The organism is Streptomyces sp. TLI_185, from assembly GCF_003814765.1.
Lineage (GTDB): Bacteria > Actinomycetota > Actinomycetes > Streptomycetales > Streptomycetaceae > Streptomyces.
The window spans coordinates 4,963,473-5,021,143 of the sequence record NZ_RKRB01000001.1 but is presented as its reverse complement, the minus strand read 5'-3'; the positions used below and the strand labels follow the sequence as shown (position 1 = coordinate 5,021,143).

Sequence of the window (57,671 nt, the reverse complement as noted above, 5' to 3'; positions counted from 1 at the left end):
CGGGGCTGCATCGCGCGGCCGTGCATCAGGCCACGGGGATGGTCAGTGTCCAACTGGGCGTGTCCATGGAGGTCGCCCTCCTGCGTCTGCGGGCCCACGCGTATGCCAGCGGTCGCCCTCTCGGAGAGGTGGCGCAGGACGTGGTGGCCCGCAGGCTCCGATTCGACGACGATGTGAGCGGGCCGTATTCGCCCGATGGTGGAAAGGGATGATCGGCATGGCCCGCGAACGACGTCTGGCGGAGATCTTCGTGGAGGTAGCCGACTCCCTCGTCGAGGACTTCGACGTCATCGACCTGCTGCAGCGGCTGTCCGCGCGCTGCGTCGAACTGCTCGACGTGTCGGCGGCCGGGATCCTCCTCGCGGACGCGCACGGGGAACTGCAGATCATCGCCGCCTCGGACGAACACACCCGGCTGCTGGAGCTGTTCGCGCTCCAGCACGACCAGGGCCCGTGCGTGGAGTGCTACCGCACCGGTACCGCGCGGACCAACATCGACCTGACGCGCCCGGAGGCGACGGCGGGCTGGCCGCGCTTCGCCGTACGGGCCCATGAGACGGGGTACGTGAGCACGCACGCCATCCCGCTGCGCCTGCGCAATCGCGTGGTCGGCGCGCTCAACCTCTTCCAGACCACATCCCTCCGCCTTGGCGACGACGACATCGCGCTCGCCCAGGCGCTCGCCGACGTGGCAACCATCGCGATCCTCCAGCAGCGCACGCTGGAGCAGTCGCATGTCGAGAACAGCCAGCTGGAGACCGCGCTGACCAGCCGTGTCCTGATCGAGCAGGTCAAGGGCGTGCTGGCGGAGCGCTGGAACACCTCCGTCGACGACGCCTTCGCCGCGTTCCGGTCGTACGCCCGCTCCCATCACCTGCGCCTGGCGGACCTCGCCACACGGATCATCTCGGGCGGCTTCGACACCACGGAGATCCCCGCCCCGGCGCCGGGCCGACCCGAGGACCGCCGCGGCTGACCCCCTCTCACGGTCCGCTGCCGGTGTCGACGAGGATCTGCGCGGCCTGCGTGACGTTGTCGGAGCGGACCGCTTCGGCCATGGCGGCGCGCGCGGCGTCGGGCCTCGTGTGCGGCGGGACCACGAGGAGGGAGAAGAGATCCTGCTCGCCCCGGGTGACCAGGACGGTGTCGTCGCCGACCGGAGAGGAATCGATGCGGACGACACGCCCGTCGACGGTCATTCGCGCCGGCAGCGCCTCCCAGGCGTCGGCGTCCAGGCCGACGCGAGTGATGGGCCCGAGGTACTCGGTGAGCGCGGTGATCAGGGCGGGAAGTTCGGCGGTGATGTCACGGGAGCGCGGCCACCACGCCCCGTCGAGCACTCCCTGGCGGTCGTGTGTCGTCTCCAGCCGTACGACGGCCGTGCCGGGCTTCACAGCCTGGTGGACGGCGTCCGGCAGGAGCCTGGTCACGCGCGGGGAGTGGGAGTCGGACATCACTCTCGCCTGCCTGCCCGGGATGAGGGAACGGCGTGGCTTCCTGGCTTCACGGTACTCCCCGGCCGGCGGCGGCCGGGGAGCCCGCGAGTCATCCGCGAGGGCCGTGGGACGCAGCGGCGTAGAGTGAAGAACCGGCCCGTCTTCCAACGGGCATCGAACTCCGAGGTCGCCATGCAATCCACGGAAGCACCCACGGACGGGTACGCCGAGGTCCGTGTCGTCGCGGCCTCGCCCGAGGCCGCCCGTCGGGTCGCGGAGGTGCTCCGACGCTGCTTCGCCGCCACCGAGCAGCGCAGCTACCCCGCGGGTGCCGAGGGGGGAACGCGCCTCGACCTCACCGTGGACACCGCCCGCCCGGCAGAACCGGCACAGTCGTGGCTGGAGACCAGCCGCTCCGTGGAGAACGCCCGTCGGGAGAAGTGAGCCGGGCCCGGAGACGGGGGCTTGCGTGATGTCCGCGACCACTCTCATCCTCCGCCACGGGCCGTCCCCTTCAGGGCGAGCGGGGGTGCCCTCTCGTCACACGTCCCGAACCAGCGGCGCGCCGTGGGGATGTGATCGCCGTGGCCACCACCCGGCTGATCCTGATCGCGTCACACGTGACCGCCGGCCGCGGTCGCCATGAGCGGTTCCGCAGCCTCCTCGGTCGTGTCCGGGGGCAGGACCACGAGATCCCAGCGCCCCTGGCCGGGGGTGAGCAGGACGATGGTCTGCGGGGCGGATGCCGTGAGGTTCCTGCGCAGGCGTACGACCTGGTTGGCGACGAGCATCCGGCCGGGGCCGGCGGACCACGTCGCCCCGTTGACCGTGACGCTGGTGATGTGGCCCCACGCGCGCGGCAACCCGGCGAGCAGCCGGGGAAGTTCGGCGAGCAGGTCGTACGAATGGGGCCACCACGCTCCGTCGATGGTCCTCTGCAGGTCACCGCGGGGTGCCAGGCGCAGGCGCAGGAGGGGATGAGAGGGGGGCGGGGATTGCAGTGCGGTGGTCATGAGAGCTCCTGCCGGCGGAAGTACAAGGATGAGTGGGTGATGTCAGGCGCGCCGGGCGGCGACGCGCTCCGGGGTGGGCCGGCGGGCGGGCAGGACGTCGGCGGGGTGGATGAGGCGCCCCCACAGCAGCCGGCCGGCCAGGCCCAGCGCCATGAACGGCAGCACGACGATCACCGCCGCCACGGTCACGTACAGCCGCTCACCCCCGTCGCGTGCGGGCGCCTGGCCATCCGGCGGGAAGGGAGACGAGCCGTCGTAGCCCTGGGGCTGCGGGTTGGGGCCGGACGGTGTGACCGTCTTCGAGGGGTTCGGACTGAGCGGCACACGTGGTTCCTCGGCCTGGATGCGGATGGCGCGGCCGGGGTCACGGGCTGCCCCTGACGACGGGTGGCGTGCGGTGGAAGGAATGTGGTCTGGTGGACTCACCGGAGCACGAGGACCGGAACACGAGAGGGCGCTCCTGAGCCGGCCCGAGTTCCGGCATACGAAAAGTCCTCGTCTTCTCCACCGTACTCCCGCCTGTGCAGCAAACCGCGGCCCGTCGCAGGCGGCATCGCGCCGGCACAGGCCGGCGCCGGGTGGTGACGGTTGCACGGCTCAGGGCTGTGCCGCCGCGGACATCCGGCACGACGCACAGGAAAGCGGTACTCGATGATGTACGACCAGACACGCGCTCAACAGCCCGCGGACCAGCCCCGCGACGTCACGGGACGTCATGCCCCCGGCTCGGCACCGCTGATCCCGTCGGAGGCACGAGACAAGATCGCCAGGCGCCTCGGGCGGGCTGTCAACACGTTCCCCGATGCTCCGCGTGAGTCGCTGGAGGAAGCCGAAGGAGCCTTCGACGACGTCACCGCCCAGCTCATGGACGTCCTCGCCGAACAGCGGCGTACCCTCCACGCGGGCTGGCAGGACCAGGACCCCGAAACGCGGGCCGCCGAACTCCACCTGGCGCTGAGGCAGTACCGGGAGATCACCCAACGCCTGCTCCGCCTCTGAACGACGACGTCGACAGGGCTGTTCAGTACTTTTTAATCCATGGGCTGTGGGTTCGAGTCCCACAGGGCCTACGGGTGGTGGTCGGGGCATAGGGCCTCTGACCTGCCATACAGCGCTCGGGTCGGCTTCGGCCGGCTCGGGCGCTGACTCGCTTTCGGGGCCATGCGTGAGCGGATGACGCGGCGGAGTGCCGGTGCTGACTTTCGGCGGTGTGCGGACCGGCCTCCGGCTACCAAAGTCATGGGGCGGCGGACGAAGGGCCGACGCGTGGGCGCCGCGGCCGGTGGCACGTTGGCTTCATGAGTGAAGACGAGACACTCCAGGTCCGGGGCGACTACGTGGGCGCCACCGCCGACGAGCTGCGCCGCAAGACCTCCGCGGACAAGACGGCCGGCATGGTCAGCCAGAAGGCGCTGTTCCTGCGCCGCGGCAAGGTCTCCCTGCACGAGGACCGGCTGGTGCTCGGCGACTGGGGCGAGGACGGGGGCGATCTGGTGCTGCGCCGAGCGGACATCACCTCGGTGGAGGTCAGGTTCACCGACCTGTACGGCCGCTTCATCGGAGGTCTGCTGAATGCGGGCAAGCCGTTGATTCTGGGCACCGTACCGGCCGGGGAGGTCTACCTCCTGATCGACCGCAAGGAATTCATGGAGACGACCGACGACCGCGCCTGGGCCGCACGCATCGAGGCGTGGCTGAGCAGGTGAGTCCCAGGGCCCTCGCCGCGACCGTACGTCCGCCACGGTCCGTACGGCGTGGCGGGCACCGCGGCGGAGGCGATTCCTCACGATCGTAAGGAAATTCCCCTCAGTCTTCGGTCGGCGCAAGCAGCGACCAAAGTCGCGGTGGTTCAGCATTTCGGCCGCTGACCGGTCCGGTTCGACGTTGCGAGGCTGCCGTCATGGACAAAGCGAAGATCTCCCGTCGGGCCTTCGCCGGCCTGGCGCTGGCCGCCTGTACGGGTCTCGTGACGCCGATGGCGAAAGCCCCCCGGGGACGGCGAGTCGATGCGCTGCTGGCCAGGATGTCCGTCGCCGACAAGATCGCGCAGCTGAACATCCCGGTCTGTCTGCCCCAGGAACTCCTCGGCGACTCCACGGATCCGACCGGCACGCGCGAGCACCGGGAGGCGTACGTGCGCGGTGAGACCGTGGTCGGGGAGAAGGCGGACCGGATCACGCTGGGCCCGGGCGGGGGATTATTCGGCCTGGTCAACCAGTCCCTCTCCGGCTCCGTCCCGGTCCCTCACCCACTGAGCCCGCGTCAACAGGCGCTGCAGCACAACCACTTGCAGCGCCTCGCCCGCGCCAACCCGCTCGGCATCCCCCTCCTGCAGATCAGCGAGGGCACCCACGGCTCGGTCGGACCCGGCTCGACCATCTTTCCCGAGGGGCTCGCGCTGGGCGCCACCTTCGATCCCCGACTGATCGGCCGCGTGTACGGCGCGGTGGCCCGCGAGGCACGGGCGGTCGGTATCCACGCGCTGAGCACCATCATGGCCGAGCTGAACCGCGACCCCCGGTACGGCCGTGGCGCCTGGTCGTTCAGCGAGGACCCGTACCTCACCGCGCGCATGATCGAGGCGCTGGTCCCGGCGATGCAGGGCGACGACCTCGCCTCCCCCGAGTCGGTGGTCACCTCCCTGTGCACCTTCCCGATGGAGGCGCCCAACACCGGTGGTCTGGAGACCAGTTCCATCGAGATCGGTGAACGTGTCTTCCGGCAGACCCACTTGGAGCCGTGGCGGGCGGGGTTCGGTCCGGCGGGCGCGCTGATGACCGAGGCGAGCGAGCAGACCGTGGACGGGATCGTGGTGCACGGCTCGCGCAGACACCTCACCGAACTGCTCCGCGACGAGCTGGACTTCCGCGGGGTCGTCATCGGCAACGACGTACGCAGTCTCGTGCGCGAGCACGTGGCGGGCACCGCGCGCGAGGCGGCCGGGCTCGCCCTGCGGGCCGGGGTCGACATCAGCCTGTCGTGGGATGAGATCTACCTCGACCAACTGGCCGCCGCCGTACGGGAGGGCGGCGTCGAGGAAGCGCTGCTCGACCGTGCGGTACGCCGGGTGCTCACCCTGAAGGAGCGGCTCGGCCTCTTCGAGAACCCCTACGTCGATCCGGACCGGGCCGAGCGGGTCGTCAACTGCGCGGCGCACCGCGAACTGGCGCTCCAGTGCGCCCGGCAGTCGCTCGTCCTGCTCAAGAACGACCCCGGGAAGGGAGGCGGGGGACGAGAACTGCTGCCGCTGTCGCGCGACCGGGTGCGCACGCTCGCTCTGATCGGCCCGAACGCCGACGACCGGCTGAACCTCCTGGGCGAGTACAACGCCTACCCCGCCCTGCATCCCACCCCCTCGATCCGCGAGGCGCTCCGGGAACTGGTGGGCGACGACGTACGGATCGTGCACGCACGCGGCTGCGAGGTGACGGGAACCGACACCTCCGGTCTCGCGGCCGCACGGGCGGCGGCGCTCCAGGCGGACGTGGCGGTCGTCGTGGTCGGCGAACAGACCAAGGGCGGCTACTTCTCCCCCGACCGTACCGACGGCGAACTGAAGGACACCGCCTCGCTGGACCTGACCGGTGTACAGGAGCGGCTCCTGAAAGAGGTGCACGCGACCGGCACGCCGACCATCGCCGTGGTCGTCACCGGCAGGGCACTGTCGCTGCGCTGGGCGGCCGCGCACCTGCCCGCCCTCCTGATCGCCTGGCTGCCCGGCGAGGCCGGGGGCCGCGCGGTCGCCGAGGCCCTGTTCGGCGACGTCGAGCCGACCGGCAGGCTGCCGGTCACCTTCCCTCGTGACGTCGGCCAGCTCCCTCTGTCGTACGACCAGAAGCGCGCCCGGGCCGACGCCGACGACTACATCGACATGCCCTCCACACCGCTCTATCCGTTCGGCGCGGGCCTCGGTTACACCACGTTCCGCTACGACCGGATCAGGCTGACCGACGACACCATCGGGGCCGACGCCACGACCCGGGTGCGCGTGGACATCACCAACACGGGAGAGCGGGCCGGCACGGAGGTGGTGCAGCTGTACGTGACGGACAACCAGGCGTCGGTGTCGCTGCCGTACATCCGGCTGCGCGGCGTGCGGAAGGCCCATGTGGAGGCCGGGCAGCGGGCCACCGTCACCTTCGACATCACGCCGAGCCGGGACCTCACCCTGGTGGACGACGAACTGCGCACGGTCGTCGAGCCGGGCACGTTCGAGATCAAGGTCGGGCGCTCCTCGACGGACATCCGCCGACGGGCGACTCTCCGAGTCACCTGAAAATGCTGTCCGCCGCTGTCCGCCGCGGCGATTTCGCTGCGAGATCACATGCCGGATCACGCGCGAGATCACGAAACCTGGCGCGCTGCCGTCCTTTTTGGGGTATTTCGCACTAATCTGCCGTTGCAGCAAGGAGTTGATCTGTCACAGGTCGCATCCACTTCGCTCCATCGGAGATGACATGCACAAGCTTCGCAAGGCCGCCGTCCTGGTCGCCGCCCTCGGGAGTGTCGGGTTTCTGAGTGGCGGTGTCGCCCACGCCGACGGTGGTGGTCTCGGCGTCCAGCAGAGCACCACCTGCAGGTCGCACGACCTGAACATCAGCGTTCTCGGTGAGGTCGGGCTCATCAACGGCCTGCTGGGCAACGCGCTCAACGGCGAGGGCAACCCGGGCGCGCAGAGCACGACGGAGGGCTCGGACATGGGCTGCAGCAACAGCTTCGGCAAGTAAGTCGTCGAAAGCTGCTGTCGGATGAAGCGGCCTGCTGGGTGATCCGCCCAGCAGGCCGCGGCCGTGACCGTGGCCTGCTGGGCGGGGCTTGGTTACTTGGCCGCAGGCGGAGTGACGTTCCCGAGGCTGAAGTCGCTTCCCGTCGTGAAGGCGGGGGCCGCGTCCGGGCTGCCGTGGCGCCCGCTGCGGCTGTCGTCGTCGTAGGCCACGGCGTTGGACTGCGAGTTGGCCACCGCGGTGACGCCCTCGTCCTCGTGGCCGTGGTCGTGGGCGAAGCTGACGCCGGCACCGAAGGCGGACAGGCCCGCGATCGCTGCGGCTACGACGGCAACGCGCTGAAACTTGCGCATGGTGAGACCCTTTCTTAACCCGGGCGGGACGCCCTGGCGTGGCTACGTATTGTGACAATATATGCACTGATAGTAGTCATTTGGGATCTTGCGGTTGTCCGCGCGCCGTGTCGTTTTTTCGTACGACCCTCAGCCGCGGCGCGGTCGCCCCACGAACGGTGCGGACATGGACAGGCCCACGAGATCGGTCCATACGGCGTCGCCGACACCGTCGAGGGTCTGTTTCGCGGCGCGTTCCGCGGCGGTGAGGATGCCGAGGCCGGCCCGGGTCTCGTAGGGCAGGTGGTCGAGGGCGAGGCGGCGGCCGACGTAGTCCATGACGGAGCCCGCCTGCTTGATGTCCGGGTCGTTGGTGAGACCGGAGGGTTCGAAGCGGGTCCCGACGTAGTCCGCCACCAGGATTTCGAGCGGGACGCCGTGCTGGAGGCCCCGGGTGACGGTCGAGGAGAAGGCGTCCATCATGCCCGCGAGCGTGGAGCCCTGCTTGGCCATGCGGACCATCACCTGGGCGACGCGGCCGTCGGGTGTGTGCGCGACGGTGAGGTATCCCTTGCCCTCGCCGACGCTGAATGACCGGGTCGTCGACCGCATACGCCTCGCGGGGTGCGGTACGGCGGGCCGGGCCGCCGGCCGCGTCTCGCCGGCCACCCGTGTCGTACCGTCCCCGAATCGCTCAGTCATGAACGCCCTCACTCGTCGTCGATCTGCGGCTGTCCCGGACATGTGTGGCCCAATTCCGGCGGAGCGCATCCTTGTACACAATCTGTGGGCGTCAACTCGCCGTCAGCCACAACATGTTGGGGTTGAAGATAAGGGTGGGAGGGTGAAGAACCGGCTGTGGCACGCCGGAAGGGAGGTTGGTCCGCAGTAAGTTGGGCGGATGTCCACATCGCCGGTGATCCTCTTGCTGTCCGGGAGTCTGCGGGTCGGCTCCACCAACGAGGCCGTGCTGCGTACCGCGCAGGCCGTGGCGCCGTCGGTGCCGGCGGAGGCTGTTCTGTACGGCGGTCTGGCGGGCCTTCCGCACTTCAACCCCGATCACGACGTGGACCCGTTGCCGGAGGCCGTGGCCGGGCTGCGGGCGGCGATCGAGGGGGCGGCCGGGGTGCTGGTCTGCACTCCGGAGTATGCGGGGACCCTGCCGGGGGCGTTCAAGAACCTGCTCGACTGGACGGTCGGCGGCACCGAGATCTGTGACAAGCCGGTGGCCTGGGTCAATGCGGCCGCGCCGGGGCGCGGGCAGGGTGCGGAGGCCACACTGCGGACGGTGCTCGGCTACACCGGCGCCGACATCGTGGAGCCGGCCTGTGTGCGGATCGCGGTGGGGCGGGAGACGGTCGGTGCGGACGGGGTTGTCGCCGATCCGGAGGTGCGACGCCAACTCACCGAGGTGCTACGACTGTTGGCGGCTCGGGCGGCCGGGCCTGCGTGAGGCGCTGGGAGTGCGGCGGGCTGGCCCGCGGCGCCTGTGCGGGCGTCGGCAAGCGTGTGCGCGGTGGTGTTCGAGGTCGGGTACCGGGCCCTGCTACCGGGTGTCGTCTGCGCCCACCCCCGCTCCTCAAACGCCGGGCGGGCTGATTTTTCAGCCCGCCCGGCGTTTGAGGACGAGGCCGTTGAGGCCGAAAGCGGGGGTGTGGGGGCGGCAGCCCCCAGGTACGGGACGGGTAGGGGCGCGGGGGCGAAAAACGGGGGCCGCTCCCCAGACCTTGAAGCACTGGGGGAGGCATGACTGCCCGCAGGCGGAACTCGGCGCTACCGGGCGCCCGAGTTGCGCCGTGCCGGACCCGGCACCGCGGAATGCCCCCAAAGAAAGCACCAGCCCGTGGCTGACCGGCGCAGATGGTGCAGTCCGCTACACCGCGCCGCCGCGTGCGGGTCGCTTAGCGTGGCGGCATGGGGAAAACGGTGCGGCAGGCGTGGCGGGCCACGGTCCATCTCGTGCCGGCCGCGGCGATGGCGTTCTGCCTGTGGATCTTCATCACGGTGCTGATCATCACCGCGATCGCCACGCTGGCGGTGGTCGGCGCCTGGATGCTGCCCGAGACGGTGCTGATCATCCGGCGGATCGCGGGCGCCAAGCGGAGCATGACGGCTGCGTGGACGGGGCAGCGGATCCCCGAGGCGTACCAGCCCCTCACCGGGACGCTCCGCGAGCGGATCCGTACGGCCGTACGCGACCCCGGCACATTCACCGACCTGCGCTGGATGGTCGCCGACTACTTCTACGGCGCCCTGCTCGCCCTCGCGCTGCCGCTGTGGCCCGTCGGCCTGGTGGTCGACGGCGTGTGGTGCGGGCTGCTGCACCGGACACCCCTCGTCCTGCCGCTGATCGTGCGGCTCGCGGACCTGGAGGCGGACTGGTCGACCGCCCTGCTCAAACCGTCCCCGAAGGCCCGACTTGCCGCGCGCGTCGAGGAGTTGGCTGCCACCCGCGCCGACGCCATCGCCGCGCACGGCGCCGAACTGCGCCGTATCGAACGCGATCTGCACGACGGCGCACAGGCCAACCTGGTCGCTCTGTCCATGCGAATCGGGCTTGCCAAGCGCGCCTACGAGCGGGACCCGGAGACCGCCCGCAAGCTGCTCGACGAGGCGCAGGACCAGGCCGAGAAGGCGTTGAACGAGCTGCGCCAGGTGGTGCGCGGCATCCACCCGCCGATCCTGACCGACCGCGGCCTGGTCGGCGCCGTACGGGCGCTGGCCGCGGGCTGGGGGTCCCCCCGCTCATGGGGCCCCCGCTCGAGCGAAGTCGGGAGTGGGGGAGAAGCCGGGAGTGGGGGAGGGCTGCAGGTGACCGTGGAGGTGGACCGGCTCGAGGACGACGGGTTGCGGGCGCCCGCCGCGGTGGAGGCGGCCGCGTACTTCGTGGTGGCGGAGGCGCTCACCAACGCCGCCAAGTACAGCGGTTCACCGCGGGCCTCGGTCCGGCTCGAGCGGCTCAGGCGCGGGCTGCGGGTGCGGGTGGGCGACGAGGGCCACGGCGGTGCCGACGAGACGAGCGGTTCGGGACTGCTCGGCATGCGCCGGCGGGTCGCCGCGCTGGACGGGACCATGGAGGTCTCCAGCCCGGCCGGCGGGCCGACGGTGATCGACGTGCTGCTGCCGTGCGTGTGGTGAGCGGCGGCTGCGCGGCATCCCGCGGTCATCGGCCCGAGCCTGGCCGGGTCAGCCCGCGTTCAGCTCCGCCAGCGGCAGCGTGTGCTGGGTCTGGAGGACCTTCGCGCGCAGGTAGCGGACGTTGTGGGCGGTGGTGAAGACGCCCGTGGGAACGCGGTCGTGGACGTCGATGCCCAGCTCACGGAGCTGGCCGGCCTTGTCGGGGTTGTTGGACAGGAGGTCCAGGCTGTCGATGCCAAGCGCCCCCAGCATCTGCGCGGCCGCCGTGTAGTCGCGGTCGTCCTCGGGCAGACCCAGGGCCGCGTTCGCCTCGTACGTGTCGAGGCCCTGGTCCTGGAGGGCGTACGCGTCCAGCTTGTTGTAGAGGCCGATGCCGCGGCCCTCCTGGCGCAGATAGAGCAGTACGCCGCCGCGGTCCGCGATCCGCTCGACCGCCTCCCGCAGCTGCGGTCCGCAGTCGCAGCGGGCCGAGCCGAACACGTCGCCGGTCAGGCACTCGGAATGCAGGCGGACCAGAGGCGTTGTACCGGGGGCGGGGTCACCCAGGACGACGGCCACGTGCTCCTGGCCGTCGGTCAGGCCGTGGAAGGTGACCAGTTCGGCGTCGACGCTGTAGCCGTCCTGGAAGCGCAGCGGCACCCGGACGCGGGAGCGCGGGGTGGCGGCGGGGAAGTCGGGCATGCGGGTCTCCGGGGTCGTCCATATCTGCTTCAGTTTTGAAGCAGGTTCATGGCCGGGAACCCTACCCCATGCTTTAAATTTGAAGCAACAGCTTTTCGGGATACGTCAGGTTTCCGGGCCGTCTCAGGAGCACGGCCCGGAGGAGCGGCGGCGCCAGGGAACGTCCTCCGAGGTGGGGCGTTCCTCCTCCCGCTCCAGTGCCTGCACGACGCCCGAGAAGATCTCCTCCACCTGCTCCACCTGCTGCGGGGTCAGCTGATCGAAGAGCAGCGAACGCACGGTCTCCACATGTCCGGGCGCCGTGCGTTCCAGCACGGCCATCCCCTCGTCGGTCAGCATGGCGAAGCTGCTGCGCTTGTCCCACTGGCAGTCCTCGCGCCGGATTAGACCGTCCTTCTCCAGCCGGGTCACGGCATACGTCAGCCGGCTGCGCGTGATCTTCGCCCGCTCGGCGAGATCGGTCATGCGCAGCCTGCCCTCCGGTGCCTCGGAGAGGTTGGCCAGGATGGAGTAGTACAGATGCGGCATGCCGGCGTCCTGCTGGAGCTGCCGGTCGATCGCGTCCTCCAGGAGGTGCGTCGCCGCGATGTACGCGCGCCAGGCGCGCTGCTCCTTCTCCGTGAGCCAGCGAGTCGTCATGCGACCAGTGTAGGTTTGTTTCAAAGTTTAACCAAGCGTCCAGTTCGCAGCCCGTCGTCCCAGCCCGTCCGCCGCCGAGAGTGAGCGCGTCCGATGCCGTACCCGTACGTCCTGCTGTCCGCCGCCGTCTCCCTCGACGGCTACCTCGACGACACCGGCCCCGAGCGCCTCCTGCTCTCCAGCCCGGCGGACTTCGACCGTGTGGACGAGGTCCGTGCCTCCGTCGACGCGATCCTCGTCGGCGCCGGCACGATCCGCGCCGACAACCCGCGCCTGCTGGTGAACTCGCCCGAGCGCCGCGCCGCCCGCGTCGCGGCCGGACAGCCGGAGTACCCGCTCAAGGTCACGGTCAGCGGCTCCGGAGACCTCGACCCGGACGCCAACTTCTGGCACACGGGCGGCGAAAAGCTCGTCTACACGACCGACAAGGGCGCCGGGCGCGCCCGCACCCTCGGCCTCGCCGCCGACGTCGTCCCGCTCGGCCCCGACCTCGACTGGCGCCGCCTCCTGGAGCATCTGCACGACGCACGCGGCGTGCGGCGCCTGATGGTCGAGGGCGGCGGCACGATCCACACCCAGCTCCTCCAGCAGGGCCTCGCCGACGAGCTCCAGCTCGTCCTGGCGCCCCTCTTCGTGGGCGACCCGGACGCCCCCCGTCTCTTCGGCCCCGGCGCCTACCAGCCCGGCCGCCTGCGCCTGACGGAAACCCGCCGGATCGAGGACGTCGTCCTCATGCGCTACGAGCCCACGGCCCCCGGCACCGGCCGGCTCCCCGCCGCCGCCGACCACCACTGGCTGGCCCTCGCCTGCGACCTCGCGGCCGAGTGCCCGCCCTCGCGCACGGCCTTCAGCGTCGGCGCGGTGATCGTCGCCGCCGACGGCACGGAGCTCGCCCGCGGCCACTCGCGCGAGGCCGACGACCCGCTCGTCCACGCCGAGGAGGCGGCCCTGGCCAAGCTGGACCCGGCCGACCCGAGGCTGGCGTCGGCGACGGTCTACAGCAGCCTGGAACCCTGCGCCCACCGCGCCTCCCGCCCCAAGCCGTGCGCGCGGCTGATCCTCGACGCGGGGGTACGACGGGTGGTCACGGCCTGGCGCGAGCCGGACACGTTCGTGGCGGGGGCGGACGGGAGCGGGCTGCTGGCGGGGCAGGGGGTCGAGGTCGTCGTACTGGAGGAGTACGCGGGGCGGGCAAAGGCGCCGAATCAGCACTTGGCGTAGGTCTTCCAGCCCGTCCGGCGTTTGATGACGAGGCCCCTTGAGGGCCGAACGGGGGTCTGGGGGGCGGAGCCCCCAGTGACGCCGCGGACACCACCGCCCACCGGCCGATCGGCCCAACAGATCCTGCGGCCGACTCCCCGAGGGGACACGCTGACCGTACCGGCCGGAGGCGATCGCGGAGGTAGTGCCAGTGAGGTCAGTTCCCAGACGTGCGGCGGCAGTTCTCCTCGTCCTCCTGCTGACGGCGCTCGTCGCCTCCTGCGGCACCGACCCGGGCACCCGCACCATGGCGAGGGCACTGCCCCCGGGCGCACCGTTCACCCACCCCGGTGTGCTCGTCAGCAAGGCCCAGCTGGAGGCCGTACGCAAGAACGTCATCGCGGGCAAGCAGCCCTGGCTGAAGGCGTTCCTCGACATGCGGGACAGCAAGTACGGGTCGTACAAGTACGCGGCGCAGCCGACCGCGGTCGTCAACTGTCCCTGGGGCGGCAAGGGCGCGCAGGGCTGTCTCGAGGAGCGGCAGGACGCCATCGCCGCCTACACGCAGGCCCTCCTGTACAGCGTCACCGGTCAGCACGAGCACGCCCTCAAGGCCCGGGAGATCATGGACGCCTGGTCGGCGAAGCTGAAGCGGCACACGGCGCAGGACGCCCAGCTGCAGTCCTCGTGGGCCGGGTCGACCTGGGCGCGGGCCGCGGAGATCATCCGCTACGCACCGGGCGCCGGCTGGCCCGCCGACCGGGTGCGGCGGTTCGCGGCCATGCTGCGCACCGCCTACCTCCCCGAGGTCACCAGGGACCTTCCCGACTACAACGGCAACTGGGACCTCGCGATGACCGACGCCGCCATCGGGATCGCCGTCTTCACCGACGACCACAAGACCTTCGACGCCGCCGTCAGGCGCTTCCGCGGCCTGGTGCCCGACTACTTCTATCTGCGCAAGGACGGCAAGATCCCGCTCACCCCGGCCGGCTCCGACGCCAACACCGTGCAGAAGCTCGAGACGTACTGGTTCAAGGAGACGAAGTTCGAGGACGGGATCGCGCAGGAGACCTGCCGCAACTTCAAGCACGTCGGCTACTCCCTCGCCGCCACGGCGCACATCGCCGAGACCGCCTGGCACCAGGGCGTCGACCTGTACGGCGACGTCAAGGACAGGCTGAAGGCGGCCCTGGACTTCCACGCCCGCTACGAGATGGGGGAGAAGCCCCCGCGGTGGCTGTGCGGCGGCAGGGTCGTCGGGAACATGGGCCCCGACCTGGAGGTCGCCCTCAACCACCTGGAGAACCGGCTCGGCACCCCCGTCCCGGCCGCCCACAAGCTGGCCGAGCAGACCCGCCCGGCCGGCACCGACGACCTCTTCGTCTCCTGGGAGACGCTCACCCACGCGGACAACCCTGCCGCCTGACGGAAGCCCCTACGGACCCCGGGCTGCGTTTTCCCGGGGGCTGTGACATCAGCGGCTCCGCCGCGGGCCCCCGGACCCCGGCAGCAAAGCAGGTCGGCTGGGATCACCGGCGCGGACACCCGAAAACGCAGGTGAACGGGAGCGGCCGTAAACCCTGGCGCAGACAGCCCCGCGGATGGCGTATGCTGGTTACACAACGACGCGGGGTGGAGCAGCTCGGTAGCTCGCTGGGCTCATAACCCAGAGGTCGCAGGTTCAAATCCTGTCCCCGCTACTCAAGGCTCAGGGCCGGAGTCCAGTCACTGGACTCCGGCCCTGAGTGTTTCCCCCGGTCGGGCCATCCGGCTCGCCCCGCGCCGCCGTCCCGGGAAACCTGGAGGGGTGGAGCAGGAGGGGCCGATCTCATACGCGCGCACCTTTGTGCGGCTGCTCCCGGCGCTGCTGATCGTGGGCGGGACCTGCTACGACTACCTCACGCCGTCGCGGTTCACGGCGGGCCCCCTCTTCACCGCCGCCCCCCTGGTCGCAGCCCCGCTCTACTCGCGCCGGGGCACGGTCCTCACCGGCATCGCGACCGTCCTGGTCGTCACCGCGATCCACGCCGAGGTGGGGATCCTCCTCCAGGTGGAGGCGGTCACCGAGCTGGCCACCGTGGCGACGGTCTCCGTCCTGGCCGTCCTCATCAACCTCCTCGTCCGCCGCAGCCGCGAGGAGCTCGCCTCGCAGCGCGAGATCGCCGAGGCCACCCAGCGCGCCGTGCTGCCCGACCCCGCCGAGCGGATCGGAGGGTTCGCGATCGCGGCCCGGTACGAGGCCGCGCAGGAGGACGCGTTCATCGGCGGCGACCTGTACGCGGTGCAGGACAGTCCGCACGGCGTACGGCTGGTCGTGGGCGACGTACGCGGAAAGGGGATGGGGGCGGTGGCCGCCGTGGCCGTCGTCATCGGGGCGTTCCGGGAGGCCGCCGAGCAGGAGGCCACGCTGGAGGCGGTCGCGCAGCGGCTGGACCGGGCGCTGGCGCGCGAGGCGGCGCGGCGCGAGGGCATCGAGTTGTTCGAGGGGTTCACGACCGCCGTGCTCGCCGAACTCCCGCACGGCGAAGGCGTCGTACGCATCGTCACGCGCGGCCACCCTCCCCCGCTGCTGCTGTGCCCGGACGGCACCGTGCACACCCTGCACACCCGTGAGCCCGCCCTGCCGCTCGGCATGGGCGAGTTCGGGAGCTGGCCCGACCGCGCGGAGGAGACCGCCTTCCTCAGCGGGGCCACGCTGCTGCTGTACACCGACGGGCTGTCCGAGGCGCGGGACGAGCACGGCCGGTTCTTCGAACCCGCGGACCGGATCGCCGGCCGGGTCTTCCACGAGCCCGCGGCGCTGCTCGCCACCCTCGCGCAGGAGGTGCGCCGGCATGCCGGGGAGGCCATGACGGACGACATGGCGCTGCTCGCCGTAAGACGACCCTGAGGTTCCTGAGATTCCTGAGGTGCGGTCAACTCGCCCGTTTTTCGCCGTTCATGCGCCGTACGTCCAGGTCGGAAAGGTTAATGATCAAGCGGAACACCTTGGAATCGGCACCCCGGGTCTATTAACGTTCGATAACGCAGCGCGGTCGTCCCAGCCGTCACAAGAGGCGGCTCCGTGCGCACGCGCCGAATCCCGCAAGGGAACCGGGGAACCACCACCCTGGGGTGAATCGCGCTGATACCGCCGTGGCAGCACGGCAGGTATACGCGCGTAGGAGACCTTCCTGCTCCGAACCCGTCAGCTAACCCGGTAGGCGAGAAGGAAGGAAAGGAGCACGCCCACGTGGCGTCCAACCCGCCTGCCCCACAAGCCCCGTTCGCGCCGAGCACCGAGCCCTTCGGCTTCGCCGTCCGACGCACCGACGAGGGCCCGTGGGAGGAGTGGAATCCCACCGAGGAGTCCATCGCCCCCATCCGCGGCCGGCACCGCGTCGCCAAGCAGCGCGGCGGGGGACTCGCCCGCAGCTCCACGGTCCTGGGCGTCGGCGTCATAGCCGCCGTCGGCGCTGGCGGCATGGCCAGCGCCAACACCGGCAAGCCGCCGGTGTCGATCTCCATGCCCGATCTCGGCTCCGTGAGCCACGTGTTCGACGGCTCCTCCGATTCCCCCAAGGGTTCCGCGACCGCGCTCAGCGACGTCGCCACCACCTCCGAGGGCACCGCGCCGAGCGCAAAGGGTGCCGGTGAGGCGCTGCGCGACCGGATCATGGCGCAGGCCGAGTCGCAGCAGGTCCAGATCGACAGCAAGAGCCAGGCGGCCACCGAGGCGGCCCTCGCCAAGCAGATCGACGACGCCGCCGCCGAGGCGGAGCGGGAGGCCGCGGCCAAGGCCGCCGCCGCGAAGGAGAAGGCGGAGGCGGCGGCCAAGAAGGCGGCCGAGGCCGCGAAGCTCGCCGAGCTGGCCAAGCAGTTCCAGCTGCCGGTCGTCTCGTACACGATCACCGGCACCTTCGGTCAGGCCGGCTCCATGTGGTCCTCCGGCTACCACACGGGCCTCGACTTCGCCGCCCCCACGGGCACGCTGATCAAGGCCATCCACTCCGGCACCATCACGGAGGCCGGCTGGGCGGGCTCGTACGGCTACCGCACGATCCTCACCCTCGACGACGGTACGGAGCTCTGGTTCTGCCACCAGTCGTCGATCAGCGTCAGCGTGGGCCAGAAGGTCAGCACGGGTGACGTCATCGGCCGCATCGGCGCCACCGGCAACGTGACCGGCCCGCATCTGCATCTCGAGGTCCACCCCGACGGCCAGGCCACCGGCATCGACCCGATGACATGGCTGCGCAGCAGGGGCCTCAACCCCTGAGATCCGTATGTTCCTCGTCCGGCTCCCGGAGTGCCGTAGTCCGCTTGTTTACGGGATCTTTGCGCCCGTTGCGGAAGACCGGCATCCGGGGCGGGCGTTGACGTAAAGCATGACTTCTCCTTCTCTGCGCAAGCTCGGCTCCTCCGGCCTCGAGGTCTTCCCGCTCTCCCTGGGCGGCAACGTCTTCGGCTGGACCGCCGACGAGGCCACGTCCTTCGCCGTCCTCGACGCCTATGCGGCTGCCGGCGGCAACTTCGTCGACACCGCCGACTCCTACTCGGCCTGGGTCGACGGCAACCAGGGCGGCGAGTCCGAGACGATCATCGGCAAGTGGGTCAGGGCGCGCGGCAACCGCGACGACGTGGTGATCGCCACCAAGGTCAGCCAGCACCCCGAGTTCCAGGGCCTGTCCGCCGCCAACATCAAGGCCGCGGCCGATGCCTCGCTGCGCCGCCTCGACACCGACTACATCGACCTCTACTACACCCACTTCGACAAGCCCGAGGTGCCGGTCGAGGAGATCATCGGCGCACTCGACGAACTGGTGAAGGCGGGCAAGGTCCGGCACATCGCCGCCTCCAACATCACGCCCGACCGGCTCCGCGCGTCCCTGGAGTTCTCCGACCGCGAGGGCCTCGCCAAGTACGTGGCCCTGCAGCCCCACTACAACCTGGTCTCGCGCGACACCTACGAGGGCGAGCTGCAGGACCTGGCCGCGCGCTACGGCCTCGCGGCCGTCCCCTACTTCTCCCTCGCCTCCGGATTCCTCACCGGCAAGTACCGCCCGGGCGCGAAGGTCGACAGCCCGCGCGCGGGCGGCGCTGCCAAGCACCTGGAGTCCGAGCGGGGTCAGCGCGTGCTGGCCGCCCTCGACGAGATCGCCCAGGCCCACGACGCGCCGGTCGCCGCGGTCGCCCTGGCCTGGCTCGCGGCCCAGCCCACGGTCGCCGCCCCGATCGCGTCCGCGCGGACCGTGGAGCAGCTGCCGGCGCTGCTGGCGGTGGGCGAACTGACGCTCACCGACGCCGAGGTCGCTCGGCTGACGGAAGCGTCGGCCTGACCCTCTCAGGTCCTACGACCGGTACGGGTTGTACGCGGGATTCGGCACCGCCGGGTACCCGTACGCCCCGTACACCGGCCAGGGCGGCGCCGCCACCGGCACCGGGGGCGCCGTCATCCGCGCCGCGTGGTCCAGCGCCGGGCGCGCCACCTCGCGGCGCCGCCACAGCTCGTGCAGCAACTCCCGTTCCCTGACGACGAAGTCGGCGCCGGCGCGGCCACGGCGCCCCCGGTGCCGCAGGAAGGCCAGAGAGGTCGCGTACGCCTCGTACTGTGCGACCGCCTGGGCGGCAGGCTTGCCGAGGTGGCGGGCGGCGTGTTCGCGGGCCAGCCGGCGTGCCCGCATCGAACCGAGGGCGTAGGGCTCGGCGGGGGTGAGCCAGCCGGCGACGGCGTAGGCGGGCAGTTCCTCGCGCACCGTGCGCAGTTCGCGCTGGCGGGTCCAGATGACCAGCCAGGTCAGCAGGCCGAACGCGGGGACCATGAAGGCCGCGTACACCGCGAAGAAGCCGTACTCGCCGAAGTTCGAGGAGCCGTTCCAGATCGCGTGCATGCTCATCGCGAGCAGCAGGCCCAAGAGCGGGACGAGGACGCGCCGCAGGTGCTGGCGATCCGCGGAGAGCGCGGCGACGCCGAAGCCGATGCCGGTGAGGACGGTGAACAGCGGGTGCGCGAACGGGGACATGATGATGCGCACGAAGAACGTCGCCGCGGTGACGGAGGCGATGCCGCGGTCGCCGGTGAGCTGGTCGGTGCCGAAGGCGGTGCCCAGGTAGAGGATGTTCTCGGTGAACGCGAAGCCGGTGGCGGTGACCCCGGCTATGACCACCCCGTCGACGATCCCGGTGAAGTCCCGTCTGCGGAACAGGAAGACGAGCAACACGGCGGCCGCCTTCGAGGACTCCTCGACTATGGGCGCTATGACGGTCGCGCCGAGGGTGTCCGCGCTGGACGGGTCGGCGGTCGCCGTCGCTATCCACTTCGTGGCGAAGCTGTTGGCGACGATCGCTATCAGCGCCGCCGCACAGGCCCCCCAGGCGAAGGCGAACAGCAGGTTGCGCCAGGGGCCGGGCGCGACGCGGTCCAGCCAGCGGAAGGCGGCTATGAGAAGCGGCACGGGCAGGACGGCCAGCCCGAGCCCCACCAGGAACCCTTCGGTGCCGGTCTGTTCACGCACCAGGGCGAGGATGACGAGCCCGGAGAGCGCCAGCAAGGTGGTGAGGGCGCCGTACCGCACCGATCTGCGCTGCCACCAGTGAGCGTGCCCGAGCGCACCGCCGGCCGGGCCGCCGGGGTGTGGCGGATGCGTCGGGTACGGGGGAAAGGTGGCCACGGCATTGACCCTAACGAGGGAGGGCGCCGCCCGCGACGGTACTCCGGATTGCCCGCAGGGCCGTGGGGCTTCAGGCGCCGGTGGGGGGCTGGTTGTGGTGCTGTACGCGACGGAAGAGCAGGTCGTTCACGACATGTCCTTTGTCCAGTCCCTGGCCCTCGAAACGGGTCAGCGGCCGGAAGTCGGGACGGGGCGCAAAACCGCCCTCTGGCTGCGTGTTCTCGAACTCGGGATGCGCCGTCAGCACTTCGAGCATCTGTTCGGCGTACGGCTCCCAGTCGGTCGCGCAGTGCACGATGCCGCCCGGCCTGATCCGGGCCGCGGCGAGGTCGAGGAACTCCGGCTGGATCAGCCGCCGCTTGTGATGCCGCTTCTTCGGCCACGGGTCGGGGAAATAGACCCGCAGCCCGTCCAGCGAATCCGGGGTGAGCATCTCGCGCAGCAGGATGATCGCGTCCCCGTTGGCCACGCGGACGTTGGACAGCCCGTCGTGGTCGGCGAGGTTGAGCAGATTCCCCTGCCCCGGCGTGTGCACGTCCACGGCGAGGATGTTCGTCTCCGGGTCCGCGGCGGCCATCTGTGCGGTGGCCTCACCCATCCCGAACCCGATCTCGAGCACGACGGGATTGCCGTTCCCGAACAGCTCGCAGAGATCGATGGTCCGCTGCCCGTCGATGTCCAGCCCCCACTTGGGCCACAGCCGCTGCAGCGCATCCGCCTGCCCGGCGGTCACCCGGCTGCGCCGCGGCTGAAAACTCCGGATCCGCCGCTCGAAGTGCGACCCGGCAGGATCAGCCTTCGGCCCGTCCGGAAATCGGGGCTCGCCCTTGGCCCGGCTGTGCCGGACGGACACACCGGGGACGTGCGAGGAGTGCTCGCCGGGGGCGGAGCCGGCGGGCCTGGGGGCTTCGGGGGCGTTGAGGGAGTCAGACACAGTGGGGTCGATTTTACGGTGGCGTCGGCATGATCCAGCCCGTCGTGGGGGTCCCCCCGCTTGAGCGAAGCCGAGAGTGGGGGAGTTTGAGGACGAGGCCGTCCAGGCCGAAGCGGGGGTCTGGGGGCGGCAGCCCCCAGGGACGGGTAGGGGCGGCGGGGGCGAACTGCATCCATCAGCGGCTCCGCCGCGGGCCCGACTCCGTCGCCGGGCAACCTCACACCGAGCCCAGCATGGCCAGCGCCCGGCCGGCCACCTCCCGCCCGATCGGCAGCGAAGCGGTCGCCGCAGGCGAGGGCGCATTCAGCACATGCACAGCCCGAGCCCCCTCCTTGATCAGAAAGTCGTCCACCAGCCCCCCGTCCCGCAGCACCGCCTGCGCCCGCACCCCCGCCGCCGTCGGCACCAGATCATCCGCAGTCACCGCCGGCAGCAGCCGCCGCACGGCCGTCGTGAAGGCCCCCTTCGACACCGACCGCGCCAGCTCACCGGCCCCGTACCGCCAGTGCCGACCGGCCATTCGCCACGCTCCCGGCCAGGCCAGCGTCCGCGCCACCTCCCGCGGCCGTACGACCCCCCAGTCGTACCCCTCCCGCGCCAGCGCCGGCACCGCGTTCGGCCCGATGTGCACACCCCCGTCTATCCCGCGCGTGAGGTGCACGCCGAGGAACGGAAACGCCGGATCCGGCACCGGGTACACCAGCCCGCGCACCAGGTCCGGGCGGGCCAGCTCGTAGTACTCGCCGCGGAACGGCACGATCCGCATCTCGGGGTCGTCCCCGGTCAGCCATGCCACCTCGTCGCAGTACAGCCCGGCACAGTTCACCAGCACGCGCCCACGGACGACCTCACCGCTCGTCGTCCGCACGGCCACACCGAGCTCCGGCCGTCGGTCGATCCGCTCGACCCGCGCCCCGTACCGGATCTCCGCGCCCGAGGCCTCGGCCAGCTGCCGGGCGACCCCCACGAAGTCGCATATCCCGGTCGTCCCGACGTGTATGGCCGCGAGCCCGCGCACCTCCGGCTCGTACTCCGCGATCTGGGCGCCGCCCAGCTCCCGTACCGGAATCCCGTTCTCCCGGCCGCGCTGCACCAGGGCGTGCAGCCGTGGCAGCTCGTCCTTCTCGGTCGCGACGATCAGCTTGCCGGTGACGGCATGCGCGATCCCGTACTCCGCGCAGAACTTCACCATCTCCGCGGCGCCCCGCACCGCGTACCGCGCCTTCAGGGAGCCCGGACGGTAGTAGATCCCGCTGTGGATCACCCCGCTGTTGCGCCCCGTCTGGTGCCGGGCCGGCCCCGGCTCCTTCTCCAGCACGGTCACCCGCGTCCCCGGCGCGACACGTGTGATCGCGAACGCCGTGGACAGCCCGACGATGCCACCCCCCACCACCAGCACATCACAGTCGTAAGCGATCCCCGGCCGCACCTGCACCACCTCCCGCCTAGATAGTGCACTGCGCCACTGACAACCACTTCAAACGTGGGAGAAAAGAGGGCCTCCAGTGCTCCCCCGGCTCAGGCGGGGGCCATCAACAACGGCCGCGCCCGCTCCCGCAACTCCACCACCCGAGGCTCGTCCCCGTACGGCTCCAGCCGATGCAGAAGATCCTTCACATACTCCGTGGTCCGCGCGGACGAGATCCGCCCGGCCACCTCCACCGCCCGAACCCCCTGCTCGCACGCCGCATCAAGATTGCCGGACTCCAGCTCGGCCACCGCCGAGACAACCAGGCGCAGCCCGTGCGACCGCACGAACTCCTCCGTCGGCTTCGACAGCGCCTGCTCGGTGAACCGCCGCACCTGACGCGGCGCCTTCAGATCGCGGTAGCATTCCGCCGCGTCCGCCGCAAAACGGTCGTACGAGTAGAAACCGAGCCATGACGGGTCATTGTCGCCGTCGCGGGCCCGCTCCAGCCACCCTTCGGCGGCGCGCAGCGCCGCGCCCGCCGCCTGCGCGTCACCCGCGCGCGCGTGCGCACGTGCCTCGACGAGCCGGAAGAAACTCATGGTGCGGGCGGTCGCCAGCCCCCGGTTGCGCTCAAGGGCGGCCTGCGCGAGATCGACGCCCTCGTCGCCGAAGCCGCGATAGGTCGCCTGCAGCGACATGGACGCCAGGACGTACCCCCCGAGGGGCACGTCCGCCGCTGCCCGGGCCAGCCGCAGGGCCTGGATGTAGTACCGCTGCGCGGCCTCCTGCTGCCCGGTGTCGAAGGCCATCCAGCCCGCGAGCCGGGTCAGTTCGGCGCTCGCCCCGAACAGTGCGCGCCCGACCTCGTCCGAGTACGCACCCAGCAGCAGCGGAGCAGCCTCCACCCTCAAGCACTCGGGCACCATCGACGAACGCCAGTCGCCTCCGCCGTACTTGGAGTCCCAGCGCCGGGCGTCCTCGGCGGCCTCCCGCAGCTTCTGCACATCGCTGTGGCCGACTTTGAGCGGTGCGCCCGAGCCATCGGCGGAGTTCGCCTCGCGCGCGACCGAACTGTCGGCCGGTGTTATCAGCCACCGTGAGGCGGGCGTTGCGTATGCGCTTACTGCGAACGATCCGGCCAGCGACTGCCAGATGCCGCCGGAGCCGGCCCGGCGCCCGGCGAGGTCGAGACGGTAGAGCTCCGTCGCCGACCGCACCGCCTGTCCTACGTCCCTGGGGAAGGCGAGGCCCACTTCGGGTGCGGGATCCGCGTCCGCCAGGCCGATCTCGTGGAGCGGCACCGGGCGGCCGAGCTTCTGGCCTATCGCGGCGGCGATGAGGTGCGGCGCGGCACCCTGCGGCACCATGCCCTTCGACACCCAGCGCGCCACCGAGGTCTTGTCGTAGCGAAGAGTCAACCCGCGTTGAGCGCCAAGATCGTTGACGCGACGCGCGAGTCCTGCGTTGCTGATTCCCGCGAGGGCGAGAACGGCGCCGAGTTTTTCGTTCGGCCCGCGTTGCTCCCTGGACATGCGCCACCCCTCGACACAGACGGCTGCCGCGCTGGCATAACCACGCGGCATTCGTAAACCCAGCGTAGTTCGCCGCATCCCAAGCGTTAAGGGGCATTGTTCCGGATGGCGGGATTGTGGTCCGCACTGAAGTACGGGCCCGATACGCGCAGTTGCGCCATGCTCCCGCTGTGTGGCCGTGCGCCCGTCCGTGCGCTCTTCTCCGGCCATGCGGGGAGCGCTTCCATGGACGGTGCGTGGGTCGGCCCGCTGTACTGGATCCAGCGGGCTGGGGGACACCGCCGCCTTCATCCCCGCGGGCGGCGGACGGGCCCGGGGGGCGAACTCCGTCTCCCGGGCTGCGCGCGGGTGATGCGATGCTCAGAGCATGTACGGAGCGTGTCCAAGCCTGGCCCGCCATCACCGATTTGGCTGAAAATCGCCCCAGCACTTCCCGGGTAATTGCCGCTCCCACCACGGAACTTGAGGGCGCGAAGGGCGTTTTCGGGGAGCGTTTCGGGGGCGCATTCGCGTCGCAGACGCCTTGCCGAGTACGGGTGTTCGGCCCTCCGGTCGGTTGAGTGCCGAAGTGCCTTCCGGGGATCGTAAGCGGCTCCACCGCGCCTCCAGCGTGCGCCCTTCATGGCAGCATGGTGAACCAGTTCATACGGTGCACTGGTTGTCCACAGCCTGTGGAGGCGTCCATGCGGTGGTTGGTGGGGTGGAGCAGCACCGCCGCGAGGGCTCCGGAGATCGGTTCCGCGGGGGCCACCGGACAGGACGGCGAGACCGTGCACCCGGTGGGTTCCCAACTCCTGTGGGGCGACCCGGACCCGCTCTGGGCGGTCGGCGACTGGCGGCCCGACGAGGTGCGGGTGGTGAAGGCCGACGCCCAGACCCGGATCGCGGTCCTGGGCACGTGCGGGGCGTCCGACGAGCAGCTGCGGGTCGGTCTCTTCGCCGCGCGCGGAGGCGCACTCCGCCACCTGACGGCGTGGCCGGGCAGCTACACGGCGATCGTCCAGGTCGGCCGCCGGGTCACCGTCTGCGGCGACCTGGCCGGCGCCCGCCCTGTCTTCTACACCCCGTGGGCGGGCGGTACGGCCTACGCCACCGCCGCGCTCCCCCTCGCCGACCTCATCGAGGCCAACCTCGACTTCGGCCACCTCGCCGCGCTCCTCGCCGCCCCCGACGTACCGGCCGCGCTGCACGACTCCACGCCCTACGACGGCGTACGGCGCATTCCGCCGGGGCATGCGCTGATCCTGCGCGCGGGGGCGCGTGAGATCGCCGGCTACGAGCCGGTCGCGTCGCTCGCGGTGGCGGCTCCCTCGGCGGACCCGGACAGCGCGGTCGACGCGGTGCGCGACGCGCTGGTGGAGGCGGTACGCGCGCGCTTGGCGGCACCGAGACACGTCCCGGGCGCCGACATAGACCCGGGTCCCGTCCCGGGCATGGGCCCGGCGGAGCGCCGCGCCGCGCGCGGGATGCCGGTGGCGGGCATCGGCGCGGACCTCTCCGGCGGCCCGGCGTCCGGCACGCTCGCCCTGCTGGCGGCCGGCCTGCCGGGCATGCCGGGCACGGTCCTGGGCCACGGCACCGGCGCGGGCGAACGCCTGCTGGCGGTCACCTTCAACGACCTGGCGGTCGGCGGCCGCGAGGCGGAACTGGAGCGGGCGGGATCCCTGGCCGCCAACCCCCGCCTGCACCACGTCGTGGTGACGGGAGGCGAGGAGGCCCTCCCGTACGCCGAACTGGACGGCCCCCTGACGGACGAACCGGGCCAGTCCCTGGTGACGGCGGCCCGCCACCGCACCCGCCTGGCCGCCGGCAGCGCGGACCACTTCACCGGCTACGGCGCCCGCCAGGTCCTGGACGCGCACCCGGCCCGCCTGGCCGACCTCCTGATGGACCGCAAACGCCGGCACCTGGTCCGCCCCGTCGCGGCACTCGCGAAGGCGGACGGCTCGGTCATGGTCCCCGCGCGCGTGTACGGCGCGGCCCGGAAGCTGTCGAGGACCCCGTACCGGGCGGGCCTCGACCTCCTCGCCGAACGCCTCCTGCAGCGCCGCTTCGACGAGCCGGGCGGCGCTGTCGGCGCGTCCCTCGCCGCCCTCACCTGGGCCAGACCGGGCCCGGCGGCCCGCTGGCTGACCGGCGAGGCCCTTGCTGAAGTATCGGTTCGCCTGCAGGCGTCGACGAGCCGCGCGGGCGTGGGCCCGGCCCAACGCCCGGGCGACTACCGTGCACGCGCAGCCCTGGCCCGCCACGCAGCAGACCTGCGCATCCTGGAACAAGCAGCCGAGATCCGCTCCCAGCGCCTGCATGCGCCGTTCCTCGACAACCAGGTGGTCCGCGCCTGCCGCACCCTCCCGGAGGCGCTGCGCGTCCAGCCGGGCGCGCGTGCCGCGATCCTCCGTACGGTCCTGGAAGGCGCAGGCGTGAGCGACCTCCCACCCGGCTGGGGCGCCCCTTCCCACGCCTCGGCAGCGGTAGCGGCCCGCACGGGCCTCCGCGTCGCCGCGGACTCCCTGATGGCCCTGTTCGGCACCCCCCTGCTGGCGGAGGCGGGCCTGGTGGAGGCCCGAGTCGTCCGCAAGGCCCTACGCGCAGCGGCAGCAGGCGAACCCCTCCCCCTCGACGGCCTGGCAGACCTGGTCTCCCTGGAACTCTGGCTACGCCGCCTGCTGTCCCGCCGAGGAACCTGCTGGACAGGCACTCCCGCCCGCCAGAGAGCAGTACCGGCGGGCATCACACCCCGGAGGGGCGCACTGGCTTCTGGCGGGGGAGCGGGTGTGGCGTGAGCCCGAAGCCGTCGGTGCCCCTGCCGGGACGGACCTTCTAGTCGCCGGTCCGTGACTCTAGGCCCGTGTGGAGGTGTGGGCGGGGGCATCCGCTGTGGGCTGATGGTCATTTGCCGCCTGTTCCGGCATGTGAGGCGGACGGGGCCGCCCCCGTCCGCCACCCGCCGACGGGAGTTCCGCTGATCGCCGACCGTCACGCCCCAACCGGTCCGGTGTGTGATGTCGAGGCTGCCGTCCACAACCCCACCCACCCGCAGGACCCAGCCTCCACAGCCCGACCCGCGACTTTCAGCCCGTCCGGCGTTCGAGGACGAGTCCGTTCAGGCCGACCGGGGGCAGGGGCGGAGCCCCTGGCGGGTTCAGGGGCGGAGCCTCGCGGGGGAGGCGAGGGCTGCGGTGTCACGGGGTCGGGCTGGTCTCCGAAGTGGGGCCCGGGGCGAAGAACACCCCGGCGCCCCCACCCGCACAGGGCCCCCGAAACCCCGGCCTCCACAAACCACGTGCCCCACCCCCAACACCCGGCGACAATGACCTGGTGCGGTACAGAATCCTGGGCGTCACCCATGCAGAGGACGACCACGGCACCGCCCTACCCATCCCCGGCCAACGCCTCCGCACCCTCCTCACCGCCCTCGCCCTACGCCCAGGCCGAGTCACCACCACCGACACCCTCATCGACGAGGTCTGGTCGGACACCCCACCCCAGGACGCCCCCGCCGCGCTCCAGGCCCTCATAGCCCGCCTCCGCCGCACCCTGGGCAGACAGAGCATCACCTCCGCCCCCGGCGGCTACCGCCTCGAGGCAACCCAGGACGACGTAGACCTGTTCGTCTTCGAACGACTGGTACGCCAGGGCACAACAGCCCTCGACCACGGCGACCCGCACACCGCCGCACACACCCTGGACAGGGCCCTCGCCCTGTACCGCGGCCCCGCCCTCGCCGACCTCCCGGACCGCCTCGCCGCCACCCGCCCCGACGCGCTCCACCGCGAGGCGACAAGGGCCCGCATCGACGCGGACCTGCATCTCGGCCGCGCCCACGCCGCCGTACCGCACCTGAAGGAACTGACCGCGGCGCACCCGTACGACGAACCGCTGCACGCCCTCCTCATCCGCGCCCTGCGCGACACGGGCCGCCCAGCCGACGCCCTCGCCGCATACGAGACCGCCCGCCGCTCCCTCGCCGAAGGCCTCGGCACCGACCCGGGCCCACAACTACGCGCCCTGCACAGGGAACTGCTCACCCCGACGACAGCACCACATCGCACCCCCACCCCCACCCCCACGCCCGCCCAACCCGTACCCCCCACCCGCACCGGCAACATCCGTCCCCGCCTTACCTCTTTCGTGGGCCGGGAACCAGAACTCGACGCCATCCGTTCCGAATTGCACAGGGCAAGGCTCGTCACCCTCACCGGTCCGGGCGGCTCCGGAAAGACCCGCCTCGCCGAGGAAGCCGCCGTCGGGCTCCCCCAGGCGTGGCTGGTCGAACTGGCACCGCTGGACCGCCCGGAGGCGGTGCCCGGCGCGGTGGTCAGCGCGCTCGGTCTGCGCGAGACCGTGCTGATGACCACCGAGCTGACGACCCCGCAGGACGACCCCCTCGCCCTGCTCGTCGAGTACTGCGCCCCGCGCAGCCAACTCCTGATCCTTGACAACTGCGAACATGTCATCGAAGCAGCGGCAGCCCTCGCCGAGACACTGCTCACCCGCTGCCCCGGGCTCACGATCCTCGCCACCAGCCGTGAACCCCTGGGCGTCCCCGGCGAGTCCGTGCGCCCGGTCGAACCCCTCGTCCTCGACCAGGCGCACCGCCTCTTCGAGGAGCGCGCCTCCGCCGTCCGTCCCGACGCGGCCGCCGTGCTGCGCGACCGCGAGGCGGTGGAGGAGATCTGCCGCCGCCTGGACGGCCTGCCGCTCGCCATCGAACTGGCCGCGGCCCGGCTCCGGCTGCTCACGCCCCGCCAGATCGCCGACCGCCTAGACGACCGCTTCCGCCTCCTCACCTCCGGAAGTCGTACGGTCCTGCCCCGCCAGCAGACCCTGCGCGCGGTCGTCGACTGGTCCTGGGAACTCCTCGACGAGCGCGAGCGCACGGTGCTGCGCGAGGTCTCCGTGTTCGCCGGCGGCTGGGACCTCGCGGCGGCGGAGGCCGTGTGCACCGGCCCCGTGACCGATCTCGTCGGCGCGCTCGTCGACAAGTCCCTGATCGTGGCCACCCCGGCCGAGACGCCGAACGACGGGACCGGCTCCGGCGGCATGCGCTACCGCATGCTGGAGACCATCCACGAGTACGCCGGGGAGCGCGCCGCCGAGGCCCCCGAACTGCGCGCCGCGGCCGAGCGCCGGCACAGCGCGTGGGTGCGCGCGCTCGTGGAGGAGGCCGACCCCCTTCTGCGTTCCGCCGGCCAACTCCCGTGGATCTCCCGCCTGGAGACCGAGTTGGACAACATCCGCGCCGCCCTCCACCGTGCCCTCACCAAGGGCGCCGAGCCGGAGGCCGCCGCCCTCGCCCTGTCCATGGGCTGGTTCTGGTGGCTGCGCAACTACCGCCACGAGGCCGAGTCCTGGCTGGACCAGGTTCTGCGCCTGGGCGTCAGGCTGGACAAAAATCCCGCTCCCCAGGCCGCACGTCTCGCAGCCTGCACCAACCCCACCAACCCCATCGACCCCATAGATCTCGTAGACGCCTACCTCGCAGCCCCCCACGCCGAAGCACACCACCCCCACCACACCCTCCGCATGAACCTGCGCATGCTGCACCTGTTCATGAAGTCGGACACCCAACCGATGGACGTGCTGCTGGACGACCGGCTGCGTCGGTACGTCGCCCGGCTGCGGGAATTCTTCGAGCGGGGCGGTCCTGAGGCGGCCCGTATGCCGGGGCTCGTCTGGCCGTTCACCACCTTCGTCCTGGACAGCGCGCAGGACGTCCGCGCCGCCCTGGACGTCTGCGTCGCCAACTGCCGTGCCCACGGCGACGACTGGGCGGTCGGAGTCGCCCTGATGTTCCGTACGCACATGGCCGTCGACTCACCGGGCGGCATGGATGGCGTGGACGAGGACCTCGCGGAGCTCAGGGTGCTGAGCCGGCGCGTCGGCGACCGCTGGATGCGGGCCCAGGTGTGCAGCGCGGCGGGCGAGGCGGCGATGGCCAGGAGCCGTCTGGAGGAGGCCAAGGGCGAGTACGAGGAGGGGCTGCGGCTCGCCTACGAGGTGGGCGCGTACGCCGAGACACCGTTCCTGCTGGCCAGGCTCGCCGAGATCGCCTACCGGGCGGGCGACCGCGCGGCCGCGGTCAGCGGGCTGGACGAGGCGACCGCCGCCGCCGACCGCTACGGCGTACCGGACTCCAGGGCGTTCGTCCTGCTGATGCGCGCCCAGCTCGCGCTGGACGAGAAGGACACCGCCCGTGCCCGCGCGCTGCACGAGGCGGCTCGCGCGGAGATCGGACGGGGCACGCCTCCGCCGCAGTTCCTGGTGATGCTGAACGCGCTCGACGGCCTGGTGACGGTCGCCGAGTCGGGCCCGGTGCACGGACTGCCGAAGCTGGCCGACACCGTCCGTGAGGCGGTGGAGCGACGCTGCGCCGACGTGGTCACGGCGACCCTCGTGGACGGCGCGGCCGTCCTGCTGTCCGACCTCGGGGACCATCCGCGCGCAGTCCGCCTGCTCGCCGCCGCGAAGCACCTGCGCGGCGGCGAACCGCGCCTCATGCCGGAGCGCGCCAAGGCGGAGCGGGCCGAGGCCGCCGCCCGCGCCGCGCTGTGCGCCGAGGAGTTCGAGGCGGAGTCCACCCGGGGCGCCGCCCTCACCGCCGACGACCTCCTCGCCGAACTCGGCGAGGCCCTGCGCAGACACCCTGCCGAGCAGCTCCCGTAGCCCGGACCGAGCCGTACGACGCTACGAGCAGGTGAACTTCGACTCGGCCCAGTCCGCGAGCGTCAGCGAGTCGAAGCTGCTCTGCGGCTGCACGACCAGCCGTACGGTCCGGTGCCCCGCGAGGTTCACATGGACCGGGACCGCCTGGTGGCCGGCCTGGACCATCCCGGACTGCCACAGCCGCAGGCCGTCGGCGTAGACGGAGAAGTAGACCCTGCCGAGCCCCAGGGGCATGTCGTCGACGCCGACCATGGCGTCGTAGGCGGAGCAGGTGCGGTTGAGGTCGACGGTGACGGAGGACTCGCCGTGCACGGTCACGCCGTGCGCGTACTGCTTGCCGGCGATCGCCATGCCGTACCGCTGCCACGCCCAGCTGCTCTCGCCGAGCCGCATCTCGGGCTTGGTGCCGTCGCCGCCGAGGTCGTACGACAGTCCGCTCCACTGGTAGACGGCCGGAACCGGCGGCGGAGTCGGGGTGGGTGTGGGGGTGGGCGTCGGCGTGGGCTTCGGTGTGGGTTTCGGCTTGGGGGTGGGGGTCGGGGTGGCCTTCGGCCGGGGAGTCGGTGGCGGAGCAGGCGTGGGGGCCGCCGCGTGCACGATCACCGGCGGCTTCGGCTCGGGCTTCTTCTTCGGCGGGGTCGGCTCGGGCGACTCGGGCCGGACGGCCGGCGCGGAGGCGGGTGGCTTCGCGTCCGGCTTCCGGACCGGGGTGTCGCTCCCGGACATCGCGAGGGCCACTGCCACACCCGCGGCGGCTAGGACACCGGCGGCGATGCCGATCTTCGCGGGCGCCCCCAGCCCCTCGGAGGCCGCCGCGCCACCGGCGCCCGCCCCGCTGGAGGAGCCACCACTCGTCGCGGCGGCCGCGCCCGCGGCGCCCGCCGCACCGGCTCCGGTACCGCCCGCGATGAGCGCGGCCACCTTGGCGTACCCGGCGGCACCGAACCAGCCGATGACCGCGACCGGCACGACCCCCGGGATACCGCTGGCGACTTCCTTGATCTGGCCCGCGGCCAGCCGGCACTTGGCGCACTCCTCCAGGTGCTTGCGCAGCCCCCGCTCGGCACGCGTGCGCAGTCCGCCGCGGGCGTAGGCCCCGAGCCGGTCGGCGTAGCGGGCGCACTCCTCGTCGCCGGAGAGGGTGGCGCTGACGTGGGCCTGGAGGTAGGCCTGCTTGAGGCCCTCGCGGGCGCGGCTGGCGAGCACCCGCGTGCCGTTGGCGTCAAGACCGAAGAGCGTGGCGACCTCGCTCGGCGACTCGTCCTCGACCTCGGTGTGCCACAGCACGGCCTGCCAGCGCTCCGGCAGTGACCGGAAGGCCTGCATGGCCATGGACTGCTCGGCCTCGTGCATCGCGCGCACGTCGGCGCCCAGGTCCAGACCCGCTCCGAAGGAGCCAATGGATGCAGTGTCGTCCGACACCTCGGAGGAGCGCGCGGCCTGCGCGGCGAACACCGCGAAGTCGTCGACCAGTTGCTCCCGCTTCGCGGACTTCGTCCAGTTCGCGGCCACGCGCCGGACGGTGGTGAGCAGATACGCGCGTACGGCGTGCTCGGGGCCGTGGCCGCCGCGCACCGCCTGGAGCATGCGGGCGAAGACCTCGGCGGTGAGGTCGTCCGCGGTGTGGGCGTCGCGGCAGCAGGTGCGGGCGTACCGGCGCACCGCGTCCGCGTGGCGCCGGTACAGCTCCTCGTACGCGGTGTCGTCGCCCGAGCGCATCCGCCCGATCAGGTCGGCGTCGGAGGGCGGCTGATCCCTGGGCGGCGGCAGGACACCGTCCTCCCGCCGGTCGCGCTGCGCCGGGACACTGCCCTCGACGGGCTCGACCGGCTCGCCGCCCTGCGGAGGGATGACGGTCTCCGGGCGACCGCCGCCGCGCGGGACACCCGCCCGTCCGCCCGGCCCGCCCTGACTCGGCACCTGCGGCGAACCACCGGCCTCCGCGTCACCGTCACCCAGTGGCTCGTCCCGCCCGTCAACGCTCATCGCGGAAAGCCCCCGACGCCTGCCCAACCAGTCCCGAACACCGGGTCAGAGTGCCATATTGGCTTTTGTTCAGGACCCATCAGAGCGGACCATCCACCCGTCCGTGGGGACTTGTCGTGCCGTAGTACTAGCCATCGTCCATTCGGGGAAGGCTCAATTGACGCCCGACAGGCGGAAGTTGAGCGGCAGTTGAGTGGCATGCCGGAAATGTCCCGCTCATTCCCGGCCCACGCCGGGCGCGCGGGCTGCGCAGTGCCCACGCCCCACCGTCACCTCTTCGAGTTACGGACCGTTCGAGTTACGGGCTGCCGGTGACGCTGACACGCCCGCCCCGCAGACGGGCCGCCACCTCAGGCCGGCCGCGACCGCAGCCCCTCCAGCAGGATGTCGAGCAGCCGTGCCGAAGCGGCCGCCTGCTGGGCCGCGTCCGGCAGCGAGGGCGCCGCCGTCGCGATGACCAGCAGTACGTCCGAGACGGACACGTCGGCCCGCAGCTCACCCGCCGCGCGCGCCCGCTCCACGAGCTGGCCCACGACCTCGAGCAGCGCCGCCGCGCCCGTGTCGTCCTCCGCCGAGACCTTCGGGGCCCCTTCGGGAACGAGCCGCAGCTCCCCGGAACCCGGCTGCGTCCGCTGCTGCGGCACCCGGGCCTCGTCGAAGACCGTGCCGTCGGACCCCTCGTCGCCGACCGAGACCCGCAGCACCTGCGGCGGCAGCAGCCGTCCGGCGCCCGAGGCCACCGACGTGCGCAGGAAGCGCGAGAGCGCCGACCACGGCTCGTCCTCCTGGCCGAGCGCCGCCCGGGCCTGGTCGGTCAGCCGGGAGGTCTCCTCCTCGGCTATCCGCCGCACCAGGACGTCCTTGCTCGGGAACCGCCGGTACACGGTCCCCACGCCCACCCGCGCCCGCCGCGCCACATCCTCCATCGGCGCGCCGTATCCCAGCTCGCCGAAGACCTCGCGCGCCGCGCGCAGTACGTGTTCCAGATTGCGCTGTGCATCCACGCGCAGCGGCGTCGTCCGCGAGGCGTCCCCGCGTCCGTTGCTTGCCGCCGCGCTCACCATGCCGCCCGATGTCAGTGCAGATGCGGACGACCAATGAGAGTCCTGAACATGCATAAGTGATCCCCCGGTAATGACGTCTCCCCCCGGAGACTCTCCCCGCCATTCATTGGTTGCCGGAGCGTGGGAACAAGCCTGGTTCACCGGCCCGCCCGTCGCGGACTCGACGACCGATGAGCGCATCCCCCTACACCCCGTCGAGACACGAACATAGTTGAGAGGGAGTCAATTCAGAAGGGGCAGGTTCCGCACAGAGCGCCCCTCGATCGGAGTACGGGTCGCATAAGTCCCGATTGCGCCCCTCAAGGTCATCCGGCACACACCCGCTGACCTGCAATCCTTCCGAGCACTCGGGCAATTCGGCCAACCCTGGGCGCCCCCGGCCCCCCGTCACACAAATTGTCGGGGCTGTGGACAAACTCAAGCGCTGGGTGCGTCATGGGATGGTGAAGGAACGTGCGCGCATTCTCGTTGTCGGCGGCGGCTACGTCGGGATGTACACGGCCCTGCGTCTCCAGCAGAAGCTGAAACGGGAACTCAGGCGGGGCGAGGCCGAGATCACAGTGGTCACTCCCGACCCGTACATGACCTATCAGCCATTCCTTCCCGAAGCGGCCGCCGGTGCCATTTCACCCCGGCATGTCGTCGTACCGCTGCGCCGAGTCCTGGACCAGTGCCATGTCGTCGTAGGCGAGGTCCAGTCGATCGACCACGCCAAGCGCACCGCCACCGTCATGACCCTCGCCACGGAGGAGGAGGGAGCCGGCCCCGAGCACATGACGTACGACGAACTCGTCCTCGCCCCCGGCTCGATCTCGCGCACGCTGCCCATCCCCGGCCTCGCCGACCACGGCATCGGTTTCAAGTCGGTCGAGGAGGCCATCGGCCTGCGCAACCACGTCATCGAGCAGATGGACATCGCCTCCTCCACCCGTGACCCCGCGATCCGCGACGCGGCGCTCACCTTCGTCTTCGTCGGCGGCGGCTTCGCCGGGGTCGAGGCACTCGGCGAACTCGAGGACATGGCCCGCTACGCCGCCCGCTACTACCACAACGTCCGGCCCGAGGACATGAAGTGGATCCTCGTGGAGGCCTCGGACCGCATCCTGCCCGAGGTCGGCGAGGAGATGGGCCGCTACACGGTCACCGAGCTGCGCCGCCGCAACATCGACGTACGCCTGCAGACCCGCCTGGAGTCCTGCGCGGACCGCGTCGCCGTCCTCAGCGACGGCGCCCGCTTCCCGACCCGTACGGTCGTGTGGACGGCCGGCGTGAAGCCCAGCCCGCTGCTCGCCGCCACCGACCTCCCGCTCACCGCACGAGGTCGGCTGAAATGCACCCCCCAGCTGACGATCGACGGCACCACGCACGCGTGGGCGGCAGGAGACGCGGCCGCCGTCCCCGACGTCACCGCCGCCGAACCCGGCACGGAGACCGCACCCAACGCCCAGCACGCGGTCCGCCAGGCCAAGCTCCTCGGCGACAACATCGCGCACTCCCTGCGCGGCGAACCCCTTCAGACGTACTCCCACAAGTACGTCGGCTCGGTCGCCTCCCTGGGCCTCCACAAGGGCGTCGCCCACGTCTACGGCCGCAAGCTGAAGGGCTACCCTGCCTGGTTCATGCACCGCGTCTACCACCTCAGCAGGGTGCCCACGTTCAATCGCAAGGCCCGTGTCCTGGCGGAATGGACCCTTTCGGGCCTCTTCAAGCGGGAGATCGTCTCACTCGGTTCGCTCGAACATCCCCGAGCGGAGTTCGAACTCGCGGCCGGTGGAAAGCCTCCTACCGACCCGATGAACGACCCGAAGGGGTCGTCCTGACCGGACCGAGGAACTCCACCGACCGGGTGGGCGTCTCACGGATGTCGCCCCGGTAGGCCACACTGCCAGACTGATCCCCGCCCCCAGGGCGAGCAGATGCTCGCCCTTCGAACCCAAGAGGCTCTCTCCACCGTGCTGCATCCCGGGGGCGTCACGCCCCAGCCCTCCGGCCGGGTCCGGAGTCGGCCGAAGACGCCGAAGACGACGACACGAGGCAAGGATTCGTGAACTTCACGCGCTGGAGCGCCCGGCTCCCCGGAACGCAGCGCCGCGCCGCAGCGCGGACCGATCACACGGCCGCCCCCGACCGGCAGGCCGAGGCCCCGGGCGCCGTGCCCGCGGCCCGCGCCGAACAACTCACCGACGAGCACGCACCCGTACCGGCCGTCGACGAACTCCCCGTCCGTGAGGTCCTCGACCGCGTCCCGGCCCTCGTCGCCCTCGTCCACGGCCCCGACCACCGCGTCGCCTACATCAACGACGCCTATGTGACGGCCTTCGGCGTACGGCCGCTCGGCGAGCCCGCCCGCGAATCCCTCCCCGAACTCGACGAACTGGGCCTGCTCCCGCTCCTCGACCAGGTCCTGCGCAGCCGCAAGCCCCGTACTCTCAAGTCCCGCAAGGCCCCCGACGGCCGCTCCTACACCTTCACCTGCACCCCGGTGACAGAAGGCGAGAACGCGGGCGTACTGGTCTTCGCGACCGACGTCACCGACCACGCCGAGGCCGCCGAACGCCTCCGCGCCAGCGAACGCCGGCAGCGCGAAACAGCGGTCACCCTCCAGCGCTCGCTGCTGCCCCAGGAACTCGAGGAACCGGACGACCTGCGCATCGCCGCCACCTACCAGCCCGGCGGCACCGAGGCGGCGGTCGGCGGCGACTGGTACGACGTCATCACCCTCGGCGGCGGCCGCACGGCCCTCGTCATCGGCGACGTCATGGGCCGAGGCGTACGAGCCGCGGCCGTCATGGGCCAACTCCGCACCGCGGTCCGCGCGTACGCCCGCCTCGACCTCCCCCCGCACGAGGTCCTGCAGCTCCTCGACGGCCTGGCCACGGAGATCGACGCCAACCAGATCGCCACCTGCGTGTACGCCATCCACGACCCGAACGAGGGCCGCCTGGTGTACGCCTCCGCCGGTCACCTCCCGATCCTCGTCCGCGACGAGAGCGGAGTGGTCCTGCGCGCCGACGAACCGACCGGCCCGCCCCTCGGCACGGGCGGCTGGATGCACGCCTCGGGCTCGATCCCCCTGGGCCCCGGCTCCACAGCCGTCCTCTACACGGACGGCCTGGTGGAACGCAGGAACGAGGACCTCGACGAGGGCATCGCAGCCCTGGAGCGAGCCCTGTCCGGCGCCACGGGCACCCCCCAGGTCGTCTGCGACCGCCTGGTCCGATCGGCAGGCGTGACGGCGGACCACGACGACGACGTCGCCGTCCTGGTCCTCCAGCACCCGGCGCGCACGGGCCCGGACAGCGACCTCTTCCGCAACGCGGCCCTGGAACTCCTCGGCGGCATCGAAGCGGCCCCACGCGCGCGTGCCTTCGCCTCCGGCGTCCTGACGAGCTGGCGCTTCCCGACCGAACTCCACGACCTCGGCGTCCTCGCGGCCAGCGAACTGGTCGCCAACTCCCTCCAGCACGGCACACCACCCATGCGCCTGCGCCTGCGCCGCACCGACCGCCGCCTGATCATCGAGGTCACCGACGGCGACGACCACCTGCCCCGCCGCCGCCGAGCGGAACCCGGCGACGAGTCGGGCCGGGGCATCGCCATCGTCGCGACGATCGCCTCGAACTGGGGGTCGCGCCGGACGCCGGGTGGTGGCAAGGCGGTGTGGTGCGAGTTCGTCCTCCCGAAGACCTAGCGCCGCGGGGCTTCGGGCCGCGGCATTCACGCCGCCGCTGCGGGCAGTCGTGCCGCTGGGGCGGCTCCCGACCCAAGGAGAGCAGCACCTCCAAGCGAGCAGCGCCCGAACCCGCCCACCCGCAGCACCGGGTGCGTTACGCCTCCGTGGCCACAGGCTGGGCAGGCGCCCCACCCCGGGCAACCACTCGTGTCCCGCGCGCCACCCACGGCTGATCCTGCACCGCAGTGAGCCGCCGCCCCAGCCGCAGCGCAAGCACGCTGATCCCCAGCGAGAACAGCAGGAACGTCACGATGTACGGCGCGTGCAGCGAGGCCCCCAGCGGCCCGCCCACCGCCGGCCCGACGGCCAGCGCAAGCTGCTTCACCAGCGCGAAGGCGGAGTTGTACTGCCCCGCCATCCCCGTCGGCGCAAGATCGGCGACCAGCGGAGCGACGGTCGGCGACAGCATCGCCTCACCCAGCCCGAACAAGGCATACGTCGACACGAACGCGGCCGTCGCCATCTCCTGGCTGCCGTGCCCGAGCCCGGCGTACCCGGCCATGACCCACGCCACGGCCCAGATCAGCCCGACACCGGCGATCACCCGGGACCGGCGCCGGCGCTCGACGAACCGCAGCACGGCGAACTGCGCGACGACGATCATCAGGGTGTTGGCGGCCAGCGCCGTCCCCAGCGCGGACGTCGAGATTCCCGCGGCCTCGACCCCGTACGCACTCAGCCCCGACTCGAACTGCCCGTAGCAGGCGAAGAACAGCACAAAGCCCAGAACGCACAGCTGCACCATGGCCCGGTTGCCTAGCAGCTGCTTCCAGCTGCCCTTCGCGGACTGCGAGGGCGCGCCCTCGATGCGCGGGGAGTGCGGCATCCGCACGGTGGTCATCACGACCGCGAGCAGCAGGAACACCGCTGCCTCGATCGAGAACAGCAGGGTGAAGGAGTCGACGCGCGTAGAGTCCACAAGAAGGCCGCCGATGAGCCCGCCGACACCGAGCCCCAGGTTCTGCAGGAAGAACTGCATGGCAAAGGCGCGCGAGCGGCTGTCCGCCGTGGAACAGTCCACGATCATCGTCGCGAGCGCCGGCTGCATCACGGCCTGCCCGGCCCCGAGCGCGGCCGCCGACACCAGCACGGCGGTGCTGTTGCTAGCCAGCCCCAGGCTCAGCGCCCCGATGGCGGCAGTGACCAAGGCGGCGAGCAGGACCGGCCGGGGACCGCGCCGGACGATGGCCCGCCCGGCGAACGGCAGCACGATCAGCGCGGCCACAGCAAAGACGGCGAGTACGAGTCCCGCCGTCATGGCCCCCAGCCCCCGCACCTGCGCCACATAGACGTACAGGTAGGGGACGGTGAAGCCGAGCCCGAACGCGCTGAGTGCGTTGCCCACGTGGATCCGGCGCATCGCTGCGCCCATCGCCCTGGTCACGTTCACCTCTCTCAGTAGTTAGGAGTGAAGACTTAGAACCTAAAGTTCGAAGCTAAACAGTACACCCAGAAGAACTTCAACGCCAAGCACGCCCGTGCCATACTTCGCCCATGGGCGACACCCCCGGCACCCTCGGCGAACCGACACTCGAAGAGCAGATCGCCGCCTACCAGCGCGAGTTCCGGGACCTCGACCCCCAGGTCGAAAAGATCGTCTCGGCCCTCTCCCGCCTGAACCGCCGCATGAACGTCGCCTACGGCCGCCAGACCTCCGCCCTCGGCATCAGCAACGCCGAGTGGGAGGTCCTCAAGGCCCTCGTCCTCTCCGGCGCCCCCTACCGCCTGGGCCCGAGCGATCTCGCCAAGCGCCTGGGACTGACGCCGGCCGCGATGACCCACCGGATCGACCGCATGGTCGCCGAGGGACTGGTGACCCGGGAGCGCGACGAGTCCAACCGGGTCCGGGTGATCGTGGAGCTGACCGCGGAGGGCCGCGAGAAGTGGCTCGAAGCGATGCGCATGGCCACGGTCTTCGAGGAGGACCTCCTCCAGGACCTGTCCCTCGACGAGCGCACCGCCCTCGGCGAGGTCCTGACCCGCCTCCTGCGTAGGGTGGAACACGCCCAGCCTGACGCGGGCGGACGCCTCACCGACCTGGACTGAAGCCCGACTTAAAAGATCTTGACAGAGGGTGCTTGACAGCGGTCTCGCGGATCCGTAAAGTTCTTCGGGTTGCCACGGAGCCGTAACGGTTCTGCGACAGCACCTCCGCCGCACGAGCGGCACCTCAAACCATCAGAACGATCTCCCAATGGGATTGATATCGGCGTGCCCGAATTCAATTCGATTCGGACTCGGCAGCTCGATTAGGAACTGCCGAAGGGATCCGCTAAGGTTTGAGACGTCGGAACGGCCCAACGGCCGGGAGGACAGCCCCTCTGACTGGGAGTCAGGCCCGAAAGGATCTGATAGAGTCGGAACCGCCGGAAAGGGAAACGCGAAAGCGGGAACCTGGAAAGCACCGAGGAAATCGGATCGGGAAACGGTCTGATAGAGTCGGAAACGCAAGACCGAAGGGAAACTGCCCGGAGGAAAGCCCGAGAGGGTGAGTACAAAGGAAGCGTCCGTTCCTTGAGAACTCAACAGCGTGCCAAAAATCAACGCCAGATATGTTGATACCCCGTTCTCGGCCGTCATGGCCGGGGCGAGGTTCCTTTGAAAAAACACAGCGAGGACGCTGTGAACGGCCGGGCTTATTCCGCCTGGCTGTTCCGCTCTCGTGATGTGTGCACCCGATTACGGGTAAACATTCACGGAGAGTTTGATCCTGGCTCAGGACGAACGCTGGCGGCGTGCTTAACACATGCAAGTCGAACGATGAAGCCCTTCGGGGTGGATTAGTGGCGAACGGGTGAGTAACACGTGGGCAATCTGCCCTTCACTCTGGGACAAGCCCTGGAAACGGGGTCTAATACCGGATATGAGCCTGGGAGGCATCTCCCGGGTTGTAAAGCTCCGGCGGTGAAGGATGAGCCCGCGGCCTATCAGCTTGTTGGTGAGGTAACGGCTCACCAAGGCGACGACGGGTAGCCGGCCTGAGAGGGCGACCGGCCACACTGGGACTGAGACACGGCCCAGACTCCTACGGGAGGCAGCAGTGGGGAATATTGCACAATGGGCGAAAGCCTGATGCAGCGACGCCGCGTGAGGGATGACGGCCTTCGGGTTGTAAACCTCTTTCAGCAGGGAAGAAGCGCAAGTGACGGTACCTGCAGAAGAAGCGCCGGCTAACTACGTGCCAGCAGCCGCGGTAATACGTAGGGCGCAAGCGTTGTCCGGAATTATTGGGCGTAAAGAGCTCGTAGGCGGCTTGTCACGTCGGGTGTGAAAGCCCGGGGCTTAACCCCGGGTCTGCATTCGATACGGGCAGGCTAGAGTGTGGTAGGGGAGATCGGAATTCCTGGTGTAGCGGTGAAATGCGCAGATATCAGGAGGAACACCGGTGGCGAAGGCGGATCTCTGGGCCATTACTGACGCTGAGGAGCGAAAGCGTGGGGAGCGAACAGGATTAGATACCCTGGTAGTCCACGCCGTAAACGGTGGGAACTAGGTGTTGGCGACATTCCACGTCGTCGGTGCCGCAGCTAACGCATTAAGTTCCCCGCCTGGGGAGTACGGCCGCAAGGCTAAAACTCAAAGGAATTGACGGGGGCCCGCACAAGCAGCGGAGCATGTGGCTTAATTCGACGCAACGCGAAGAACCTTACCAAGGCTTGACATACACCGGAAACATCCAGAGATGGGTGCCCCCTTGTGGTCGGTGTACAGGTGGTGCATGGCTGTCGTCAGCTCGTGTCGTGAGATGTTGGGTTAAGTCCCGCAACGAGCGCAACCCTTGTCCCGTGTTGCCAGCATGCCCTTCGGGGTGATGGGGACTCACGGGAGACCGCCGGGGTCAACTCGGAGGAAGGTGGGGACGACGTCAAGTCATCATGCCCCTTATGTCTTGGGCTGCACACGTGCTACAATGGCCGGTACAATGAGCTGCGATACCGTGAGGTGGAGCGAATCTCAAAAAGCCGGTCTCAGTTCGGATTGGGGTCTGCAACTCGACCCCATGAAGTCGGAGTTGCTAGTAATCGCAGATCAGCAGTGCTGCGGTGAATACGTTCCCGGGCCTTGTACACACCGCCCGTCACGTCACGAAAGTCGGTAACACCCGAAGCCGGTGGCCCAACCCCTTGTGGGAGGGAGCTGTCGAAGGTGGGACTGGCGATTGGGACGAAGTCGTAACAAGGTAGCCGTACCGGAAGGTGCGGCTGGATCACCTCCTTTCTAAGGAGCATCTAGGCCGCCGGGCATGTCCTGGTGGTCCAGGGCCATTACGTCGGCAAACGTCCGACGGTGGTTGCTCATGGGTGGAACGTTGATTATTCGGCACTTTCAGTCATCTCGGGCTGCCAGTACTGCTCTTCGGAGCGTGGAACGCTGATCACGAGTGGCGGGAGTGCCGGGCACGTTGTTGGGTGTCTGAGGGCACGGCCGTGAGGCTGCCTTCAGTTGCCGGTCCCAGTGAACTCCAGCTTTTGGTTGGGGGTGATGGGTGGCTGGTCGTTGTTTGAGAACTGCACAGTGGACGCGAGCATCTGTGGCCAAGTTTTTAAGGGCGCACGGTGGATGCCTTGGCACCAGGAACCGATGAAGGACGTGGGAGGCCACGATAGGCCCGGGGAGTCGTCAACCAGGCTTTGATCCGGGGGTGTCCGAATGGGGAAACCCGGCAGTCGTCATGGGCTGTCACCCTTGCCTGAACACATAGGGCAAGTGGAGGGAACGCGGGGAAGTGAAACATCTCAGTACCCGCAGGAAGAGAAAACAACCGTGATTCCGGGAGTAGTGGCGAGCGAAACCGGATGAGGCCAAACCTACGACGTGTGAGACCCGGCAGGGGTTGCGTCGTGGGGGTTGTGGGATCTCTCTTCTGTCGTCTGCCGGCGACAGGACGAGTCAGAAACCGTTGATGTAGGCGAAGGACATGCGAAAGGTCCGGCGTAGAGGGTAAGACCCCCGTAGTCGAAACGTCAGCGGCTCGTTGGAGAGACACCCAAGTAGCACGGGGCCCGAGAAATCCCGTGTGAATCTGGCGGGACCACCCGCTAAGCCTAAATATTCCCTGGTGACCGATAGCGGATAGTACCGTGAGGGAATGGTGAAAAGTACCGCGGGAGCGGAGTGAAATAGTACCTGAAACCGTGTGCCTACAAGCCGTGGGAGCGTCGGACATCAAGCTTGCTTGGTGTCTCGTGACTGCGTGCCTTTTGAAGAATGAGCCTGCGAGTTTGCGGTGTGTTGCGAGGTTAACCCGGGTGGGGTAGCCGTAGCGAAAGCGAGTCCGAATAGGGCGTTTTAGTAGCACGCTCAAGACCCGAAGCGGAGTGATCTAGCCATGGGCAGGTTGAAGCGGAGGTAAGACTTCGTGGAGGACCGAACCCACCAGGGTTGAAAACCTGGGGGATGACCTGTGGTTAGGGGTGAAAGGCCAATCAAACTCCGTGATAGCTGGTTCTCCCCGAAATGCATTTAGGTGCAGCGTCGTGTGTTTCTTGCCGGAGGTAGAGCACTGGATAGGCGATGGGCCCTACCGGGTTACTGACCTTAGCCAAACTCCGAATGCCGGTAAGTGAGAGCGCGGCAGTGAGACTGTGGGGGATAAGCTCCATGGTCGAGAGGGAAACAGCCCAGAGCATCGACTAAGGCCCCTAAGCGTACGCTAAGTGGGAAAGGATGTGGAGTCGCACAGACAACCAGGAGGTTGGCTTAGAAGCAGCCACCCTTGAAAGAGTGCGTAATAGCTCACTGGTCTAGTGATTCCGCGCCGACAATGTAGCGGGGCTCAAGCGTACCGCCGAAGTCGTGTCATTGCAGTAATACTCCCAACGGAGGCTGTGATGGGTAGGGGAGCGTCGTGTGCCGGGTGAAGCAGCGCCGGAAGGCAGTTGTGGACGGTTCACGAGTGAGAATGCAGGCATGAGTAGCGATTCACACGTGAGAAACGTGTGCGCCGATTGACTAAGGGTTCCTGGGTCAAGCTGATCTGCCCAGGGTAAGTCGGGACCTAAGGCGAGGCCGACAGGCGTAGTCGATGGATAACCGGTTGATATTCCGGTACCCGCTGTGAAGCGTCAAACATCGAACCAGGCGATGCTAAGTCCGTGAAGCCGCCCCGGAGCCTTCGGGCAAAGGGGAGTGGTGGAGCCGACGGACCAGACCTGTAGTAGGTGAGTGATGGGGTGACGCAGGAAGGTAGTCCAGCCCGGGCGGTGGTTGTCCCGGGGTAAGGGTGTAGCCCGAGTGGTAGGCAAATCCGCCACTCATATGGGGTGAGACCTGATGCCGAGCCGATTGTGGTGAAGTGGATGATCCTATGCTGTCGAGAAAAGCCTCTAGCGAGTTTCATGGCGGCCCGTACCCTAAACCGACTCAGGTGGTCAGGTAGAGAATACCGAGGCGTTCGGGTGAACTATGGTTAAGGAACTCGGCAAAATGCCCCCGTAACTTCGGGAGAAGGGGGGCCACACCTGGTGATGGGCTTTACGTCCTGAGCTGGGGGTGGCCGCAGAGACCAGCGAGAAGCGACTGTTTACTAAAAACACAGGTCCGTGCGAAGCCGTAAGGCGATGTATACGGACTGACGCCTGCCCGGTGCTGGAACGTTAAGGGGACCGGTTAGCTCCATTTCGGTGGGGCGAAGCTGAGAACTTAAGCGCCAGTAAACGGCGGTGGTAACTATAACCATCCTAAGGTAGCGAAATTCCTTGTCGGGTAAGTTCCGACCTGCACGAATGGCGTAACGACTTCTCGACTGTCTCAACCATAGGCCCGGTGAAATTGCACTACGAGTAAAGATGCTCGTTTCGCGCAGCAGGACGGAAAGACCCCGGGACCTTTACTACAGTTTGATATTGGTGTTCGGTTCGGCTTGTGTAGGATAGCTGGGAGACTGTGAAGCTTGGACGCCAGTTCAGGTGGAGTCGTCGTTGAAATACCAGTCTGGTCGTGCTGGATGTCTAACCTGGGTCCGTGATCCGGATCAGGGACAGTGTCTGATGGGTAGTTTAACTGGGGCGGTTGCCTCCTAAAGAGTAACGGAGGCGCCCAAAGGTTCCCTCAGCCTGGTTGGCAATCAGGTGTTGAGTGTAAGTGCACAAGGGAGCTTGACTGTGAGACCGACGGGTCGAGCAGGGACGAAAGTCGGGACTAGTGATCCGGCGGTGGCTTGTGGAAGCGCCGTCGCTCAACGGATAAAAGGTACCCCGGGGATAACAGGCTGATCTTCCCCAAGAGTCCATATCGACGGGATGGTTTGGCACCTCGATGTCGGCTCGTCGCATCCTGGGGCTGGAGTCGGTCCCAAGGGTTGGGCTGTTCGCCCATTAAAGCGGTACGCGAGCTGGGTTTAGAACGTCGTGAGACAGTTCGGTCCCTATCCGCTGTGCGCGCAGGAGTCTTGAGAAGGGCTGTCCCTAGTACGAGAGGACCGGGACGGACGAACCTCTGGTGTGCCAGTTGTCCTGCCAAGGGCATGGCTGGTTGGCTACGTTCGGGAGGGATAACCGCTGAAAGCATCTAAGCGGGAAGCCTGCTTCGAGATGAGGACTCCCACCCACTTGATGGGGTAAGGCTCCCAGTAGACGACTGGGTTGATAGGCCGGATCTGGAAGCACCGCAAGGTGTGGAGGTGACCGGTACTAATAGGCCGAGGGCTTGTCCTCAGTTGCTCGCGTCCACTGTGTTGGTTCTGAAACCACGAACGGCCCCGCGTCCGGTCACGGCGTGGTGCGGCAGACGTTCGACAGTTTCATAGTGTTTCGGTGGTTATAGCGTGAGGGAAACGCCCGGTTACATTCCGAACCCGGAAGCTAAGCCTTACAGCGCCGATGGTACTGCAGGGGGGACCCTGTGGGAGAGTAGGACGCCGCCGAACAAATCTTGAGAAAACCCCCGTACCGATAACCGGTACGGGGGTTTTCTGCATTTCCGGTACGGTGGCCCGCATGACGTACAAGATCCGTTCCATACGTGCCGACGAGTGGGCCCAGGTCAAGGAGCTGCGGCTCGCGGCGTTGCGGGATCCCGTTGCGCATCTGGCTTTCCTTGAGACCCTCGATCAGGCCGCTGCCCAGCCGGACTCCTTCTGGCAGGGGCGGGCCATCGGGGGTGCCGAAGGTGCGACCGGGGCGCAGCAGATCATCGCGGAGGGTCCGGACGGGGAATGGGTCGGAACTCTGACCGTGCTGATCGAGGAGGCCGGCACTCAGGACTGGACCGGGCTCACGGTCGAGCGGAGGCAGGGGCACATCGTCGGTGTGTTCGTGCGGCCCGAATACCGCGGGATCGGGCTGACCGAAGTGCTCTTCGACGCCGGTCTGGAGTGGGCCTGGGGGCGTGACGTGGAGCGGGTGCGGCTCATCGTCCACGAGGACAACGACCGGGCCCGCCGTTTCTACGGCAAGGCCGGGTTCGTACTCACCGGGCTCGTCGTGCCGCTCGGTGAGGACACCGAGGAGCGCGAGCTGGAGATGGCTGTCGAGCGCGAGAAGCTCTAGAGGCTTGTCCGGAGGGCTACACCGGCAGTTCGTCGTGCGGCCAGCGGGCGCGGCCCTGTTCGCTGGAGCGGAGCAGGCCCAGGGTCGGCAGGCCCCGGTCCGCTCCTGTGGCCAGTAGCTCCGGGAGCTGGGGAAGCGGAGCCACGGCTGCGACGTCGTCGAGGACGAGTGTGAGTGGTGGGTCGAGGCGACCGGAGGATGACCGTTCGGCCATGCGCCGGCCGCGCTCGACCACGCTTGAGACGAGGGCCGTCAGAAGGGGCATCGCGCCCGGGTTGGTTCTGGGGTCCTCGATGGATTCCCCCACCACATAAAGCGTGCCCCCTTCATGGACGAAGGAATCCAAGGTGAGGGCATCTGTTCGGTTTGGAGTGCATGCCTCGCGGATGTTGACCGTGAAGAGGGCGGAGAGAGCTCGGCTGGTCAACTCCTGGGCCATGTCACGGCGTTCGGGGTGTGCGGTGAGTGCGGCCTCGAGTTCGCCCGCAGAGCCGGGGGCAGCCTTGGGATTCGTACGGAGGATGCGGACCGCGTCCTGGACCTGGGCGCCCTGGGACCAGCGGTGGACGTGGCGGATGGTGCGGCCGTCGACGGCGGCCGCGTGTAGGTAGCTGCGCAGGAGCGTTTCGGCTGTTGCTGCCAGGGCCTGGTCGAGTTTGGCCATGGGGCGGATCGGGGCGAGGAGGGCGGCGGCTCTGGCCGTGGCCGTCTGTTTGTCCTCGCAGCCCGTGGTGGGGGACCAGTGCAGGCGGGCCGGGGTGTCGCAGAGGTGGGCGGGGTCGTAGAGGAGGACGGGGCCCAGTTTTGCCCGGGCGTCCTTGGTGTCCGACCAGACCGCCGGGTTCGAGGTGATGACGAGGGCCGGGCCTTCCGCGTCGCGTACGGCCTGGGTGGCGGTCGCCTGGCGGGTTTCTCTCGGGGCTACGACGAGTGTTTCCCGAGCTCCGCTCATTCCGCCCACCCCGGCCAACGTCGTCCGGTCGTCGGCGAACAGGGAGGGTGAGGGCTCGGATGTGGGTGCCGGTTCCTGGAGGAGTTCCGTCGGCTGCGGTTCGGGCGGTGCCGTCCTCGGTGTCGGGACCTCGTGGTGCGTCGGCTCGGGTGTGGGGCGGTCGAGTGGCGTCGGATGTTCCGCGCGTCGCTTCAGGCGGCCTGCGCGCCAACGTGCGAACGTGCCCATCGCGAACACCGTCAGGACGAACAGCACCATCAGCTGGCCGATGAACAGGCCCCAGAACAGGCCGTAGCCGGAGAGCTGCGTGCCCGGGGTGTCGGGCCAGGCGCCCGGGATGTCGTGCGGTTGGCCGATGAGGTGGCGCATGGCGAGGGGGGTGCGGGTGAAGGTGACGCCATTTGGCCAGCTGCCCTTGGCGAACAGGCCGGCGAGGCCCGTGGCCGTCCACACCAGAAGGGTCATGCCGAGGAGGAAGGCGAGTATGCCGAGCAGGAGCCCGTCCGGGATGCCGCCCTGCCCGTCCCGGGGGTCTCTTCGCCGGTCGTCCGGTCTCACCACGTCCCGCCTCCCCTGCTACGCCACCGTCGACTCGGACGGCCCCTCGAAGTCGCTCAGGTGCTGTTCCACGAAGGCGGCCGCGCGCTCCTCCGCCTCCAGCTCGGCGGCGCGCAGGGCGTCGACGGTCAGGTCTCGGTCGGCGGACGACTCCGTCATCGCACGGTCGGTGAAGACCAGTGGGCGTTCCGTCTCGGTGATCAGGTGTTTGACGACCTGGACATTGCCGTTGACGTCCCACACCGCGATGCCGGGGGTGAGGGTGGGGATGATCTCCACTGCCCAGCGGGGGAGGCCCAGGACGCGGCCCGTCGCCCGCGCCTCGTCGGCTTTCTGGGCGTAGATCGTCCTCGTCGACGCCATCTTCAGGATGGCCGCGGCTTCCTTTGCCGCCGCGCCGTCGACGACGTCCGACAGGTGGTGGACCACCGCCACGAACGACAGACCGAGCCGGCGGCCGAACTTCAGCAGCCGCTGGAACAGCTGGGCCACGAAGGGGCTGTTGATGATGTGCCAGGCCTCCTCGACCAGGAAGATGCGCTTCTTCCGGTCGGGTCGGATCCAGGTGTGTTCCAGCCATACACCGACGATCGCCATCAGGATCGGCATGGCGATGGAGTTGCGGTCGATGTGGGACAAATCGAACACGATGAGGGGCGCGTCCAGGTCGATGCCGACCGTGGTCGGGCCGTCGAACATGCCGCGGAGGTCACCGTCGACCAGGCGGTCCAGGACCAGGGCCACGTCCAGGCCCCAGGCCCGTACGTCCTCTATGGCGACGTTCATCGCCTCGGCCGACTCCGGTTCGGGGTGCCGTAGCTGCTCGACGATGTCGGTGAGGACCGGCTGGCGCTCGACGATCGTCTCGTTGACGTAGGCGTGCGCGACCTTCAGGGCGAAGCCGGAGCGCTCGTCCAGGCCGTGGCCCATCGCGACCTCGATGATCGTCCGGAGCAGGGCGAGCTGGCCCGTCGTCGTGATCGCCGGGTCGAGGGGGTTGAGGCGGATGCCGTGGTCCAGGGCCGCCGTCGGGTCGAGCCGGATGGGAGTTATCCCCAGCTCTTCCGCGATCAGGTTCCATTCGCCGACGCCGTCCTCGCCCTGGGCGTCGAGGACGACGACCTGGCGGTCGCGGAAGCGCAGCTGCCGTAGGACGTAGGTCTTCTCCAGGGCCGACTTGCCGTTGCCGGACTCGCCGAGGACCAGCCAGTGGGGGGCCGGGAGCTGCTGGCCGTACAGCTGGAAGGGGTCGTAGATGTAGCCCTTGCCGGAGTAGACCTCGCGGCCGATGATCACGCCCGAGTCGCCGAGGCCCGGGGCGGCCGTGGGCAGGTAGACCGCCTGGGCCTGGCCTGTCGACGTGCGCACCGGCAGCCGGGTCGTCTCGACCTTCCCGAAGAGGAAGGACGTGAAGGCGTCGGTCAGGACGGACAGCGGATCCCGCATCAGAGCTCAGCCCCTACCTTCGGATGCCGGTGGCGAACGGGAGCGTGTTCACGAAGGCGCGATGGTGTTCTCTGTCGCACCACTCCAGCTTCAGGTACGACTTTCCGGCCGAGGCGCGGATGGTCCGCTTGTCGCGGGCGAGGGCCTCGGGGGAGCGGGAGGAGACGGTGATGTAGCCGACCAGGTTCACGCCTGCCGCGCCGCTGGCCAGGTCTTCGCCGCGCTGGTCCAGGCGGTTGTGGGCGGCGACGTCGCGGGGGTCGACGGTGCGGTTCATCTTGGCGGCGCGGGAGGCCTCGGCCTCGTCGTTGGTCTTCTCGGTCAGCATGCGTTCGATGGCTACCTCGGTGGGTTCGAGATCCATCGTGACGGCGACCGTTCGGATGACGTCCGGGGTGTGGACGAGCAGCGGGGCCAGGAAGTTGACGCCGACGGGTGTCATCGGCCACTCCTTCACCCAGGCCGTGGCGTGGCACCAGGGCGCGCGGGTGGACGACTCCCGGGTCTTGGCCTGGAGGAACGTCGGCTCCATGGCGTCCAGTTCGGCAGGCCAGGCGTTGCGCTTGGTCATCGCCTGGATGTGGTCGATCGGGTGGTCGGGGTCGTACATGGAGTGGATGAGGGAGGCGAGACGGCCCTGCCCGAGGGGCTGGCGTACGCGGATGTCCGCCTCCTGGAGGCGGGAGCAGATGTCCGTCAGCTCACGGGCCATGACGACCGCGAGACCGGCGTCCCGGTCCACCTTGCGGCCGTTCTGGGGACGCGCGGCACGGGCCATCGCCTGTGCCTCGGCCGCGAGGTCGCGGGTGAAGTGCATGCAGGCGACGAGGTAGGCGCGGTGCTGCTCGCTGCTCGTCGACACCATCGACTGCAGTTGGTCGTACGACTGCTGCAGCCAGCCCAGCGACTTCTCGTCCCCGCGGATGGCGACGTCCTTGGCGTGGGCGTCCGGGTCGGCGGGGAGGGTGCGGGCGAGCATTTGCAGGCGGGTGACGAAGCCGTCCCCGTTGGCGACGTGCTTGAGAAGCGTGCCGAAGCGGTCGACGAGGGCTTCCTGGTCCTCGGAGTCGCGCAGGCCGACGCCGGGGCCTTCGATTTCGATGGCTGCTGTCACTGTGCGGCGGTCCGCGTGGAGGAGTACGGCGATCTCGTCCGGGCCGAAGGGGGCGGCCAGCCAGGTGATGCGGCCGATCCCGGGAGGCGGGCCGATCTCGACCTCGCGTCCGTCGAGCCGCGTACCGGCCTCGATGACACCGCTGCGGTAGAGGGTGCCCTGCTTCAGGGTGCGCTTGTAACTGCGGTTGATCTCGAACCACTTGTAGAACGTGCGGTGCTTGTACGGCACGTAGACCGCCATCAGCGCCAGCAGCGGGAAGCCCATCAGCAGCACGATGCGCAGGGAGAGGACGGGGACCAGGAGCCCGCACATCATGCCGAGGAACGCACCCGCGATGATCAGCGCGATCTCGCCGGACTCGCGGTTGCGGCCGACGATCGCGTTCGGCCGGGCGCGGCCGATGAGATATGTACGGCGGGGCGTGACCGGATGGGACAGGTGGGACTCGGTCGTCAACGCCCTTCACCTCCCGTGCGGTTGGTACTGCTGTTGCGGGTGTTGCTGGCGTGCGGCGTGTTCACCGGGCTCGACGAACGGGGTGCGGGTGCGGCGGAGGGGACGGATCCGCCGCCACCGTTCGAGGGGCGGGTGCTGTGGGCGGCGACGCCGCCGGAGGCCGGGTTGGCCGGGCGGGGGCCGCCGTTGGAGGACGACTGGCCGCCGCCTCCGTTGTCGTTGGCGCGGGCGCTGTGGGTCTTGATGCCCTGCGCGACCATGGTCGCCGGGGAGCTGATGACCGCGGCGGCCTTGCCCTCGGCCCCCTGCATGATGCGGTTGTTGCGGCCGCTGGCGATCTCGTCGCCGAAGCCGGGGACGAAGCGGTAGATCATCGCCGAGGCGAAGATCGCCAGCAGGATGATGGCGAGGCCGGAGACGACGGCGGAGAACGAGTCCGGGCCGTTCGCGGAGGAGAGCGCGCCGGCGAGGCCCAGCACGATCACGATGATCGGCTTCACGAGGATGACGGCGATCATGATGCCGGCCCAGCGGCGGACGTGGCTCCACAGGTTCTTGTCGACCAGGCCTGCGTAGACGACGGTGCCGAGGAGGGCGCCGACGTAGAGGAGGGCGGCGCGGATGACGAGCTCCAGCCAGAGCACGCCTGCGGCAAGGATGCTGACCAGGGACACGACGATCAGCATGATGGGGCCGCCGCCGATGTTCTCGCCCTTGTTGAGGGCGCCGGAGAACGTGCCGAAGAAGGTGTCCGTCTGGTCGCCGGTCGTCTTGGCGAGGACGTCGGTCACGCCGTCGGTCGCGGATACGACGGTGTAGAGGATCAGGGGCGTGAAGGCCGAGGCGAGCACCGTGAGCCAGAGGAAGCCGATCGCCTCCGAGATGGCCGTCGTGAGGGGGACACCTCGGACGGCTCGCTTGGCCACGGCCAGCAGCCAGAGCAGGAGGGTGAGGATCGTGGAGGCCGCGAAGACGACTGCGTACTGCTGAAGGAACTTCTGGTTGGTGAAGTCGACGTTCGCGGTTTCTTTAACGGCCTCGCTGAGCTTGTCGACGGTCCAGGAGGCGGCCTTTGCGCAGCCCTTGGCGAGGGAGGAGAGGGGGTCGAGGGTGGAGGTGGGGTCCACCAGGGAGCCGCCAGTGCCGGTGGTGCCTTTGTCGCCGTTGCCGCGTTCGCAGTAGTCCTTGGCGGGGCCGCGGATGAGGTCGCAGGGGTCGTTGCTCGTCGTGGGGTTGGGCGTTGGTGCGGCGAAGGCGCGGGTGGCCAGCAGCACGGCAGCGGCCTGGACGGTGGCGACGGCGGCCGTGACCTTGACGATGCGGTGGTTAGCGCGCATAGGTGAAGCCTCCGTACTCCTCGACAGCCTTCGTCATGTCGTCGGCGGTGGAAGCCTTCTGATCCCGACCGACCGGCACGGGTCCGTCCTTCTGCTGGAAGTCTGTGACCTTCCAGTCGTTGTCGATCCACTTCAGCTGGTACGTCGTGGTGTACCAGCTCTCGGACACCGGGTTCGTCGAGCTCTCACCGGACAGGCCGAAGAGCGACGTGTACCAGACCTCGACGGTGGCGGTGCTCGCAGTGGAGGAGGTGACCTTGGTGCCTACCGGAATGACGCGGGAGACGAAGGTCTGTCCGCTCGGAGCCCGGCCGTCCTTGTCGAGGCCGATGTTGGTCAGGAACTTCTCGCTCGAGTACGCGCTGTCCAGGGCGGACTGCCGAGCGGCGGCGACCTCGGGGGCGTAGACCGCACCCACGATCGCGTGCCGACTGGCGGTGTTGAACATGTCGGAGGAGCCCAGCGCGACTGAGTAGTTCGCCGCAGCGCTCTGCGCCCCCTGCTGGTCATGCGTGAACCCCGTCGGGATCCCGCCCGCCGTCGTCCGTACCGGCTTCGTGCCGCTGGCAGCCGTAGACGCAGCGTCCGGCTTGCTTCCGCTCCCGGTGTCCGAAGAGGAATCGCCTCCTCCACGGTTCGCGAAGGCGATCGCGGCGATGAGCAGGACCACCACGCCCACCACCGTGATCAGGCTCCGGGACGACGAGCGGCCGCCGCGCCGTGCGCCCCCGTACACATCGCCGCCCCCCTCGGGCAGCCTGGTCCGGGTCTGGCCCGTGCCGCCGTAACCGCCGGAGGCCTCGTGCTCGTCTCCGAGACTCATGCCGTGTACGCCCTCTCCAGCTCGTAGACATACGACGGTAGCCGTGCTGGTTCCCGCGCGGGCGCGGTGTGGTGACTCGACATCAGGGAAACGCAACCTCAGCCGGTGGGCACGACGGGCGGGTGGGGGTAGAGGGGACCGGGCGGGCCCGGCGGGGACTGGAGGACGCCTGCCGTAAAAGGCCTGCTAGACAGCCATGCCGTACACGATGGTGAAGAGCGTGCCCAGCGAACCGATGATGAATACCCCGGTGAGACCGGCGATGATGAGGCCTTTGCCTTGTTCCGCGCTGAAGGTGTCGCGGAGCGCGGTCGCGCCGATGCGCTGCTTGGCGGCGCCCCAGACGGCGATGCCGAGGCAGAGGAGAATGGCGACGGCCATCACCACCTCGATCATGACCTTCGCCTCGTTGCCCAGGCTGCCGAAGGGGCCCCAGTCCGGAGCGATCCCGCCGATGATGGTGTTGATGTCTCCCTTGTCGGCCGCAAAGAGCATGTAAGTCACCGCCCCTGGTGGGTAGTTCCGCAGTCCCCTGCGGGGGTGCAGAGGTCAGGCTCATTCTCGCCGACAATGCTGCCTTCGTATGTCGACTTGGCGTCATTGCATGGCGGGTTTCGTACGAATAGCTGTTAGGTCACTCTGTGTATCACGGCAGGTCACGCCGGGCAATGAGGCCTGAGCGGAACCTGTGATGGGGTTCCGTCGTTGACCCCTCTTACGACCTGAATCGTTCCTGACGGGGGGTCGGGTGAGGGGTCGAGCCGATGTTCTCCGGGTGACGGGCGAACGGAAGAAGAGTATCCGGTACGGCGAACGGGCCGCGGCCGGTGGCCGCGGCCCGTTCGGTGACGGAGGGTCAGTCGTCAGCCGGTGAAGGCGGAGACCCCCTCCGGGGTGCCCCAGCCGGTCGGGCCGTCGTACCCCGACCGGGCGGTGCACAGGTAGCTCGTGGAGCAGCTGCCGTTGTTGCCGCTCGTCACGTCGTTCAGCGCCGAGGTGCCGGCTGCCGCGTAGGGGAAGGAGGCCGGGTAGGAGGAGGACGAGGGGGTGCCGGCGAGGGCGTAGACGCCCGCGATGATCGGAGACGAGGCGCTGGTGCCGCCGAAGGTGTACCAGCCGGCGGTGATGCCGTAGGAGTCGTAGACGGAGACGCCGGTGGCGGGGTCGGCGACGGCCGAGACGTCGGAGATCGTGCGCTTGGTGCAGCCGGTGTCGGTCTGCCAGGTCGGCTTGGCGTCGTAGGAGGAGCAGCCGGAGCCTGTGCCTTCGGTGCTTGACGTCTTCCAGACGGTTTCCGTCCAGCCTCGGGTGGTGGAGGTGGACTTGGAGAGCGCGGTGCCGCCCACCGAGGTCACGTAGCGGGAGGCCGCCGGGTATTCGGCGCCGTAGCCGCTGTCGCCCGCGCTCACGGTGATGGCCACGCCCGCGTGGTTGAAGTACGAGGAGTCGTAGCTCGTGTCGGAGGAGGACTCGGAGCCGCCGTAGCTGTTGGAGACGTACTTCGCGCCGAGGGTGACCGCGCGGTTCACCGCCGTGCCGAGGTTGGCCATCGTCGCGGAGGTCGCCTCGACGAGCAGGATGTGGCAGTTCGGGCAGATGGCGGACGCCATGTCGAGGTCGAGCGAGATCTCCTCGGCCCAGCCGGTGTTGGCCGAAGGCAGGGAGGTCGTCGAGCCGGTCTGGCTGACTTTCTTGAAGCAGCCGTTGGCGGTGGTGCAGGCGGAGAGGTCGTAGTACGAGCGGTAGGTGGCGAGGTCGGTCTCGGCGTTCGGGTCGTCGTAGGCGTCGACGATGGCGATGGTCTCGCCGGAGCCGTTGGAGGCGGCGGCTGAGGTGAGGCCGTAGGCCGACTGGAGGTCGGTGGGGCCGTAGCCGGAGGGGGTGGCCGCGTCGGCTGCCTTGGGGGTGACGCCCGTCCTTGCCGCCTGCTGCTTCTGGAAAGCGGTGAGGCCGCCGGTGACGCGGTAGGAGTTGCAGGCCAGTTCGCCCTTGTGGGCGGGGGTGGCGCAGGGGGTTGCGGTCCAGGTGACCTTGGTGGAGGCGGCCTGCTGGGTCGCGTCGGCCTGGACGGCGGTGCCGAAGCCGGTGAGGAGCAGGGCGGCCGTGGCGGCCGCTGCAGTGGTGATACGACGCCAACCGCGGCGGCCGGCCGGTCTGTCGGGGGGAGTGGAACGCATCGTGCAGCCTCCTGATGTTCCCGGTGTTTCCGACGGGGGTGGAACAGGGGCGGTGCGGGTGCGTTGACGACCCTCTCTTGTTGAGTACGCGACAACAAGAGAGGGTCGGAATCCTGACTTCCGGCTTACCGAACGCGGTCTGAGCCTTTACTCAACTCACAGGCAGCTCACGGGAGTTGTATTGATCGTTGCCTGTGTCTGTTCCGCTAGCGCGTGGTGCACTTGGGGTAGGTCGAACCCTCGACGCAGTTGTTGTAGGCGCTGTAGCTGACGTCGACCTCTTCCTCGTCGCCGCCCTTCGGGCGGACCATCAGCTCGTACTCGGTGTGGCAGCTGCGGGTCTTCTTCGTGCCCTTCTTCTTCGTCTTGCACTCGTGGTCCGTGTTCTTGCTGACGACGGTGCCGGTGACGTTCTTCGAGCTGCTGCTGCAACCGGCCAGTGGCGCGGTGAGGGCGGCGACGGTGAGCAGGACTGCGAGCGTGCGCTTCATGTGGTTCCCCCGGGCGTCGTGGATCGGACGGCGACGTTCTCCGGAAGATGGTGCCCGATGCACAGCCATGTCAGAACAGCGGGGCCGCACGGGAAAACGGGCCGCGGCCGGCTGCCGTGACCCGTTTCCCTTTCCGTGCCGCCGAGGAGGCCCCACGTACTCCCTCGTTCCGGCGGCTCCCCGTGACCCGACGGGGTGGCCTTGCCGCGTACTGCTGTCAGCTCGCCGTGAAGGCGTCGAGGCCCTCGGGGGTGCCCCAGCCGGTCGGGCCGTCGTAGCCCGACTTCGCGGTGCAGAAGTAGCTGGTGGAGCAGGAGCCGTTGCTGCCGCTGGTCACGTCGTTGAGGGCGGAGGTGCCGGCCGCGTTGTAGGGGTACTGCGCCGGGTAGTCGCTGCTGCCCGGGGTGCCGGCGAGGGCGTAGACCGACGCGATGAGCGGGGAGGAGGCGCTGGTGCCGCCGTAGGTGTTCCAGCCGGTGCCGTCGGAGCCGTAGGTGTCGTAGACGGAGACGCCGGTGGCGGGGTCGGCGACGGCGGAGACGTCACCGATCATGCGCTTGGTGCAGCCGGTGTCGGTCTGCCAGGAGGGCTTGGCGTCGTACGAGGAGCAGCCGGAGCCGGTGCCCTCGGTGCTGCTGGTGTTCCAGACGCTCTCGGTCCAGCCGCGGCTGTTGGAGGAGGTGGAGAGCTTGGTGCCGCCGACTGCCGTGACGTACTTCGAAGCGGCCGGGTATTCGGCGCCGTAGCCGCTGTCGCCGGCGCTCGCGGTGATGGCGACGCCCGGGTGGTTGTAGTACGAGGAGTCGTACGTCGTGTCCGAGGAGGACTCGGAGCCGCCGTAGCTGTTGGAGACGAACTTGGCGCCGAGCTTGACGGCCTCGTTCACGGCCGTACCCAGGTTGGCGTCGCTCGCGGACTTCGCCTCCACGAGGAGGATGTTGCAGTTCGGGCAGGTCGCGCTGACCATGTCGAGGTCGAGGGAGATCTCACCGGCCCAGCCGCTGTCGGCGGTCGGGAGGGAGGTCGTGGAGCCGGTCTGGGAGACCTTGGTGAAGCAGCCGTTGTCGGTCGTGCAGTCCGACAGGCCGTAGTACGAACGGTAAGTGGCCAGGTCCGCCTCGGCGTTCGGATCGTCGTACGCGTCGACGATGGCGACGGTCTCGCCGGAGCCGTTGGAGGAGGCCGCGTCCGTCAGGCCGTAGGCCGACTGGATGTCGCTCGGGCCGTAGCCGGTCGGGTCGTCGGTCGCGGCGTTCGGCTTGATGGTCTTGGGGGCGACGCCCTTGAGCGCGGCCTGCTTCTCCATGAAGGCGGTGGTGCCGCCGGTGACGCGCAGGGCGTTGCACGCGGCGTAGCCCTTCTTCGGGGTCGCACCACAGGCCTTCGTGTATTGCACGTGCGCCTTGGCGACCTGCGCGGCGATCGCCTTGGTGCTGACCCTGTGGGCGGCCGTCGTGGTCGTGGTGGCGGCGTTCGCCTGGACCGCGGTGCCGAATCCGGCGAGGACCAGCGCTGCGGTGGCCGCGGCGGCCGAGCCGATCCGGCGCCATCTGCCGGATATGTGGGGGAAGTTGGGGGTGGTCGTACGCAACGTACAGCCTCCTGGGAGTGGTGGGCAGAGGCCTGCGGTGGGGGGACTGCCGGGGGTTCTCGGCAGGGGCGGCGACCCGCGTAGACCATCGCTTGTTGAGTACGCGACAAACAAGGCAGTTTCGGAATACTGACTTCCGCATTACTGAAGGGGGTTGGCGGATTGCTGCTCAATGGCGGTGCGATGGAGGGGCGTTGGGCGTGGCTTGACTTCGCGCACAGCATTTGGACAGGTGGGGGACAGGTTTACGCGCGTCACGTGCCCGCCGTGGCCGGCTCTGCTCCGGCAGGGCGGGGTCAAGTCTGCGTCATGTGGCATCGGCGTCTGAGAGGGCGGGAGTTGGCCGACGTATGTAGTTGGCATGTGGATGGCGACCCCGAAGAAGAGCAGTCCTGTGATCCAGCACCGCATCGTCCTCGCGTCGGCCGCAGGCCTCGTCTGCGCCTTCCTGCTGGCGGCGTGCGACTCGTCGAACAGCGACGTCTCCGGTACGAGCGCTGCCGGCGTCGCGCCGGTCGCGTCGGCTCCGGCGACGTCGGCGTCGGCGACCTTGGCGCCGGCCGGTGGAGGGGACTCCGGGAGCGGGCAGACGGCCACGGTGAGGGCCGAGGCCGTCAAGGGCGGGGGCAGCGTGGTCACCGACGGCACCGGGGCGACCCTCTACCGCTACGACAAGGACCGGCCGAATCCGTCCAGGTGGACGTGTGCGGGTGCGTGCGTGAAGACGTGGATCCCCGTCATCGTGCCGGACTCCGTGCGGACGGTGGGCGTCGAGAAGAGCCTTCTCGGCACGGTCCACCGTGACGGCAGGAAGCAACTCACCCTCGGGGGGTGGCCGTTGTACCGGTATGTGGGGGATACCGGGGCGGGGCAGCTGAACGGGCAGGGGAAGGACGGGGAGTGGTATGCGGTGACGCCGTCCGGGGGGAAATCGGTGTTCTGAGTGATCTCTAGCGTTCGCGCCGGGTCAGGGAACTGTATGCGCCGAAGTCCGGAACCTTCTCCCGGTTGGATGAGACGTCGATTCCGTGGCGGCTTTCCTTCGACTCTTCGCCGTCGGCCTCGATCGTCCGCCGCATGACGCCATCAGTG

At 69.5% G+C, this 57,671-nt stretch carries 44 protein-coding genes, 1 tRNA gene, 3 rRNA genes and 1 riboswitch (1 of these 49 only partly in view); of the genes, 25 read left to right on the top strand and 23 right to left on the bottom strand.

Going from position 1 to position 57,671, the window contains the following annotated elements:
• Positions 1–212, top strand: partial view of a GAF and ANTAR domain-containing protein gene (locus EDD92_RS23060; RefSeq protein WP_123966080.1) — the 3' end only. The gene continues 532 nt to the left of window position 1, outside the view; only the last 212 of its 744 coding nucleotides appear in the window; its start codon lies off the left edge, out of view; the stop codon is at positions 210–212.
• The gene (locus tag EDD92_RS23055) at positions 209–976 is read left to right on the top strand and encodes a GAF and ANTAR domain-containing protein (RefSeq protein WP_123966079.1); all 768 of its coding nucleotides are present in this window, start codon (positions 209–211) and stop codon (positions 974–976) included. The genes EDD92_RS23060 and EDD92_RS23055 overlap by 4 nt, the downstream gene beginning before the upstream one ends.
• A gap of 7 nt (positions 977–983) precedes the next feature.
• On the opposite strand, the gene EDD92_RS23050 is transcribed toward EDD92_RS23055, so the two are convergent.
• Positions 984–1,454 carry a DUF5994 family protein gene (locus tag EDD92_RS23050; RefSeq protein ID WP_123966078.1) on the bottom strand — a complete coding sequence of 157 codons (471 nt, stop codon included), beginning with the start codon at positions 1,452–1,454 and terminating at the stop codon, positions 984–986.
• A gap of 174 nt (positions 1,455–1,628) precedes the next feature.
• On the opposite strand from EDD92_RS23050, the gene EDD92_RS23045 reads away from it, so the two are divergent.
• Complete coding sequence (locus tag EDD92_RS23045; protein WP_123966077.1) at positions 1,629–1,880, top strand: hypothetical protein; 252 nt, start codon at positions 1,629–1,631, stop codon at positions 1,878–1,880.
• A gap of 170 nt (positions 1,881–2,050) precedes the next feature.
• Here the strand turns inward: EDD92_RS23045 and EDD92_RS23040 are convergent, their stop codons facing one another.
• On the bottom strand, positions 2,051–2,449 hold the full coding sequence (locus EDD92_RS23040) for a DUF5994 family protein (RefSeq protein ID WP_123966076.1): 399 nt from the start codon (positions 2,447–2,449) through the stop codon (positions 2,051–2,053).
• A gap of 42 nt (positions 2,450–2,491) precedes the next feature.
• Positions 2,492–2,773 carry a hypothetical protein gene (locus tag EDD92_RS23035; protein ID WP_185124103.1) on the bottom strand — a complete coding sequence of 94 codons (282 nt, stop codon included), beginning with the start codon at positions 2,771–2,773 and terminating at the stop codon, positions 2,492–2,494.
• A gap of 327 nt (positions 2,774–3,100) precedes the next feature.
• On the opposite strand from EDD92_RS23035, the gene EDD92_RS23030 reads away from it, so the two are divergent.
• The 4 genes from EDD92_RS23030 (at position 3,101) to EDD92_RS23015 (ending at position 7,176) form a co-directional block, all read left to right on the top strand.
• The gene (locus tag EDD92_RS23030) at positions 3,101–3,448 is read left to right on the top strand and encodes a hypothetical protein (RefSeq protein ID WP_185124102.1); all 348 of its coding nucleotides are present in this window, start codon (positions 3,101–3,103) and stop codon (positions 3,446–3,448) included.
• Positions 3,449–3,747: 299 nt separating this feature from the next.
• Positions 3,748–4,155, top strand: a complete 408-nt coding sequence (locus EDD92_RS23025; RefSeq protein WP_123966075.1) for a hypothetical protein — start codon at positions 3,748–3,750, stop codon at positions 4,153–4,155.
• A gap of 194 nt (positions 4,156–4,349) precedes the next feature.
• Positions 4,350–6,725, top strand: coding sequence for a glycoside hydrolase family 3 C-terminal domain-containing protein (locus EDD92_RS23020; RefSeq protein ID WP_123966074.1), 2,376 nt, complete (start codon positions 4,350–4,352; stop codon positions 6,723–6,725).
• Between the two features lie 181 nt (positions 6,726–6,906).
• Entirely contained in the window at positions 6,907–7,176 is a 270-nt protein-coding gene (locus EDD92_RS23015; RefSeq protein WP_123966073.1) for a hypothetical protein, read from the top strand.
• Between the two features lie 92 nt (positions 7,177–7,268).
• Here the strand turns inward: EDD92_RS23015 and EDD92_RS23010 are convergent, their stop codons facing one another.
• Together EDD92_RS23010 and EDD92_RS23005 are read right to left on the bottom strand one after the other, a co-directional pair.
• Positions 7,269–7,526 carry a hypothetical protein gene (locus EDD92_RS23010; RefSeq protein WP_030938430.1) on the bottom strand — a complete coding sequence of 86 codons (258 nt, stop codon included), beginning with the start codon at positions 7,524–7,526 and terminating at the stop codon, positions 7,269–7,271.
• Between the two features lie 129 nt (positions 7,527–7,655).
• Positions 7,656–8,207, bottom strand: a complete 552-nt coding sequence (locus tag EDD92_RS23005) for a ribonucleoside-diphosphate reductase (protein ID WP_185124101.1) — start codon at positions 8,205–8,207, stop codon at positions 7,656–7,658.
• A 199-nt stretch (positions 8,208–8,406) separates the two neighbouring features.
• Between EDD92_RS23005 and EDD92_RS23000 the strand changes: the two genes are divergently transcribed.
• Positions 8,407–8,958: an NADPH-dependent FMN reductase gene (locus EDD92_RS23000; protein WP_123966072.1), complete on the top strand. Its 552-nt coding sequence runs from the start codon at positions 8,407–8,409 to the stop codon at positions 8,956–8,958.
• 461 nt (positions 8,959–9,419) lie between these two features.
• A complete protein-coding gene (locus EDD92_RS22995; protein ID WP_123966071.1) occupies positions 9,420–10,643 on the top strand; it encodes a histidine kinase in 1,224 nt (407 codons plus the stop codon).
• A 48-nt stretch (positions 10,644–10,691) separates the two neighbouring features.
• On the opposite strand, the gene ribA is transcribed toward EDD92_RS22995, so the two are convergent.
• Both ribA and EDD92_RS22985 read right to left on the bottom strand, forming a co-directional pair.
• On the bottom strand, positions 10,692–11,324 hold the full coding sequence (gene ribA, locus EDD92_RS22990; protein WP_123966070.1) for a GTP cyclohydrolase II: 633 nt from the start codon (positions 11,322–11,324) through the stop codon (positions 10,692–10,694).
• 123 nt (positions 11,325–11,447) lie between these two features.
• Positions 11,448–11,963 carry a MarR family winged helix-turn-helix transcriptional regulator gene (locus tag EDD92_RS22985; RefSeq protein WP_123966069.1) on the bottom strand — a complete coding sequence of 172 codons (516 nt, stop codon included), beginning with the start codon at positions 11,961–11,963 and terminating at the stop codon, positions 11,448–11,450.
• Positions 11,964–12,056: 93 nt separating this feature from the next.
• On the opposite strand from EDD92_RS22985, the gene EDD92_RS22980 reads away from it, so the two are divergent.
• The 6 genes from EDD92_RS22980 to EDD92_RS22955 all read left to right on the top strand — a co-directional run bounded on the left by EDD92_RS22980 (position 12,057) and on the right by EDD92_RS22955 (position 18,484).
• A complete protein-coding gene (locus EDD92_RS22980; RefSeq protein WP_123966068.1) occupies positions 12,057–13,184 on the top strand; it encodes a dihydrofolate reductase family protein in 1,128 nt (375 codons plus the stop codon).
• Positions 13,185–13,368: 184 nt separating this feature from the next.
• On the top strand, positions 13,369–14,592 hold the full coding sequence (locus EDD92_RS22975) for an alginate lyase family protein (RefSeq protein WP_399183736.1): 1,224 nt from the start codon (positions 13,369–13,371) through the stop codon (positions 14,590–14,592).
• Between the two features lie 200 nt (positions 14,593–14,792).
• Positions 14,793–14,866: transfer RNA gene (locus tag EDD92_RS22970), tRNA-Met, on the top strand.
• A 107-nt stretch (positions 14,867–14,973) separates the two neighbouring features.
• Complete coding sequence (locus EDD92_RS22965; RefSeq protein ID WP_123966067.1) at positions 14,974–16,056, top strand: PP2C family protein-serine/threonine phosphatase; 1,083 nt, start codon at positions 14,974–14,976, stop codon at positions 16,054–16,056.
• Positions 16,057–16,229: 173 nt separating this feature from the next.
• Positions 16,230–16,387: riboswitch (cyclic di-AMP (ydaO/yuaA leader) on the top strand.
• A gap of 11 nt (positions 16,388–16,398) precedes the next feature.
• Positions 16,399–17,424 carry a M23 family metallopeptidase gene (locus EDD92_RS22960; protein WP_123966066.1) on the top strand — a complete coding sequence of 342 codons (1,026 nt, stop codon included), beginning with the start codon at positions 16,399–16,401 and terminating at the stop codon, positions 17,422–17,424.
• A 109-nt stretch (positions 17,425–17,533) separates the two neighbouring features.
• Positions 17,534–18,484 (top strand): aldo/keto reductase, encoded by a 951-nt coding sequence (locus EDD92_RS22955; RefSeq protein WP_123966065.1) that lies wholly within the window; start codon positions 17,534–17,536, stop codon positions 18,482–18,484.
• Positions 18,485–18,496: 12 nt separating this feature from the next.
• On the opposite strand, the gene EDD92_RS22950 is transcribed toward EDD92_RS22955, so the two are convergent.
• From EDD92_RS22950 to EDD92_RS22935, 4 genes are all read right to left on the bottom strand, one after another.
• Positions 18,497–19,816 carry a PrsW family intramembrane metalloprotease gene (locus EDD92_RS22950; protein WP_123966064.1) on the bottom strand — a complete coding sequence of 440 codons (1,320 nt, stop codon included), beginning with the start codon at positions 19,814–19,816 and terminating at the stop codon, positions 18,497–18,499.
• A 70-nt stretch (positions 19,817–19,886) separates the two neighbouring features.
• Positions 19,887–20,750, bottom strand: a complete 864-nt coding sequence (gene trmB / locus EDD92_RS22945) for a tRNA (guanosine(46)-N7)-methyltransferase TrmB (RefSeq protein ID WP_185124100.1) — start codon at positions 20,748–20,750, stop codon at positions 19,887–19,889.
• 217 nt (positions 20,751–20,967) lie between these two features.
• Positions 20,968–22,188 (bottom strand): L-2-hydroxyglutarate oxidase, encoded by a 1,221-nt coding sequence (lhgO, locus tag EDD92_RS22940; RefSeq protein WP_123966063.1) that lies wholly within the window; start codon positions 22,186–22,188, stop codon positions 20,968–20,970.
• Between the two features lie 80 nt (positions 22,189–22,268).
• Entirely contained in the window at positions 22,269–23,693 is a 1,425-nt protein-coding gene (locus tag EDD92_RS22935; RefSeq protein ID WP_099929881.1) for an MFS transporter, read from the bottom strand.
• Positions 23,694–24,376: 683 nt separating this feature from the next.
• On the opposite strand from EDD92_RS22935, the gene EDD92_RS22930 reads away from it, so the two are divergent.
• On the top strand, positions 24,377–26,476 hold the full coding sequence (locus EDD92_RS22930) for an asparagine synthase-related protein (protein WP_123966062.1): 2,100 nt from the start codon (positions 24,377–24,379) through the stop codon (positions 26,474–26,476).
• A gap of 535 nt (positions 26,477–27,011) precedes the next feature.
• Positions 27,012–30,359: a BTAD domain-containing putative transcriptional regulator gene (locus tag EDD92_RS22925; RefSeq protein ID WP_123966061.1), complete on the top strand. Its 3,348-nt coding sequence runs from the start codon at positions 27,012–27,014 to the stop codon at positions 30,357–30,359.
• A 21-nt stretch (positions 30,360–30,380) separates the two neighbouring features.
• Here EDD92_RS22925 and EDD92_RS22920 read toward each other — a convergent pair whose 3' ends face one another.
• Positions 30,381–32,345 (bottom strand): sigma-70 family RNA polymerase sigma factor, encoded by a 1,965-nt coding sequence (locus EDD92_RS22920; protein ID WP_123966060.1) that lies wholly within the window; start codon positions 32,343–32,345, stop codon positions 30,381–30,383.
• Between the two features lie 350 nt (positions 32,346–32,695).
• Complete coding sequence (locus tag EDD92_RS22915) at positions 32,696–33,463, bottom strand: TetR/AcrR family transcriptional regulator (RefSeq protein WP_123966059.1); 768 nt, start codon at positions 33,461–33,463, stop codon at positions 32,696–32,698.
• A gap of 386 nt (positions 33,464–33,849) precedes the next feature.
• Here EDD92_RS22915 and EDD92_RS22910 point away from each other — a divergent pair, with 386 nt between their 5' ends.
• Both EDD92_RS22910 and EDD92_RS22905 read left to right on the top strand, forming a co-directional pair.
• Positions 33,850–35,229, top strand: coding sequence for an NAD(P)/FAD-dependent oxidoreductase (locus tag EDD92_RS22910; RefSeq protein WP_123970499.1), 1,380 nt, complete (start codon positions 33,850–33,852; stop codon positions 35,227–35,229).
• Between the two features lie 224 nt (positions 35,230–35,453).
• Positions 35,454–37,100: a SpoIIE family protein phosphatase gene (locus EDD92_RS22905; protein WP_123966058.1), complete on the top strand. Its 1,647-nt coding sequence runs from the start codon at positions 35,454–35,456 to the stop codon at positions 37,098–37,100.
• A gap of 136 nt (positions 37,101–37,236) precedes the next feature.
• On the opposite strand, the gene EDD92_RS22900 is transcribed toward EDD92_RS22905, so the two are convergent.
• Positions 37,237–38,514, bottom strand: a complete 1,278-nt coding sequence (locus EDD92_RS22900; protein ID WP_185124433.1) for an MFS transporter — start codon at positions 38,512–38,514, stop codon at positions 37,237–37,239.
• 122 nt (positions 38,515–38,636) lie between these two features.
• Here EDD92_RS22900 and EDD92_RS22895 point away from each other — a divergent pair, with 122 nt between their 5' ends.
• The 5 genes from EDD92_RS22895 (at position 38,637) to EDD92_RS22870 (ending at position 45,631) form a co-directional block, all read left to right on the top strand.
• Positions 38,637–39,188, top strand: a complete 552-nt coding sequence (locus EDD92_RS22895; RefSeq protein ID WP_123966056.1) for a MarR family winged helix-turn-helix transcriptional regulator — start codon at positions 38,637–38,639, stop codon at positions 39,186–39,188.
• A gap of 646 nt (positions 39,189–39,834) precedes the next feature.
• Positions 39,835–41,360 (top strand): 16S ribosomal RNA (locus EDD92_RS22885).
• A 315-nt stretch (positions 41,361–41,675) separates the two neighbouring features.
• Positions 41,676–44,797, top strand: a 23S ribosomal RNA gene (locus tag EDD92_RS22880).
• A gap of 95 nt (positions 44,798–44,892) precedes the next feature.
• Positions 44,893–45,009: ribosomal RNA gene (gene rrf, locus EDD92_RS22875) — 5S ribosomal RNA — on the top strand.
• Together the 16S, 23S and 5S rRNA genes form the textbook arrangement of a ribosomal RNA operon.
• A gap of 70 nt (positions 45,010–45,079) precedes the next feature.
• Complete coding sequence (locus EDD92_RS22870) at positions 45,080–45,631, top strand: GNAT family N-acetyltransferase (RefSeq protein ID WP_123966055.1); 552 nt, start codon at positions 45,080–45,082, stop codon at positions 45,629–45,631.
• Positions 45,632–45,647: 16 nt separating this feature from the next.
• Here the strand turns inward: EDD92_RS22870 and EDD92_RS22865 are convergent, their stop codons facing one another.
• From EDD92_RS22865 to EDD92_RS22825, 9 genes are all read right to left on the bottom strand, one after another.
• On the bottom strand, positions 45,648–47,141 hold the full coding sequence (locus EDD92_RS22865; RefSeq protein ID WP_123970498.1) for a type IV secretory system conjugative DNA transfer family protein: 1,494 nt from the start codon (positions 47,139–47,141) through the stop codon (positions 45,648–45,650).
• 18 nt (positions 47,142–47,159) lie between these two features.
• On the bottom strand, positions 47,160–48,587 hold the full coding sequence (locus tag EDD92_RS22860; protein ID WP_123966054.1) for an ATP-binding protein: 1,428 nt from the start codon (positions 48,585–48,587) through the stop codon (positions 47,160–47,162).
• A gap of 13 nt (positions 48,588–48,600) precedes the next feature.
• The gene (locus tag EDD92_RS22855) at positions 48,601–50,160 is read right to left on the bottom strand and encodes an SCO6880 family protein (protein ID WP_123966053.1); all 1,560 of its coding nucleotides are present in this window, start codon (positions 50,158–50,160) and stop codon (positions 48,601–48,603) included.
• Positions 50,157–51,497 carry a hypothetical protein gene (locus EDD92_RS22850; RefSeq protein WP_123966052.1) on the bottom strand — a complete coding sequence of 447 codons (1,341 nt, stop codon included), beginning with the start codon at positions 51,495–51,497 and terminating at the stop codon, positions 50,157–50,159. Before EDD92_RS22850 ends, EDD92_RS22855 begins: the two co-directional genes overlap by 4 nt.
• The gene (locus EDD92_RS22845) at positions 51,487–52,320 is read right to left on the bottom strand and encodes a hypothetical protein (RefSeq protein WP_123966051.1); all 834 of its coding nucleotides are present in this window, start codon (positions 52,318–52,320) and stop codon (positions 51,487–51,489) included. Before EDD92_RS22845 ends, EDD92_RS22850 begins: the two co-directional genes overlap by 11 nt.
• 186 nt (positions 52,321–52,506) lie before the next feature.
• On the bottom strand, positions 52,507–52,815 hold the full coding sequence (locus EDD92_RS22840) for a hypothetical protein (RefSeq protein WP_014673544.1): 309 nt from the start codon (positions 52,813–52,815) through the stop codon (positions 52,507–52,509).
• A gap of 368 nt (positions 52,816–53,183) precedes the next feature.
• The gene (locus EDD92_RS22835; RefSeq protein WP_123966050.1) at positions 53,184–54,497 is read right to left on the bottom strand and encodes a S53 family peptidase; all 1,314 of its coding nucleotides are present in this window, start codon (positions 54,495–54,497) and stop codon (positions 53,184–53,186) included.
• Positions 54,498–54,703: 206 nt separating this feature from the next.
• Positions 54,704–54,988 (bottom strand): hypothetical protein, encoded by a 285-nt coding sequence (locus tag EDD92_RS22830; RefSeq protein WP_185124099.1) that lies wholly within the window; start codon positions 54,986–54,988, stop codon positions 54,704–54,706.
• 217 nt (positions 54,989–55,205) lie between these two features.
• Positions 55,206–56,579: a S53 family peptidase gene (locus EDD92_RS22825; protein WP_123966048.1), complete on the bottom strand. Its 1,374-nt coding sequence runs from the start codon at positions 56,577–56,579 to the stop codon at positions 55,206–55,208.
• Between the two features lie 361 nt (positions 56,580–56,940).
• Between EDD92_RS22825 and EDD92_RS22820 the strand changes: the two genes are divergently transcribed.
• Positions 56,941–57,522, top strand: coding sequence for a hypothetical protein (locus EDD92_RS22820; protein ID WP_123966047.1), 582 nt, complete (start codon positions 56,941–56,943; stop codon positions 57,520–57,522).
• Positions 57,523–57,671 lie beyond the last annotated feature (149 nt).

Bases quoted from the DNA above. Each gene is read 5' to 3' on its own strand.
- EDD92_RS23055 (WP_123966079.1), top strand. From the start codon at position 209: ATGATCGGCATGGCCCGCGAACGACGTCTGGCGGAGATCTTCGTGGAG.
- EDD92_RS23050 (WP_123966078.1), bottom strand. From the start codon at position 1,454: ATGTCCGACTCCCACTCCCCGCGCGTGACCAGGCTCCTGCCGGACGCC.
- EDD92_RS23045 (WP_123966077.1), top strand. From the start codon at position 1,629: ATGCAATCCACGGAAGCACCCACGGACGGGTACGCCGAGGTCCGTGTC.
- EDD92_RS23040 (WP_123966076.1), bottom strand. From the start codon at position 2,449: ATGACCACCGCACTGCAATCCCCGCCCCCCTCTCATCCCCTCCTGCGC.
- EDD92_RS23030 (WP_185124102.1), top strand. From the start codon at position 3,101: ATGATGTACGACCAGACACGCGCTCAACAGCCCGCGGACCAGCCCCGC.
- EDD92_RS23025 (WP_123966075.1), top strand. From the start codon at position 3,748: ATGAGTGAAGACGAGACACTCCAGGTCCGGGGCGACTACGTGGGCGCC.
- EDD92_RS23020 (WP_123966074.1), top strand. From the start codon at position 4,350: ATGGACAAAGCGAAGATCTCCCGTCGGGCCTTCGCCGGCCTGGCGCTG.
- EDD92_RS23015 (WP_123966073.1), top strand. From the start codon at position 6,907: ATGCACAAGCTTCGCAAGGCCGCCGTCCTGGTCGCCGCCCTCGGGAGT.
- EDD92_RS23010 (WP_030938430.1), bottom strand. From the start codon at position 7,526: ATGCGCAAGTTTCAGCGCGTTGCCGTCGTAGCCGCAGCGATCGCGGGC.
- EDD92_RS23005 (WP_185124101.1), bottom strand. From the start codon at position 8,207: ATGACTGAGCGATTCGGGGACGGTACGACACGGGTGGCCGGCGAGACG.
- EDD92_RS23000 (WP_123966072.1), top strand. From the start codon at position 8,407: ATGTCCACATCGCCGGTGATCCTCTTGCTGTCCGGGAGTCTGCGGGTC.
- EDD92_RS22995 (WP_123966071.1), top strand. From the start codon at position 9,420: ATGGGGAAAACGGTGCGGCAGGCGTGGCGGGCCACGGTCCATCTCGTG.
- ribA (WP_123966070.1), bottom strand. From the start codon at position 11,324: ATGCCCGACTTCCCCGCCGCCACCCCGCGCTCCCGCGTCCGGGTGCCG.
- EDD92_RS22985 (WP_123966069.1), bottom strand. From the start codon at position 11,963: ATGACGACTCGCTGGCTCACGGAGAAGGAGCAGCGCGCCTGGCGCGCG.
- EDD92_RS22980 (WP_123966068.1), top strand. From the start codon at position 12,057: ATGCCGTACCCGTACGTCCTGCTGTCCGCCGCCGTCTCCCTCGACGGC.
- EDD92_RS22955 (WP_123966065.1), top strand. From the start codon at position 17,534: ATGACTTCTCCTTCTCTGCGCAAGCTCGGCTCCTCCGGCCTCGAGGTC.
- EDD92_RS22935 (WP_099929881.1), bottom strand. From the start codon at position 23,693: ATGTCCAGGGAGCAACGCGGGCCGAACGAAAAACTCGGCGCCGTTCTC.
- EDD92_RS22930 (WP_123966062.1), top strand. From the start codon at position 24,377: ATGCGGTGGTTGGTGGGGTGGAGCAGCACCGCCGCGAGGGCTCCGGAG.
- EDD92_RS22920 (WP_123966060.1), bottom strand. From the start codon at position 32,345: ATGAGCGTTGACGGGCGGGACGAGCCACTGGGTGACGGTGACGCGGAG.
- EDD92_RS22915 (WP_123966059.1), bottom strand. From the start codon at position 33,463: ATGCATGTTCAGGACTCTCATTGGTCGTCCGCATCTGCACTGACATCG.
- EDD92_RS22910 (WP_123970499.1), top strand. From the start codon at position 33,850: ATGGTGAAGGAACGTGCGCGCATTCTCGTTGTCGGCGGCGGCTACGTC.
- EDD92_RS22900 (WP_185124433.1), bottom strand. From the start codon at position 38,514: ATGGGCGCAGCGATGCGCCGGATCCACGTGGGCAACGCACTCAGCGCG.
- EDD92_RS22895 (WP_123966056.1), top strand. From the start codon at position 38,637: ATGGGCGACACCCCCGGCACCCTCGGCGAACCGACACTCGAAGAGCAG.
- EDD92_RS22870 (WP_123966055.1), top strand. From the start codon at position 45,080: ATGACGTACAAGATCCGTTCCATACGTGCCGACGAGTGGGCCCAGGTC.
- EDD92_RS22860 (WP_123966054.1), bottom strand. From the start codon at position 48,587: ATGCGGGATCCGCTGTCCGTCCTGACCGACGCCTTCACGTCCTTCCTC.
- EDD92_RS22850 (WP_123966052.1), bottom strand. From the start codon at position 51,497: ATGCGCGCTAACCACCGCATCGTCAAGGTCACGGCCGCCGTCGCCACC.
- EDD92_RS22845 (WP_123966051.1), bottom strand. From the start codon at position 52,320: ATGAGTCTCGGAGACGAGCACGAGGCCTCCGGCGGTTACGGCGGCACG.
- EDD92_RS22840 (WP_014673544.1), bottom strand. From the start codon at position 52,815: ATGCTCTTTGCGGCCGACAAGGGAGACATCAACACCATCATCGGCGGG.
- EDD92_RS22835 (WP_123966050.1), bottom strand. From the start codon at position 54,497: ATGCGTTCCACTCCCCCCGACAGACCGGCCGGCCGCCGCGGTTGGCGT.
- EDD92_RS22830 (WP_185124099.1), bottom strand. From the start codon at position 54,988: ATGAAGCGCACGCTCGCAGTCCTGCTCACCGTCGCCGCCCTCACCGCG.
- EDD92_RS22820 (WP_123966047.1), top strand. From the start codon at position 56,941: ATGTGGATGGCGACCCCGAAGAAGAGCAGTCCTGTGATCCAGCACCGC.